The organism is Variovorax sp. MSC1_012, from assembly GCF_023667525.1.
Lineage (GTDB): Bacteria > Pseudomonadota > Gammaproteobacteria > Burkholderiales > Burkholderiaceae_C > Variovorax > Variovorax beijingensis_B.
Genome location: NZ_CM174443.1, coordinates 4,665,286 through 4,720,586, shown reverse-complemented (window position 1 = coordinate 4,720,586; position 55,301 = coordinate 4,665,286). Strand labels below are relative to the sequence as shown.

Genomic DNA, 55,301 nt, shown 5'->3' with positions numbered 1-55,301 from the left:
CCTCGAGCTGCTGGAGCATCGGCGTGGCGATGGCCTCGATCTCGGGCACCACGAGCTGCGGCTTCTCGGCCTCGATCAGCGCCTTGAGCTGCCCGGGGTCGCTCATGGTGATGGTGCGCGCATGGTGGGCCACCTGCTGGCCCGGCGCGTTCTCGTAGCGGTCGACCGCGATGGTCTCCACGCCCAGGCGCTGCAGCGCGATCAGCACCTCCTTGCCGAGTTCGCCGGAGCCCAGCAGCATCACGCGGGTGGCCGAGGGGGAAAGAGGGGTGCCGAGGGTGGTCATGGTCGGAGTCGAAAAGAGGGAGGAAAAAGCAATCGCCGCACTGTAAGCCACCCGCGCACCGCCCGTGTCACGCGCGGCAACGGCGCCCCGGCGGGGCTGCTTCACAATCGATCTCCTGCCGCGGTGGCGCATCCACCCGCTCCCTCTTTCCGCTTTTATTCTTCAAGGAGTTTTCTCATGACTATCCAGACCGTCGGCATCATCGGCGCCGGAACAATGGGCAACGGCATTGCGCAGGCCTGCGCGGTGTCGGGCGTCAACGTGGTGATGATCGATGTCGCCCAGGCGGCGGTCGACAAGGGCCTGGCCACCGTCTCGGGCAGTCTCGATCGCCTGATCAAGAAGGAAAAGCTCACGGCCGAGCAGAAGACCGCGGCGCTTGCACTCATCAAGGGCTCGACCGACTACAACGATCTGAAGGGCGCGCAGCTCGTGATCGAGGCCGCCACCGAGAACCATGCGCTCAAGCTCAAGATCCTGAAGCAGGTCGACGAGCTGCTGGCGCCCGAGGTGATCATTGCCTCCAACACCTCTTCGATCTCGATCACGCAGCTCGCGGCCGCCACCTCGCGCGCCGACCGCTTCATCGGCATGCACTTCTTCAACCCGGTGCCGATGATGGCGCTGGTGGAGCTGATCCGCGGCTACCTCACGAGCGACGCCACGCACGATGCCGTCAAGGCGCTGGCCGAGAAGCTGGGCAAGTCGCCCATCACGGTGAAGAACGCGCCGGGCTTCGTGGTCAACCGCATCCTGGTGCCGATGATCAACGAGGCCTTCTTCGTGCTGTCCGAAGGCATCGCCACGGCCGAGGACATCGACGCCGGCATGAAGCTGGGTTGCAACCAGCCGATCGGCCCGCTGGCGCTGGCCGACATGATCGGCCTGGACGTGTGCCTGGCCGTGATGGAGGTGTACCTCGAGCAGTTCGGCGACTCCAAATACCGCCCGTGCCCGCTGCTGAAGGAAATGGTCGCGGCGGGCCAGCTGGGCCGCAAGACCGGACGCGGCGTCTACGCCTACTGATCCGGCGTCCAACAAGAACAAGGAGACAAACGCCATGACTGCCACCCCCACCACCCCACCCGCGGAAGGCTGCATCGACACCCAGGTGATCGGCCACGTGCTGCTGATCGGCATCAACCGCCCGGCCAAGCGCAACGGCTGGACGCCGCCGATGTTCCGGCAGCTGGCCGAGGCCTACACCCGGCTGGACGACGATCCCGCGCTGCGCGTGGGCGTGCTGCATGCCTTCGGCGACCACTTCACGGCCGGGCTCGACCTGCCGGCGGTCACCGAGTACATGAAGCGCGGCGAGAAGGCGGTGCCGGCGGGCCTCGTCGAGCCGCACGACTTCGGCCTGCCCGGCTACCGCCGCCGCACCAAGCCGATGGTGGTGGCGGTCAAGGGCATCTGCTTCACGGTGGGCATCGAGCTGATGCTGGGCGCCGACATCGTGGTGGCGGCCGACAACTGCCGCTTCTCGCAGATGGAAGTGCAGCGCGGCATCATGGCCACGGGCGGCGCCACGCTGCGGATGGCCGAGCGCGCGGGTGTGGGCAATGCCATGCTGCATCTGCTCACGGCCGACGAGTTCGACAGCGCCGAAGCCTATCGCCTGAACTTCGTGCAGAAGGTGGTGCCGGCCGGACAGGAGCTCGACGCGGCGCTGGCCATTGCGCAGCGCATCGCGGCGCAGGCCCCGCTGGCGGTGGTGGCCACGCGGCTGAACGTGATCAAGGCCGTGGAGCACGGACCGCTCGCGGCCGTCTCGGAATTCATCGAGACGCAGAAGCGCCTGTCGAACAGCGAAGACGCGGCCGAAGGCGTGCGTTCCTTCGTCGAGCGTCGGCCCGCGCGCTTCAGCGGCCGCTGAGACGATGATCAGCCTCTTCAAACGCACGGCGCTCGCTGCCGTCTTCGCACTGCTCGCCGTGAACACCACCACCTCCCTGGCCCAGGCGCCCGTCGCCTCCCCGCCCGATCCCGCGGCCACCTCGGTCGGGGCCATGGGCTGGATGAAGGGCTTTCCACCCCCGCCCGACAGGCTGATCACCTTCGACGATCCGGCCGGCGGCGTGTTTCCGCGCACGCGCTGGAGCTTCTCGCATGTGCGCGAAACCGTGCCCACGGCCAATGTGTGGCGCGGCAGCGGCGCGCCGGGCCCCCTGCCGGCGGCGCCGCGCAGCGACCTCGAGGCCGTGACCTTCAAGCCCCTGGGCAGCGAGGAGACGGTGAGCTTCGGCCAGATGATCCCGCGCACCTACACCGACGGCATCCTGGTGCTGCACCGCGGCCGCGTGGTCTACGAAAAATACTTCGGTGCTCTCACGCCCGAGCGGCCGCACATCGCGATGTCGGTCACCAAGTCCTTCGTCGGCACGCTGGCGGCCATCCTCGCGGACGAAGGCAGGCTCGACCCGTCGGCGCCGGTCACCCGCTACCTGCCCGAGCTCAAGGACACGGCCTACGGCGACGCCACGGTGCGCCAGGTGATGGACATGACCATCGGCGTGCACTACTCGGAAAACTACGCCGACCCGAAGGCCGAGGTCTGGGACTATGCGCGCGCCGGCGGCATGCTGGCGCAGGGCCCGAACTACACGGGCCCGAAGTCGTTCTACGAATTCCTCGCGACGCTGAAGAAGGAAGGCGCGCACGACGCCGCCTTCGCCTACAAGACGGTGAACGCCGAAGTGCTCGCCTGGATCCTGCGCCGCGCCAGCGGCCAGTCGCTCGCCGACCTGCTGAGCGAGAAGATCTGGCGCCGTATCGGCGCCGAGCAGGACGCCTACTTCATGGTCGACCGCATCGGCACCGAGTCGGGCGGCGGCGGACTCAACACCGTGCTGCGCGACCTCGCGCGCTTCGGCGAGACCATGCGCAACGGCGGCCGCGCGCCCAACGGGCAGCAGGCCATTCCAAAGGCGGTGGTCGAGGACATCGCGCGCGGCGCCGACCCGGCCAAATTCGCCAAGGCCGGCTATGCGCTGCTGCCGGGCTGGTCGTACCGCAACATGTGGTGGGTCACGCACAACCCGCACGGCGCCTACATGGCGCGCGGCATCCACGGCCAGAGCATCTATGTCGATCCGAAGGCGGAAATGGTGATCGTGCGCTATGCCGCGCACCCGGTGGCGGCCAGCGCGGGGAACGACCCGCTCACGCTGCCGGCCTTCCAGGCGGTTGCCGAAGCGCTCATGCGCCCTTGAGTTCTCAGGCCAGAAACACCGCGGAACCGGCTTTGCCGGGCCGCTGGTGTTGCCCCCTGCAAGGGGGTGGGCGCAGCGACACGAAGTGCGCGAAGACTGGGGGTTAGCCCCGTACTTGGGCGATCACCAGCAGGCCGTCCATGATCAGGCTCTCGACCAGTTCGAAATGCCCGTTCATCACGGGCGCCATCTTCCAGCCCGCGCCGCCGGTCATGTAGCAGGCGGGCTCGGCGCCGCAGTGCGAGCGCACATGCTGCACCATGCGCTCGACCGCGCCGGCAATGGCATAGGTACCCCCGCTGGTGAGCGCATCGCTGGTGTTGGTGGGGAATTCGCGCACCTCGCCGGTCGGCACGTGCAGGCCCGCGGTGCCCGACTCCAGCGCGCGCAGCATGATGCCGTGGCCCGGCAGGATCAGCCCGCCCAGGAACTTGCCGCCGGCATCGATGGCCTCGACCGTCACGGCGGTGCCGATCATCACCACCACCATCGGCCGCGCCGGCCCCGCGCCCAGCATCCGGTGGCGCGCGCCGATCATCGCCACCCAGCGGTCGGCGCCCAGCCGTGTCGGATGGTCGTAGCCGTTGATGATGCCGGCCTCGGCCGCGCTCGACACCACCCAGCGCGGGGCGCAATCGAAGCGCTCGACGATCTGCTCCTCGGCGCGGCGGCGCACCGCATCGCCGGCCACCACGCAGCCGAGCATGGCGCCGGGCGCGGGCAGGTCGGCCCAGGGGCCGTCGGCCAGCCGCTCGATGTGGTCGAGGAACTCCGCGCCATGCGCCTGCAGCGCGGCCCCCGGATGCGCCGCATCGTAGAGCGCCCATTTGAGGCGGGTGTTGCCGATGTCGATCGCAAGGAAGGGGGATGCCATGGGCGGGATTATTGCGACTTTGTTGTTATCGATGCTGGCGCATCGTTGACACACGCGGCGCGGACCTACGCGCCCGTGCCCGGTTTCGCCGCTACATTCGCGATTCCCTCAACCAAGGCGCAAGGAGAGAACCATGGGTTTGCTTAGTTTCATCAAGGAAGCCGGCGAGAAGCTGTTCGGCGGATCGTCGGCTCAGGCGGCCGAGCCGGACGCCAACACCAAGGCCGCGGCAGCCATCAAGACCTACATCGAGACGCAGAATCTCGGTCTCACGGGCCTGGAAGTGACCTACACCGCGAGCAGCGGCGTGGTGACCCTGGCCGGCCAGGCGCCTTCGCAGGAAGCCAGCGAAAAAGCCGCGCTTGCCGCGGGCAACGTGGCCAACGTGACGAGCGTCGACAACAACCTGGTCGCCCCGCCCGCCCCGCCGGCGCAGTACCACGACGTGGTGAAGGGCGACACGCTGTCGGCCATCTCCAAGAAGTACTACGGCGACGCCAACAAGTACAACGCGATCTTCGAGGCGAACAAGCCGATGCTGAGCCATCCGGACAAGATCTATCCGGGGCAGAAGCTGCGCATTCCAGTGCTCTGAGCTGATTCACCCAATTGCAATGAAAAAGGCCCACTGGTTTCGGTGGGCCTTTTTTGTTCAGTTCTGCTTCCAGGGCAGCCCGCGCTTGCGCCAGCCGCCGATCTGCCCGCGGTGGCCGCTCTCGTCCGGATCGCCCTCGAAGCCTTCGAGGATGTTGTAGGCCTTCAGGCCCAGTTCGGTGGCGCGCCGGGCGGCGGCGATGGAGCGCACGCCGCTGCGGCACAGCAGTACCAGTTTCTTGTTGCCGTCCTCGCCCGCGGCGCGGATGCCGCCGTCGAAGGCCGGGTTGAGCGTCATGCCGGGCCACTGCTTCCAGGCCAGCGGCACGGCACCGGGCACGTAGCCGACCCATTCGCGCTCGGCGTCGGTGCGCACGTCCACCAGCACGGCCTCGCCGCTTGCCATCCACTGCGCGGCCTGCTCGGGCGTCACGTCGCCCGCATAGCCCTTTTCCCCAACGGGTTCAGTCATCTTTGTTCATTCCTTCCAATCGATAGGGTTACTTCACTGGCAGCAGCCGTCTTTACGTTGCTCTGCGTCCTCGCCGGATGATGGAATTTTTCACCAGTTCGTGAAAACCCTGTTTGTCACATATTCCAGCGCGCCAAAGATGCGTGTGGGCCTGCCGAACATCACGCCAAGAAGGCGGGCAGGGTTTCTTCGGTCAGAAATTGTATGGAGAGAGACAAGATGACAGACAGCAAATCGCCCCGCCGCCGCAACCTCCTGAAGGGTGCCGCCGTGGCCGCAGGCGCCATGTCGGCGCCAATGGTCAGCATGGCCCAGACCACCTCGCTGCGCTTCCAGAGCACCTGGCCGGCCAAGGACATCTTCCACGAATATGCGCAGGATTTCGCGAAGAAGGTCAACGACATGGCGGGAAGCCGCCTGAAGATCGAGGTCTTGCCCGCGGGCTCGGTCGTGCCCGCGTTCCAGCTGCTCGACGCGGTTGCCAAGGGCACGCTCGATGGCGGCCATGGCGTGGTGGCCTACTGGTACGGCAAGAACTCCGCGCTCGCGCTCTGGGGCTCGGGGCCCGGCTTCGGCATGGACGCCAACATGGTGCTCGCCTGGCACAACTACGGCGGCGGCAAGGCGCTGATCGAGGAAATCTACAAGAGCCTGAACCTGGACGTGGTGTCCTACCTCTACGGCCCCATGCCCACGCAGCCGCTGGGCTGGTTCAAGAAGCCGGTGGCCAAGGTGGAAGACATGAAGGGCCTGAAGTTCCGCACCGTGGGCCTGGCGGTCGATGTGTTCACCGACATGGGCACGGCCGTGAACCCGCTGCCGGGCGGGGAGATCGTGCCTGCGCTGGACCGCGGGCTGATCGACGCGGCCGAGTTCAACAACGCCTCGAGCGACCGCGTGCTGGGCTTTCCCGACGTGGCCAAGAACTGCATGCTGCAGAGCTTCCACCAGTCGGGCGAGCAGTTCGAGATTCTCTTCAACAAGGGCAAGCTCGCGGCGCTGCCGGCCGAGCTCAAGTCGATCATCGACTATGCAGTGCAGGCCTCCAGCGCCGACATGAGCTGGAAGGCCATCCAGCGCAATTCGCAGGACTACATCGAACTCAAGAAGGCCGGCATCAAGTTCTACAAGACGCCCGACCCCATCCTGCGCGCGCAGCTGGCATCGTGGGACAAGACCGTTGCCAAGAAGGCGGCCGAGAACCCGATGTTCAAGAAGGTGCTCGACTCCCAGCGGGCCTTCGCGGAACGCGCCGGCCAGTGGCAGAACGACTACACGGTCGATTTCAAGATGGCCTACAACCACTATTTCGGTGCGAAGGCCAAGAAGTCCTGAGACCGACCCGGTGACCCGAGGGCACCCGTTCGGTGCCCTCTTTCTTGCCTGTCCGTGCTGCGCCGGCCGCAGCGAGGAGTTCTTCCTGATGCAATCTTTACTGTTGGCCGTCGATCGCTTCTCGACCTGGATCGGCAAGACCTTCGCGTGGTGCGCGCTGCTGCTCACGCTGCTGATCAGCTGGGAGGTGTTCTCGCGCTATGTGCTGAATCGCCCGCATGCATGGGTGCTCGACGCGCAGATCATGCTGTACGGCGCCATGTTCATGACGGCCGGCGCGTACACGCTCTCGAAGAACGGCCATGTGCGCGGCGACGTGCTCTACGGGTTCTTCCGGCCGCGCACGCAGGCGCTGGTGGACCTGGTGCTCTACATCATCTTCTTCCTGCCGGGTATCGTCGCACTGACCTGGGCGGGCTGGATCTACGCGGGCGAATCGCTCGCCATCCGCGAGCAGACCTTCTCGGCCGAGCCGCTGCCGCTGTATCCCTTCAAGTACGTCATTCCGCTCGCCGGCTTCACGCTGCTTTTGCAGGGAGTGGTCGAGATCATCCGCTGCGTGCAGTGCATCCAGAGCGGCGCCTGGCCCTCGCGCGAGCAGGACGTGGAAGAGGTCGACGTCGAGAAGCTCAAGGAAATGGTGCACGTGAAGGACGAGGACATCGCCGCGCTCGACCGCGTGGTGGCAGCCAGGGAGACCGCGCGATGATCCGCCGCGAACTCTGGTTCGGCCTGTCGTTCATGGCGCTGATCGTGATCGGCGCGGCAGCGGTGCTGGTGAGCGCCGACACCATCACCAACGGCCACCTGGGCCTGTTGATGCTCTCGCTGGTGGTGGTGGCGATCATGCTGGGCTTTCCCACGGCCTTCACGCTGATGGGCATGGGCATGCTCTTCACCTGGCTGGCCTACGAGCGCGACTGGCACCGAACGCTCGACCTGATGGTGCAGGCGGCCTACAAGACCATGGCCAACGACGTGCTCATCGCCGTGCCGCTGTTCGTCTTCATGGGCTACCTGGTGGAGCGCGCGAACCTGATCGAGTCGCTGTTCAAGAGCCTGCACCTGGCGCTCGCGCGGCTGCCGGGCGCGCTGGCCGTGGCCACGCTGGTCACCTGCACCATCTTTGCCACCGCCACGGGCATCGTCGGCGCGGTGGTCACGCTGATGGGCCTGCTGGCGCTGCCGGCGATGCTGCGCGGGGGCTACAGCGTGCCACTGGCCGCCGGCGCGATCACCGCGGGCGGGTGCCTGGGCATCCTGATTCCGCCCTCGGTGCTGCTGATCGTCTATGGCGCTACGGCGGGCGTCTCGGTGGTGCAGCTGTATGCGGGGGCCTTCTTTCCCGGATTGATGCTCGCATCGCTCTATGTGCTGTACGTGATCATCATCGCGCGGCTCAAGCCGCAATGGGCGCCGCCGCTGTCGCAGGCCGAGCGCACGGTGCCGCTGCCTGCGCTGTCGCAACGGCTGGCCGACAGCCCGGCCGCGCATGCGGTGGTCGGGCTGCTCAAGGGCCGGCGCAATGCCGGCGTCCCGTTCTCGCACGTGCTGCGGCAGCTGGGCATCGTCGCGATGCCCGGCCTGATCTTTCTGCTGCTTGCCGGCTTCAGCTACCAGGCCGTGACCACGGTCGAGGCGCAGGCGCGCTACGACATCGAGGAGATCGGCGCCACGCGCAGCGGCTCTGCGGCGCAAGGCGAAAGCGCGGGCGGGTTGCAGGAGCCGCCCTCCACCGGAGGACTGCAGGAACCACCGGCCGAGGGCGGGCTGCAGGAGCCGCCTTCGGAGGACACGCCCTCTTCCGGCCCGCTCGCGGAACCGCCGGGCGCAGCTGCCGAATCCGCCGCGCCGGCCGAAGCGGCGCCGGCACAACCGTCCGCCGCCACCGCACCCGCGGCGGAAGGCGCCTCGGTACGCCCGGCACCCACCTGGTGGTGGGTCACCTTCGCCATCCTCGGCGCGATGGTCACGCTGTTCTATCTGTTCCTGAGCTTTGCGCGGCTCGAGATCTTCAAGATGCTGCTGGCCTCGTTCTTCCCGCTGGTGCTGCTGATTCTCTCGGTGCTCGGCTCGATCGTGCTGGGCCTTGCCACGCCCACCGAAGCGGCGGCCATGGGCGCCCTGGGCGGCATGCTGCTGGCGGCGGCCTACCGGCGGCTCAACCTCGCGGTGCTGAAGGAATCGGTGTTCCTCACGGCCAAGACCTCGGCCATGGTGTGCTGGCTCTTCGTGGGCTCGGCCATCTTCTCCGCGGCGTTCGCGCTGCTCGGCGGGCAGGCGCTGGTGGAGGAGTGGGTGCTCGGCATGAACCTCACGAAGGTGCAGTTCCTGGTGCTGAGCCAGGTGATCATCTTCCTTCTGGGCTGGCCGCTGGAGTGGACCGAGATCATCGTGATCTTCATGCCGATCTTCATTCCGCTGCTCGACAACTTCGGCGTCGATCCGCTGTTCTTCGGCCTGCTGGTGGCAATGAACCTGCAGACCGCGTTCCTTTCGCCGCCCGTGGCCATGGCCGCGTTCTACCTGAAGGGCGTGAGCCCGCCGCACGTGACGCTGAACCAGATCTTCCTGGGCATGCTGCCCTTCATGGGCATCCAGGTGCTGGCGATCGTGCTGCTCTACATCTGGCCGCAGATCGGGCTGTGGCTGCCGCAGCTGCTCTACAAGTAGCCCGCGGATTCAGCGGCGCCGCTCCACATAGGGCCGCGCCTGCAGCAGCACGATGCGCTCGCCCACGGTGGCCCATTCGATGTCCTGGTCGACGCCGCCGAAAGTGCGCTTCACGGCAGCGCCAACGCCAGCAAGGCGCAGCACCAGTTCGTCCGTCAGCACGGAGCGGCCGGCCTCCACCGGCACCTCCTTCACGCCGCCGTCCTTGTCCAGCTGCAGCGCCGTCTCTTCGGCCGAGCGGCTGAGCACCTGGATGGCCTTGGACCAGCTCGAGTACATCACCTGCTCGGCCACGCGCCGCCCCTCCACCACGCGGATGCCGATGCCGCGCTTGGCCGAGATGTAGGTGACGTGCGGGTGGCCGGCGTCGAAGGGGTCGCGCGTGATCATCACGCCGGCATTGGTGGAATCGATGGCCGTCTGCACGAACACGCCCATCAGCACCGACTCGGCGCCGAAGCCCGCGGCGCTGCGCGCCTCCCAGGCCTCGGGGTTGAACACCGAGGCCCAGACCTTCTTCACCGCGAGTTCGAGCGCGTCGCCGGTCTTGACGTTGGGCACCGTGGTGTAAAGCCCCGCGCCGCTGAAGCCCGGCAGGTCTTCCGAATTGGACGAGCTGCGCACGAACACGCCGCCACCGCCGAGCTGCGCCTGCCATGCGGCCCGCCATGCCGCCGCGCTGGCCGCATCGACCGGCCACTGCACGATCTCGCCCTGCAACTGCGCCAGTGCTTTCTGCCGAATCTGCGGATCGCCCGCGAAGCCGGGCTGCTGCCGCATGCGCGCGATGCGCTCGGCCAAGCCGTTCGTTCGCATGAAGCGGTCGTAGTGCGCGAAGGGAATGCAGAAGCCGTCGGGCACGGAGGTTCCCGGAATGCGCGCGGCCAGTACGGCGCCGAGGTTGGCGGCCTTGGCGCCGCACTGCGCACTGTTTCGCGCGCGCAGCGAGGCGAGCTGCAGCAGGCGCGTCTCGCGCAGGTCGGGCTTCGCGGCCCTGCCGCTGCCTGGCAGTGAGCCGGTGGCCGCCGCACGCGCCGCGCGCGGCGGCTGCGCGGCGATCTCTTCCGCCGTGAGGCGGCGCACCTGGTAGCCCGATGCGGCCACCTTGAGCGCCACCCACTGCCCCGCATGCTCGCGCAGCACGGCCGCGGCATCGCGCACATAGGCATTGGGAATGCCCCAGCCCTTGGCCAGCAGGTTGACGTGCGACAGCGCCGTGGACGGCCGCTCGGTCAGCACGCCGGCCACGGGCGGCAGGCCGATCGGCACCTGGCGCAGCACGGCGATGTCGTCGGGCAGCAGCGCGTTCAGTGCGTTCGCGCCCGAGGCCTCGTCCACGATGCGCACGCGGCCCGTGGCCGTGCCCAGATTCATCGGCATGTAGGGCTGCTCGCGGATCAACGCTTCCTGGCTGACGAAGTCGATGCCCGCCTCTTTCGCGATGCGTTCGTGCAGCGTGGAATTGGTCTTGAATTTCACGGGCACGAAGAAGCTGGCCTTCACCTGTGTAGCGGCCTCGCGCAGCAGCGCGGGAGTGAGCCGGTCGCCTTCCCAGAACTCGTAGGTGAAGCTGCCGATGTTCTGCTGCCAGCTCAGCGTGCCGAACAGGAAGCGGCGATCGGGTGCGAGGTAGTTGCGGTCGATCTCGCGCTTGCCCGCGCGCGGCGCAAGCCCGGTCTCGCGCACGAAGCGCACATGCAGCTGGTAGCGCGGCGTGTCGATGTAGTAGGTGCGCACGGGCCGGGCCCGGCGGTCGACGGCGAACAGCACGTGGGCCAGCTGCATCGGCGTGCCGGCGTCGTAGACGCGGGCCAGGGTGTCGAAGTCGCTGCGGCTGCGCAGCACCGGCAGCGACGCGGGCGCAGCCGGACGCGCGGGAAGCTGTGCGCCTTCCGGGGCGGACTTGTTGCTGTTCTGCTGCTGGTAGTAGGAAGGCTTGCGCGCAAGCTGCGCGTGCGCGGGCACAGCGGCAATGGCCAGCGCGGCGCACACGGGCACTGCCATCCATCGCGCCGCGCTATTGTTTGGGTAGCGCAGTTCGCCCGCTGCACAGGCGTTCTTGTTGTTTTTCATGCCGAGTCCTCGATTACAAGCGGTTGCCGAATGTGCGCGCGCTTCACCAAGCAGGGGACATGCGCTGACAGCGGCAGCGGATTCTCGCGCGTTACATATCCATCGCTTTATCCGCCCCGGGAACCGGAGACAAACCATGAACCGCCCCGCCTTTCTCGATCTTCACCGGCCATTGCACCGATGGCTGTTCGGCCTCGTGCTGCTGTGCCTCGGTGCGGCGGCCAGCGCGCAGCAGGACCCGCCGGGACGCGTGGCGCGCCTGAACCTGCAGCAGGGCACGGTGAGCTTCGCGCCCGCCGGCGAAGACAGCTGGTACGACGCGCAGCCCAACCGCCCCATCACTACCGGCGACCGTCTCTGGACCGACCGCAATGCGCGCGCCGAAGTTCACATCGGCTCGGCGGCGCTGCGCATGGATGGGCAGACGCATGTCGAATTCTCCGAACTCGACGACGACACCGTGCGCCTCACCGCGAACCAGGGCAACCTGCAGCTGCGCGTGCGCGACGACCTCGCGGGCCAGCGTGTCGAGGTGGACACCGGCAACCTCGCGGTCGTGATCGACGCGCCCGGCGAATATCGCGTGGCGGCCGACCCCGCCGCCGGCACCACCTGGATCGCGGTGGCTTCGGGCCGCGTCACGCTGCACGGCGAGAACGGCGAATCGCAATCGCTGGGTGCGCGGCAGCAACTCACCGTGTCGGGCCGCAACCTTGCCGCGGTGGGCGGCGCACCGGCGCAAAGCGGCAGCTTCGATGCCTGGGTGGCCGAGCGCAACCGCATCGAGGACCAGTCGATCTCCGCACGCTACGTGTCGCGCGAGGTCGTCGGCTACCAGCAGCTCGACGCCTACGGCGACTGGCAGAGCGACCCGACCTACGGCGACGTCTGGCTCCCGCGCAACGTGGACGCCGACTGGGCGCCCTACCGCGACGGCCAGTGGGTCAACATCGCGCCGTGGGGCCTGACCTGGGTCGACGCCGCGCCATGGGGCTTTGCGCCTTTCCACTATGGCCGCTGGGCGCGCCTGGGACCGCGCTGGGCCTGGGTGCCGGGACGGCCGGCCGCACGGCCCGTGTACTCGCCCGCGCTGGTCGGCTTCGTGGGCGGCGGCGGCGCCAATGCCGCCTTGCAGATCGGCGATGGCCGCAGCGGCGTGGGCTGGTTCCCGCTGGCCCCCGGCGAGGCATGGCGGCCCGGCTACCGCGCGAGCCAACGCTACCTCGACCAGGTGAACCGCATGGCGGCCTACCGGAACCGGCAGGCCGAGCTGCGCAGCGGCTTCTATGCCAACCAGCAGATGGCGGGTGCCGTCACCGTGCTGCCGGCCGACCGCTTCGGCCGCGGCCCCTTCGGCCGGCGCGACCTCGTGCGGCTGCCGGACGACCGCTTCGCGCGCGTGCCGGTGGCGCCGGCGCCGGGCATCCCGATGCACGGCTTCGGCGGCGGCTTCGGCCGGCCGGCCGCGGTGGCGCCGCCGACGCAGCTGATGGCGCGCGAGCAGCAGGAACTGCGCTACGAGCAGGCGCGGCGAATCCGGCAGATGCAGCAGGCGCAGCAGGTCCAGGCGATGCAGCAACAACAGCAAATGGAATGGCAGCGCCAGCAGGGCTCGCGTCAGCAGCAGGAGTGGCAGCAGCGCGGCGCACAGGACCAGTGGCAACAGCGCCAACAGCAGCAACAGCAGCAACAGCAGATGCAGATCCAGCAGCAACAGGCCCTGCGGCAGCAGCAGGAGATGCAGCAGCGCGCAGCCCAGGCGCAAGCCCTGCAGCAACAACAACAAATGCAGCAGATGCAGCAGCAACAGCGCGCGGCACAGCAGCAGGCATTGGCCCAGCAACAGATGCTGCGCCAGCAGCAGGAGATGCAGCAGCGCGCCGTGCAGGCGCAGCAGCAGGCCCAGGCGCAACAACAGGCGCAGCAGAACGCGATGCGCCAGGCGCAGGAAGCGCAGGTGCGCGCCCTCCAGCAGCAGCGCGGCTTCGCGCCTGCACCCTCACCGCAGCCGCCGCAGCTTCAGCCGGGCCAACGCGGCGGCGACGACCGGCGCAGGCTGATGAGCTCTCCGGACCAGCGCTGAGCCTCCATCAAGGCGCTGCCGCGCGGCAGCGCCGTCGCACCGCGCAAGTCCCGCCGCAAGCGGCACCCTTGGCCGGCGGCTACAGTCGCCGCCAAGGAGCGTCTTTTCCATGCGCACATTCGACTTCGATCTTTTCGTCATCGGCGGCGGCAGCGGCGGCGTGCGCGCGGCTCGCACGGCGGCCCAGCAGGGGGTGCGCGTGGGCCTGGCCGAGGCGGCCGAGCTCGGCGGCACCTGCGTCAACGTGGGCTGCATTCCGAAGAAGCTCTACAGCTACGCAGCCGGCTATGCCGAATCCTTCGAGGAAGCCGCAGGCTACGGCTGGCAGCTGCCGCAGGCGCCGAAATTCGACTGGGCTCACCTCAAGGCGCAGCGCGCGAAGGAAATCAAGCGGCTCAATGGCGTGTATGCCTCGCTGCTGAAGAATTCCGGCGTGGTGCTGGTCAGCGGCTGGGCGCAGCTGCTCGACGGCCACACGGTCGAGGTCGACGGCAAGCGCCACACCGCGCGCCATCTGCTGGTGGCCACCGGCGGCACGCCCTACGTACCCGACATTCCGGGCCGCGAGCACATCGCCATCTCCGATGCGATGTTCGACCTCGACCCGTTCCCCAAGCGCCTGCTGGTGGTGGGCGGCGGCTACATCGCCTGCGAGTTCGCATCGATCTTCAACGGCCTGGGTGCCCAGGTGACGCAGTTGCACCGCCGTGCGCACCTGCTCACCGGCTTCGACGACGACGTGCGGCAGTTCCTTGCCAACGAGATGGGCAAGGCGGGCATCGACGTGCGGCTGAACTGCGAGGCCACTTCGATCACGCGCGGGGCGCACGGGCTCACGGTCACGCTCGCGCGCGGCCAGCAGATCGAAGCCGACACGGTGCTCTTTGCGACCGGCCGCGTGCCCAACACCCAGGGGCTGGGCCTCGAAGCGGCGGGCGTGAAGCTCGACGAGCGCGGCGCCATCGCAGTCGATGCGCACTACCGCAGCTCGGTGCCGTCGATCCACGCGGTGGGCGACGTGTCCACGCGCGTGCAGCTCACGCCTGTGGCGCTGGCCGAGGCGATGGTGGTGGTCGACGAACTGTTCGGCAAGGGCCGGCGCCGGCTCGACTACGAGTTCATTCCGACGGCCGTGTTCACGCACCCCAACATCGGCACCTGCGGCTACACCGAGCTCGACGCGCGCGCGAAGTTCGGCGACGTGGCGGTGTTCTCGAGCGAATTCAAGTCGCTGCGCCACACGCTGTCGGGCCGCGCCGAGCGCACCTTCATGAAGCTGGTGATCGACAAGGCCAGCGACCGCGTGGTCGGCCTGCACATGGTGGGCGCCGATGCGGGCGAGGTGGTGCAGGGCTTTGCGGTGGCGATGCGCGCGGGCGCGACGAAGGCGCTGTTCGACAGCACCATCGGCATCCACCCGACAGCGGCCGAAGAGTTCGTGACGATGCGCGAACCGATGCCCGGCTAGCGCTGCTTGTTTTCGAGCAGCTTCACCATCACGAACAGCACGCGGTTGGCAGGCGTGGGCACGCCGAGCGCCTCGCCGCGGCGCACGACGAAGCCGTTGAGGTGGTCGATCTCGCTGGGCTTGCCGCGTGCGAGGTCCTGCGCGGTCGATGAATACTGCGAGGGCATCGACTGCGCAATGCCGCGGATGGCCGCATCGGTATCGCCCGGGATTTCGATGCCGTCGGCCTTGGCCACGGCCAGGCATTCGGCGACCACGTCGCGGATCACCTCGGCCACGCCCACGCCTTTCACAAGCTCGCCATAGGGCAGCTGCGACACGGCCGACAGCGCGTTGTAGGCGCAGTTCAGCACCAGCTTGGCCCAGAGCGAGCCGCGCACGTTGCCGGAAATCTGCGTGGGCACGCCGGCGGCCACCAGCTGCTGCGCGACCTGTTCGATGCGGCGCGACGGCGCGATCACCAGCTCGCCGCGGCCGTGGTGCTTCACGTGGCCGGGGCCGGCCATCTCGGTGGCCACATAGACCACGGCGGCGGCCACCTCGCTGGACGGCAGTACCGCGCGCACGCGCTCATCGTTGTCGACGCCGTTCTGCAGCGTGAGCACCAGCGCATCGGGCGAGAGATGCGGCCGGATCTGCGCCGCGGCCGCTTCGGTGTCGGTGGACTTCACGCAGAAGAGCACGAGGTCTGCGCCCTGCACCGCGCTGGGCTCGGTGCTCGCGCCAAGCGGCACGTGTTCGTCGAAGGTCCGGGTCTCCAGACGCAGCCCGTGGGCGCGCACGGCCTCCACATGCGAAGGCCGGCCGATCAGCACCACCTCGTGGCCCGCGCGCGCCAGCATGGCGCCGTAGTAGCAGCCGACTGCGCCGGCGCCCATGACTGCGACTTTCATCGATTCACCTTTCGAGCTTGTTTTCGAGAGCCTCTGAGGTTAATCGGTCGGCCGTTGCAAAATCACCATGTGACCGATATCGACAAGGACTGGCTTTCTTCAAGATATGCACGCAGTTTTGCAGCCTTGGAGCTGGTTGTTGGCGGAGTGAACCGGACCTACCGGGTCCGCGAAGCAGCAAACACTTTCTACCTGCGCCTCTATCGGAGATCGGGAAGGCCTCTGCCGCAGATCGCAGCTGAGATCTGCCTGCTGACAGAATTCAAGGGTGATGCAGACGTCGCCGTCAGCCGTCCTGTTGCGGCCAAGGATGGAACCTACGTTCTAGAAATCGCCTGGGGCGGCGAATCGCGCCTTGCTTGCCTTTTCGAGAGCGTCGAGGGCGATGGTTTTGACCTCACTCGCGCCGGCATGGAGCAATTTGGCGCGGCGCTCGCGCGCCTGCATCTGGCGATGCCAACCATCATTGGCGGCGAAGTGCGCAGCCTCGATCCGGTCGCGATCGTCCAGGATTCTCTACAGGCACTCCATCGCATTCGCCAGAGCAAAGACGTCGCGAGAAAGATCGCGCATGACTACCTTGCAACTTTGCAACGGCCCGAACTGCGCGCCCTGCCAAGCGGCCTGTGTCACGGCGACGCTTGGACCGGCAACGTTCGCGTTCACCGGGGTCGAGCCGGATTTTTCGATTTCGATGACTTCGGCCGTGGCCCCCTCGTGATCGATCTCGGAACTGCCGCCTGGCATCTCGCAGACGAGAGTGGTCCAGCCTCCGGTGGCCTGATCACTGCATTGGTCGCCGGATACGAAAAATCCGCCCGTTGTCGGCAATCGAGAAATACGTCCTCCCCCTCTTCATGCAGTTTGCCGAAATTCGCTCACTGCTTTTTCTCGCGCGCTATTGCGTGCTGACCGACGAGATGTGGGCATATACCTTTCAAAGGGCCGGTCGCATGTTCGGCAAGTTGCGAAACTTCTGACTTTTGCCCCGTCACCGGCGGCGCGATGCAGCAGGTCCCGGGCGGGCCGCTGCCAGCGCTGAATCTCGTCAGCCAAGGCTGAAGAAGCCTCGCGTTCAGACCTCCGTGCCGCGCGACTTCGCGCCCTCGGCCATCAGCCATTCGCGGAAGGCCGCGAAGGCCGGCAGGTCGAGCCGGTCCGGCCGGTAGCAGAGGTAGTGCCCCTGGTCCACGCGCACCGGCGTGCCGCAGGGGCTCAGCAGCGATCCCTCAGACAGTTCCTCCTGCACCAGCAGCTTCGGCACCAGCCCGATGCCCAGCCCATTGAGCGCCGCCTGGATCAGCGCCGAGTACTGCGCGAAGCGCGGCCCGGCCACGGTCTGCACCTCGGGCACGGCGTGCTGCGAGGCCCACTCGCGCCAGGCGGTGGGCGCGCCCTCGTGATGCAGCAGCGTGTGGGCGACGACGTCGGCCGGCTGCACGATACGGTGGCGTTTTTCGACCAGCGCGCGCGCCGCGATCAGCACGAACTCGCGCCCTGCGATGTATTCGGACACCACGCCGGGCCAGCCGTCGGGACCGTAGCGAATGGCGGCATCGACGCCGGCCGGGATGCCGTCGCTCGGCTCCAGGTGGCGGCTGAAGCTCAGCATCACATGGCGGCTCTTCTGGCTGAAGGCCGGCACGCGCGGAATGAGCCACTTGGTGAGGAAGGTGGGCACGCTCGCGAGCGTGAGCAGGCCGGCGCCGGCATCGCCCGAGCGCGCCTCGAAGGTCGCGGTCTCGATGGCGCGCAGGCCGCCCGAGATCTTCTGCCAGTACACCCGCCCCTGCGGCGTGAGCTGCACGCCGCGGCCGTTCTTCTGCAGCAGCTCGCGGCCCAGGAAGGCCTCGAGCCCCGCGATCTGCTTGCTGACTGCGCTCACCGTGATGCACAGGGCGCCAGCCGCGAGCGTGATGCTCTGGTGGCGCGCTACGGCGTCGAAGGCCAGCAGTTCCTGGATGGTGGGGCAGTCGCGCTTCATGCATGGCTCCGGTCGATGAAAACTCCGTGAAAAACACTTTCCGATTGCTCAAGCGTCGTCATCCAGCTTTCACCCATAAGTACGCATGTGCTTCCTAGAATTCGCTGGAGCGCGGCAACTGGCCGTGCGCAAAAGGTAGCGCACTCGGAAAGTATGCCGGCTGCGCAAGACATCGGGGGACATCATCTTGGTTCGCGGCATCTCGCTCATCTACGGCCTGTACCTGTTGCTGCCGATCGCCCTGCTGCTGGTCGGCAGCTTCGGCGGCAACTGGACCAACACGCTGCTGCCCACGGGCATCACCGGGCAGTGGTACCTCGACCTCTGGCTCGACCCCTCGTTCCGCAGGGCCTTCGCGAGCAGCCTGGTGGTGGCGATGTCGGCCTGCGCGATCAACACCGTGCTGGCGCTGCCGCTGGCCTATGCGCTGTACCACGGCGCCGGGCGCGGCAGCAGCCTGGCGGCGCGCATCGTGAGCGCCATGCCGATCGCGGTGCCGACCATCACGCTGGCTTTCGGCTACATGATCGTTTTCAACACCGACCTCGCGCCCTGGCTGGGCTCGATGCCGCTGCTGATTGCGGCGCACGCGATCCTCACGCTGCCCTATCTCACCAACACGCTGCTGAGCGACCTGCGCCACCTCGACCTCGGCCGGCTCGAACAGGCGGCCGCGACGCTCGGCGCCTCGGGCTGGCAGCAGTTCATCGGCATCGTGCTGCCCAGCCTGCGGCAGAGCCTGATCAGCGGGCTGGTGATGGTGGCCGCCATTTCGGTGGGCGAGTTCGGGCTGTCGAACCTGCTCACGAGCTTCCAGAACCGCACGTACCCGGTGGTGCTGCTGCAGGCCTTCTACGGCGCGACGGGCTTTGCCTGCGCGGCGACCGTCATTCTTCTCGTGCTGGCGAGCGCGTCGGCCCTTCTTTCTTCCTCTTTGGTGAAGCAACGCGCATGAGCCTCCTTCTGGATAACGTCAGCTACAACTACCCGGGCAGCACGCACGGCCTGCACGAGGTGTCGCTCGACGTACGCACGGGCGAGCTGGTGGCGGTGATCGGGCCCAGCGGCTCGGGCAAGTCGACGCTGCTCAAGCTGGTGTCGGGCCTGGAGACGGGCCACAGCGGACGCATCGCGCTCGACGGCGAAGACATGTCGCGCACGCCGGTGCACCAGCGCCACATCGGCATGGTGTTCCAGAGCTATGCGCTGTTTCCGCACCTGAGCGTGCTCGACAACGTGGCCTACGGACTCAAGCTGCGCAAGGTGGCCACGGCCGAACGCCGCAAGCGCGCGCAGGAGCTGCTCGACGTGGTGGCGCTCGGCGAGTATGCGCAGCGCGCGGTCGCACAGCTCTCGGGCGGCCAGCAGCAGCGCGTGGCCCTGGCGCGCGCACTCGCCATCGATCCGCGTGCGCTGCTGCTCGACGAGCCGCTCTCGGCCCTCGACGCCAGCGTGCGCGGCCACCTGCGCGACCAGATCCGCTCGATCCAGCAGCGCTTCAACGCAACCACGCTGCTGGTCACGCACGACCAGGAAGAGGCGCTCGTGATGGCCGACCGCGTGGCGATGCTCAAGGACGGCCGGCTGCTGCAGATCGCCACGCCGCGCGAGATCTACGAGAACCCCGCGAGCCGCGCGGTGGCCGAGTTCGTCGGGCTCTCGACGATCCTGCCCGCGAAGATCGGCGCGCCAGACCGGCTGGACCTCGGCTTTGCCGAACTCGCCGCACCCACGGGCAGCCGCGCCGCCGGCAGCGCGGTGCATGTGCTGGTGCGGCCCGAGCACATCCAGGCCGATCCGCCCGCCGGCAGCATCAACCGGCTCGCGGGCCGCACCGGCGCGCAGCGCTACCTGGGCGCACTCACGCGCTACGACTTCGAGGTGGCCGGCGCACCCAGGCCCTTCCTCGCCGAATCGGCCACACCCGCGGCCGAGGCGATTGCCATCGCGCCCGAACACCTCCGTTTGCTCGACCACTGAACCTTTTTTCCTTCCAAGGAGCCACCACCATGCAACGCAGACATCTGATCCAGGCCGCCGGCGCACTGCCCGTACTGTCATTGGCCACGCTCGCGGCCCGCACCGCCTTCGCCTTCGACGGCCCCGAGCTCTACGCGGGCGAGAAGGCGCTCTACGCCGAGGCGCAGAAGGAAGGCCTGTGCGTCTCCTTCGACACCGGCCCCGAATGGGCCAACTGGAAGTCGCTGTTCCGCGACTTCAAAAAGCGCTATCCCGAGATCGAGCTGACCTACAACGACATCGGCTCGGCCGCCACCGTGGTCGCGCTGGAGAAGACCAAGCGCCGCCCGCAGGCCGACACCGCCTACTACTTCGCGGCCTCGGCCGTCGACGCCGCGAAGAAGGACGTGGTCGCGCCCTTCAAGCCCGTCAACTTCGACAAGCTGCCGCCGGTGTTCCGGGAGGCCGAGGGCCGCTGGTTCACCATCCACACGCTCAACATCGCGTTCCTGGTCAACAAGAAGCTCGTGAAGAGCGTGCCCACCGGCTGGGCCGACCTGCTCAAGCCCGAGTTCAAGAGCACGGTGGTCTACCTCGACCCGCGCTCCACCGGCATCGGCCAGGTGCTGACCTTCGCCGCGGCCTATGCCAACGGCGGCAGCGTCGACAGCGTGCAGCCCGGCACCGACTACCTCGGCAAGCTGCATGCGGCCGGCAACGTGCTGCGCGTGGAAGGCACCACGCCGTACGCCAAGTTCCTCAAGGGCGAGATTCCGGTCTGGATCAGCTACGAGAACGACGGCCTCAAGGCCAAGCATGTCGACGGCATGGGCGATGCGGTGGAGGTGGTGATTCCGAAGGAGGCCAGCGTCGCCGCACCGTACGCGATCAGCCTCGTGAAGAACGGCCCCAACCCCAACGCCGGCAAGCTGTGGCTCAACTTCATCATGAGCGAGGCGGGCCAGTCGCTGTTCGCGCAGGGCTTCGTGCGCCCCGCCGTGCCGGGCACGCCGCTGAGTGCCGACGTGGCGGCCAAGATGCCGGCCGCGCCGCAGATCCGCCCGCTCGACGTGGTGAAGGCCTCGGAACGCAAGGCCGAAGTCGACAAGCTCTGGGCGCAGGCCGCACTGGGCAAGTAGGCCGCCATGCGACGCTTTGGCGCCTGGCCCGCCTGGGCCTTCATGGCGCTGTTCTTCGCGGTGCCGCTGGCGGCGCTGCTGCCCGAGGCCTTCGGCGACGGCGGCAGTGCCTTCGGGCGGCTGTTCGGCAACCCGCTGTTCCTGGGCGCGCTGCGCAACACGCTGGGCCTGGGCCTCGCGGCCGGCGCGATCTCGGCGCTGGTGGGCACCTGCATCGCCATCGAACTCGCGCGCCAGCCCGAGGGCCGGCGCCAGTGGATGATGACCCTGCTGGGCTTGCCGCTGGCCTTCTCGGGCCTGGTGATCGCCTACGGCTTCATCCTGGCCTTCGGGCGCGCGGGCTTCGTGACGCAGCTGCTGGCCGGCCTGGGCGCCGACCCGGCCGCGCTCGGCAGCTGGATCTACAGCGTCTCGGGCCTGGGTTTCGCCTATGCCTACTACCTGATCCCGCGCGTGGCGCTGTCCCTCTACCCGGTGTTCGCCAACCTCGACCTGCGCCCCGCGCAGGCGGCGCGCACGCTGGGCGCCTCGCGGGCGCGGGCCTTCCGGGACACGGTGCTGCCCGAGGTGATGCCTTCGGTGCTGTCGAACGCCTGCATGGTGGCCGCGATTGCGATGGGCACCTATGGCACGGCGCTGGCGCTGGTGGGCACGCAGCTCAACATCCTGCCGCTGATGCTGTTCGCGCAGGTGGGCGACGGCGGTTCGGATTTTGCGGTGGCAGCGGCCTTGTCGCTGGTGCTGATGGTGGTGTGTGTGATCGTGATGGGAGTGGGCGATGTCCTTACGCGAAGGCGCGAGCGCGGTGCGGCCGGCGCCGGTCATTGAGGCGCTGGCGCGCCTGGCGCAGAAGCAGCAGGGGCCGGTGCGCCACCGCCAGCCGGTGGCCATCCTCGGCCCCGGCGACGGCGGCCCGGCCGAATGCGAGGCGGCCTACGCCGTGGCGCATGCGCTGGCCGGTGCGGGCATGGCGGTGGTCTGCGGCGGACGCGGCGGCGTGATGGCCGCGGCCTCGCGCGGCGCCGCCGAGGCCGGCGGCATTGCCGTGGGCATCCTGCCCGAGGACGACGACCGCAACGCCAACGCATGGCTCAGCGTGGCCATTCCCACCGGCATGGGCGAGATGCGCAACGGCATCATCGCGCGCAGCGGCGTATGCCTGGTCGCCATCGGCGGCAACATGGGCACGCTGTCGGAAATGGCGATGGGGCTCAAGTGGGGCAAGCCGGTGTTCGTGATGCATGGCGACGTCGAACTGCCGGGCGCGGTGCAGGCTGCGGATGTGAACGACATGCTCGCCAAGGTGCTGGCCTGTCTTCTCGCCTGAGCCTGTTGCGGGGGCAGCGGCCGGCACGGCCGCATTGCACAATGCCGTCATGCCCTACATGCCCACTTTCGTCGCCCCCGCCCGCTTCAACGACGCCGCCGCCGCACTCGAACAGGTCAAGTCCATCTACCAGGGCGGCCTGGCGCATCTGCGCGAATCGATGCTGCGCTTCGTGGCCGGGGAGGCGCTGCCGGGCCGGGTGCGGGCCTGCTACCCCTTCGTGCGGGTGCACACGCACACGGTCTCGCGCCACACGCCGCCGGCCAACGCGGGGCTGAGCTACGGCTTCGTCGCCGGGCCCGGCCGCTACGAGACCACGCTGACGCGGCCCGACCTGTTCTCGCGCTACTACCTCGACCAGTTCCGCCTGCTGCTGGAAAACCACCAGGTCGAGATCGAGGTGGGCACCAGCACGCAGCCGATTCCCATCCACTTCTCCTTTGCCGAGAACGACCACATCGAAGGCACGATGAGCGAGGAGCGGCGCGCGCTGATGCGCGACGTGTTCGATCTGCCCGACCTGGGCGTGATGGACGACGGCATCGCCAACGGCACCTACGAGGCGCTGGCGGGCGAGGCGCAGCCGCTGTCGCTCTTCACGGCGGCGCGCGTGGACTACTCGCTGCACCGGCTGCGGCACTACACCGGCACCGCGCCCGAGTGGTTCCAGAACTTCGTGCTGTTCACCAACTACCAGTTCTACATCGACGAGTTCGTGCGCCTGGGCCACGAGGCCATGGCCGACGAGAAGAGCGAATACGTCGCCTTCATCGAGCCCGGCAACGTGGTCACGCGCCGGCGCGGGCTGGCCGCGGGCGCCAGCACCAACTACGGCGGCCTGCTCGACGGCAGCCAGGGCACGGCGCCGCCGCGCCTGCCGCAGATGCCGGCCTACCACCTGGTGCGCGAGGACTGCAGCGGCATCAGCATGGTGAACATCGGCGTCGGCCCGGCCAATGCCAAGACCATCACCGACCACATCGCCGTGCTGCGCCCGCATGCCTGGATGATGCTGGGCCACTGCGCGGGCCTGCGCAACGCGCAGCAGCTCGGCGACTACGTGCTGGCGCATGCCTACGTGCGCGAGGACCACGTGCTCGACGAGGAGCTGCCGCTGTGGGTGCCGATACCGGCGCTGTCGGAGATCCAGCTCGCGCTGGAAAAGGCGGTGGCCGACGTCACGCGCTACACCGGCCCCGACCTGAAGAAGATCATGCGCACCGGCACCGTGGCGAGCACCGACAACCGCAACTGGGAGCTGCTGCCGGGCAACCAGCCGCAGCGCCGCTTCAGCCAGAGCCGGGCCGTGGCGCTCGACATGGAAAGCGCCACCATCGCGGCCAACGGCTTCCGTTTTCGCGTGCCCTACGGCACTTTGTTGTGCGTGAGCGACAAACCGCTGCACGGCGAGATCAAGCTGCCGGGCATGGCCAACCACTTCTACCGCGAGCGCGTGGAGCAGCACCTGCGCATCGGCATGCGGGCCATCGACATCCTGCGCGAGCAGGGTTCGACCCGGCTGCACAGCCGCAAGCTGCGCAGCTTCGCGGAGGTTGCATTCCAGTAGCAGCGGGGTCTTCTTAGGGTTTTCACCTACCTCGAGATGTAGGCGGGCGACGCATTTCCCGGACATCATCCGGCAACATTGCTCACAACTGGAAACAAAATGCCTCGCTCGTCGCCCGAGAAGCTTTCTCGCCGCAACTTCAATGCATGGATGGCGGGCGCGGCCGCCGCTGCGGGCGCCGGGCATGCCGCCCTGTGGCCCCGGCTGGCTGGCGCGGCCGAGCCGCAGCTCGTTTCCAGGCTGCGCATCGTGATTCCGGCCAACGAAGGCGGCGGCTGGGACCAGACCGGCCGCGCGCTCGGCGCGGCGCTGCTGGCCTCGGGCGCGGCGGGCGAAGTGGTCTACGAGAACATCGGCGGCAAGGGCGGCACCATCGGCCTCGCAAAGTACGTCGAGAAATACGATGCCGACCCCGACACGCTGCTGATGAGCGGCATGGTCATGGTCGGCGCGGTGGCTCTGCAGAAGCCAGCCGTCACCATGGCCCAGGTGGCGCCGGTCGCGCGCCTCACCAGCGACTACGAAGTGGTGGCCGTGAAGGCCGACTCCCCCATCAAGACACCGAAAGACCTGATCGCCCAGCTGCGCGCCGATGCGGCCAAGGCCGTCATCGCGGGTGGTTCGGCCGGCGGCGTGGACCACATGTACGCCGGCATGCTGGCCCGCGTGGCCGGCAACACCGCGGGCCTGGTCTACCAGCCCTACCCGGGCGGCGCGCAGGTGGTGGAGGCGCTTGCCACCGGCAAGGCGGCGGCGGGCATCTCGGGCTTCAGCGAATTCAGCGCGGGCCTGTCGAACGGCACGCTGCGCGCGATCGGCGTGTCGTCGAAGCGGCCGTTCCTGGGCATTCCGTCGGTGCGCGAGCAGGGCGTGGACGCCGACCTGGCCAACTGGCGCGGCGTGCTCACCGGCAAGAAGGTGACGGCGGAGCGCCGGGCCGTGCTGCTCGAGGCGGTGCACCGCGCCACCATGGCCGACGTCTGGCAGAAGACCATCAAGCGCAACAACTGGGATGCGTACTGGATGGCGGGCAAGGATTTCGAGAGCTTCCTCGAGCTGGACCTGGCAATGGCCGGGCCGATGATCTACCTGCTCAAGCTAAAGGCCTGAGCGCGCGCTTCAGGCAAAGAGCTCTGGCATCTCGCGCTGCGCCTTCGGCGTGAGCGCGAGCGCGCGGCCGTCGAGCTCCTGGCGCACCCAGCCGCGGCGCAGCGACAGCTGGAGCCACGCCGCGCCGAGCGCGCCGCCCAGGTGCGGGCGGCGCTCGCTCCAGTCGAGGCAGGCGCAGGCAAAGCGCCGGCGCGAGCGGCGCACCGCATCCACCTCGACCCCCAGGCTCTCCAGCGCGATCGCGCCTTCGGGCGTGAGCTCGTACGAGCCGCTCTGCAGTCCGCTGAGCCAGCCCTGCGCATGCAGCCGGTCGTGCAGCGCGACGCCGGCGGCGCCGGCCATGTGGTCGTAGCAGGTGCGCGCGGCGCGCAGGCGGTTCGGCGTGCTGGGCTTGAACTGTGCGGTGCGCGGCGCGCCGGCCACCACCATCAGGCTTTCGAGCGCGGCCGCCACGTTGTCGCCCGCCAGCCGGAAGTAGCGGTGCTTGCCCTGCACGAGCAGCTCGACCAGCCGCTCTTGCTTGAGGCGCGCGAGGTGCGCGCTGGCGGTGGAGGGGGCCACCTCGGCCACGGTGGCCAGCTCGGTCGCGGTGCGCGCGTGGCCGTCCATCAGGCAACCGAGCATGCGGGCGCGCGCCGGCTCCGCGATGGCGCCGGCCAGGCGGGCCAGCTGCACGTCGGCATTGGAGGAAGAAGCCGGGGAAGAAGAACTCGTGTCCATGCGCCGATCCTAAGATGCCGCCGCATCCCACGCTTCGTTCGCGGCCGAAGTGTGGCGGCGGCGGCAATTGCACACTGCGCGGCATGAACACAAGCCCCACGCCTTCCTCCTTCGACGGCATGCCGCTCGACCCCGTCGCGGCCGTCACGCATGCCGATCCCTATCCCTTCTATGCCGAACTGCGCGCGGGGCCGCCGCTCGCGTGGAACGAGGCGCTGCGCCTGTGGGTCGCGAGCCGCGCGGAGGTGATCGAATCGCTGCTGCTCGCGCATGGCGCGCTGCGCGTACGGCCGGCGGCCGAACCGGTACCGCGCGCCATTGCGGGCAGCGCGGCGGGCGAGGTGTTCGGCCACCTCGTGCGCATGAACGACGGCACGGCGCACCAGGCGCATCGGCCCGCGCTGGAGCGTGCGCTGGCGGGGCTGGACCTGGGCGCAGCACGCAGGGCGGCCTTGCGAGTTGCGCATGGCGTGCCGGCGCAACCCTTGTCGGACGCGCTGTTTTCCATGCCGGTGCGGACCGTCGCGCACCAGCTGGGCTTTGCCGATGAGGCGCTGCCGCAGGTGGACCGGTGGATGCGCGATTTCGTCGCCTGCCTGTCGCCGCTGTCCACGGCGCAGCAGCTGCAAGGCGCCAGCGCCGCCGCGGGCGAGCTCATGACGCGCTTCGAGGCGCTGGCCGCGGGCGCAGCGCCGCGCGACGGAACACTGCTCGCGGCCGTGCTCGCCGAAAGCCAGGCCAGTGCACCGCTCTCGCGCGCGCTGCTCGCGAACCTCGTCGGCCTGCTCTCGCAGACCTGCGATGCGACGGCCGGCCTGCTCGGCAACAGCCTGGTCGCGGTGATGCGCGATCCGTCGCTTCGGCAGGCCGCGCAGACCCAGGGCGGGCTGCTGGCGATCGCGGAAGAGACGGCGCGGCACGATCCCTCGGTACACAACACGCGGCGCTTCGTGGCCGAGCCCGTCACCATCGCGGGCACGCCGCTGGCGGCGGGCGATGCGGTGCTGCTGGTGCTGGCCGCGGCCAACCGCGATCCCGCGCTCAACCCTGAGCCCGAGCGCTTCAGCCTCGTGCGCCCGCGGCGCCGCATGCTGGGGTTCGGCCACGGCGTGCATGCCTGCCCGGGCCAGGTGCTGGCCTGCACGCTGGCCGCCGCCGGGCTCGAGGCGGTGCTGCATCGCACGCCCGATCTCGCGGCGCTGCGCGCGCGCGGCTGGCACTACTGGCCCTCGGTCGCCGCGCGCATTCCCGTCTTTCATTGACGGGAGCGCGAAGGCCGCTCAGGCGCGCGCGGAAGCCCAGCGCCCGGTGCCTTCGAGATGCGGCGACAGCGCCGCATCGCCCCAGCGCAGCGGCAGGGCGGCGGGCCGGCGCAGTGCATGCTCCACATGCAGCCGCAGCAGCCGCTCGGCGCCTTCGAACTCGGCGATCTCGGGGCCGTCGAGCATCAGCTCCGCGGTGGCTGCCACATGCAGCAGATCGCCGTTGTCGTAGTCGATGAACAGCAGGCCCGCGCGCGGATGGGCCACCAGGTTGCCCAGCGTGTTGAAGAAGCGGTTGCCGTTGAAGTCGGGCACCGTGAGCACGCCGCCCGCGTCGACGCGAACGAAGCCGGGCCGGCCGCCGCGGTGCGACACGTCGACGCCGTGCGAACGTGCATCGGCTTCGTCGCCAATGGCCGCATCGCCTGGGTACGCAGTGGCGATGAACAGCGTGTCGGCGCTGCCGATGAGCCGCTGTGCGTCGAGGTCGAGCGCATCGAGCCGCTGCACGGGCGCGCTGCCGTCGCGCGCAGCCACCAGTTCCGGCTCGCGCGCCTGGATGTAGCGCGGGCAGTTGCCGAAGCTCTGCTGCACCGCGACCATGAAGCCACCCGCATCGAGCGCCTCGACCGTGCCGTTCATGCGGTTGCGCCGCCGCGTGTGCGGCTCGATGCCCAGCAGGCCCAGCGTGGCACCCTGCGCGAGCTGCCCGGCCAGCGGATCGCCAGTTGCCGGCAGCGCGTCGACGCGCAGGTGCGTGGCATCGGGCGAATGCGCGAAGCCCGCGGGCGCCGCGAGCACGCTGGCCCAGGGCTGCAGGTCGGCATCGAGGCTGCCGACCACGAGGAACGGCAGCTGCGCGAAGAATTCCCGGTGCTGGTCGGGCATGTAGTCGCGGATCACGCGCGGGCCCATGGCCTCCATGCGTTCGCGCCAGCCCGTCTGTATTTGCAGGGCGCGCTCGCCGGCGTGGAACGGTGCGGCGATCATGATGCCGCCGCCGCAAGGCCGACCGGCGTGCGCACCATCGGCACGAAGCCGGGCAGCGCCTCCACGCGCGCGAGCCAGGCGCGCACCTGCGGGTACGCATCGAGCGACACGCGGCCTTCGGGTGCATGCGCGACATAGGCGTAGTTCGCGATGTCGGCCAGCGTGGACGCGGGCCCGGCCAGGAAGGGCTGCTGCCCGAGGTGGATCTCCATCACCGCGAGCAGTGCATGCGAACGCGTCACCGTCTCGGCGGGATCGGCGGCCAGGCCGAACAGCGCCATGACGCGTGCGGCGGCCGGCCCGTAGGCCAGCGGCCCCGCGGCCACCGAGAACCAGCGCTGCACGCGCGCCGCGCCCACCGGGTCGCGCGGCATCCAGCGCGCCGGATCGGCCGAATAGCGCTCGTTGAGGTAGACCAGGATCGCGTTGGAATCGGCCAGCGTGGTTTCGCCGTCCTCGATCACCGGCACCTGGCCGAAAGGGTTGCGCGCCAGGAACTCGGGCGTGCGGTTGTCGCGCTTCTTCAGGTCGAGCTCGATCACTTCGAAAGGCAGGCCGAGCATCGAGAGGAACAGCCGCACCCGGTGCACGTGGCCCGAGATGGCGCTGCCGTAGAGCTTGATGGGTTGGGCGGGGCGTGCGGCGATGGCGTTCATGGGAGGTCCTCTGGAATGTGGGAGTGGGCGTGATCCGGATTCTTCTCTATTGCGCCAAATGAATGAATAGCCATTTCTGTATTTGACTGCTGCGTTATTCGGTTTAATCCGGTTTAATCGCGCCATGGATCGTTTCAAGGCCATGCAGACCTTCGTGCAGATTGCCGACCAGGGCAGCCTGACCCGCGCCGCCGAGGCGCTCGGCAGCTCGCTGCCCGCGGTGGTGCGCGCGCTCGCCGCGCTGGAGGCGCACCTGGGCGTGCGCCTGTTCCACCGCACCACGCGCCGCCTCTCGCTCACCGAGGAGGGCCGCCACTACCTGCCGAGCGCGCGCGAGGTGCTGCTGGCGGCCGATGCCGCCGACCTCGCGCTCAAGGCCGAGGCGCGCGAGCCCGCGGGCCAGCTCACCATCACCGCGCCGGTGCTGTTCGGCCACATGTACGTGGCGCCCGCCATCACGCGCTTCATGCAGCGCCACGACAAGGTGCGCTGCACCGTGCTGCTGCATGACCGCACGGTGAACCTGCTGGAGGAAGGCATCGACGTGGGCATCCGCATCAGCCCGCTCGCGGATTCGTCGCTCGTGGCGCAGACGCTCGGCACCATCCGGCGCGTGGTGGCGGTGAGCCCCGACTACCTCGCGCGCCACGGCACGCCGCGCCATCCGCGCGACCTCCATGGCGCACCCTGCGTGCGCGGCCGCGTTGACGCGCCGCCGCAGTGGGTGTTCCACGAACGCGGCAAGACCATCAGCGTGACGCCGAGCTGCCGCCTCGAGTTCAACCACCTCGCCCCGGCCATCGAGGCCTGCGCCGCGGGCATGGGCTTCGGCACCTTCTTCTCCTACCAGGTGCTGCCGCATGTGGCACAGGGCCGGTTGAAGCTGGTGCTCGAAGATTTCGAGCCGCCGCCGCGGCCGGTGAGCGTGATCTATCCGAACGCGCGGCTGCTGCCGGCCCGCACGCGCGCCTTCATCGACTGGATGAAGACCGAGTTCAGTGGCCTTCGCATGTAGGTGGCTTTTCGTCTGGTTATTGCCCGGCGGCGGGCGCGGGCAGCGGCCGGCCCTCGCACAGCGCCGCGGCATCCACCGCCATGCCGCGCACCGCCTCTTCCATGCCGAGGTTCAGCACCGACATGAATTCGCCATTGCCGCTCGCCCAGTTGGCGCGCGTGCCCATGCCGTGGTACAGCCGCGTGGCGACCTCGCCGCCGGGCAGGGAATAGCTGGCCTTGAGCACCACGTGCGACACCAGGTTGAGCCCCGCGGACCATGCATGGGCCAGGCGCAGCGCCACCACGGCCGTGGCCTGCCGCGCGGCCGCGGGCGAAGCCGGCACGCCGGCGATGGTGCGCAAGCCGTAGCGCCGCGTCGACAGCAGCGCGTCGCGCGTCCATGCGCCCGCATCGCCGCTGCGCAGCGACTGCACCGACCTTGGCGTGGCATGGACCGTCGGCATCATCAGCGTGAGGTGGCCCGCATGGACCTGGCTGCTGCGCGCATCCTCGATCGCCGGCAGGTAGAGCGTGCAGCCCTGCGGCGCGCGCAGCGACTCCACCGGCGGGCTGTTCGGCCGCTGCGCCGGTTCAGGCGCCTGCTCGTAGACCATGTCGAGCGGCTCGCCCTCGGTCAGTGCATGCGAGCTGCCGGACAAGGCGCAGAGCGCGAACAAGGCCGCGTGCAGGCAGGGCTTCTTCTTCATGGCGCGGTGCTGCGGATCGAATACATCGCGCCGTCCTGGTCGCGGAACACGGCGCGCCCGGGCTGCTCGTCGAAGCTGTGCCCGGCCAGCGTGACCCACGAGCCGTTCACGTTGAAGCGCGCGGTCCGCACCGCGCCGGAACGCGCGCCAGCCAGGTCCATGCCCAGCACGTGCATTGTCTGCCGGACCGACTCGCGCATCACGGCCTTGATCACCCGGCCGTCGTTGGCCGTCAGGCGCCGGAGCACGGTGGCGCGGGTTCCGCCGCCGATCGGCGTCTGGAAGATGATGGCGCTGCGGTAGGAAGGCTCGCTGTTGCCGGCTTGCCAGAGCAATGCCGTGGTCCGCGTGGTGAAGGCGCCCAGGCCCGGCTCCAGCGCGTACTGCAGCAGCAGCACGAGGCAGGCGGGCCCGGCCTTCGTGGCCGCGATGCGCGCCTCATGCTCGGCCTTCGACGGCATGCCCGCGAGCACCTGCGACGAAGCGATCTTCAGCGCAAACGCGTTGGGCGCGTTCAGCAGCTCGCCGAAAGCCAGGCCGGCCTCGACGCGGTAGTCGTAGTCGAGCAGCGGGCCGACGATGGCGCCCACCTCGGCGCTCATCTCCTTCTGCCGCGACTGCTGCACCGACGAGTCGATCAGCGCGCCGATCAGCCCGCCGCCGGTGGCCGCGCTCACGCCGGGCGCCTGCGCCGAGAACATGAAGCTCTCCTGCGCGACGACCACGCGCACGTCGACCTCCCGGACCCCGGCCCGGTCCGCCGCCGCGAGCGGCCGATGGAAAGGCGCGCAGGCGCCGAGCAGCAGAACGGCCGAAAGCGCAGCCAGCGCCAACAGGAAACGAAGCATCCTTGGGTCTCCCCCGCGACATGCACATACGAAAGCGGCGAGAACACGCCGATGGGCGTGGATTGTGCCGGCAACTGTTTGTTTGCTACGAACCCGCGCCGCCTGTCCATCGGTTGAATCGCTGCCGGCACGCATCGCGAGCCTGCGTCAGAATGGCCGCGTGCCCTTCTCCTCTTCCTCCACCACCTCTCTCTTCCACGCCAGCCACCTTTGCAAGCGCTACGGCGGCACCACGGTCGTGGACGACCTGTCGTTCGAGATCGCGCCCGGCGAATGCCTGGGCGTGATCGGCCCGAACGGCGCCGGCAAGACCACCACCATCCGCATGTGCCTGGGCCTCACCACGCCCGACGGCGGCGACATCTGCGCGCTGGGCCTGCAGATGCCGCGCGACGCGCTGGCCATCAAGGCGCAGCTCGGCGTGGTGTCGCAGTTCGACACGCTCGACCCCGACTTCAGCTGCGCCGAGAACCTCGTGGTGTACGGCCGCTACTTCGGCTTCAGCAAGGCGCAGGTGCGCGAGCGCGTGCCGCAGCTGCTGGAGTTTGCGGCGCTCTCGCACAAGGCCGATGCAAAGCCGGGCGAGCTCTCGGGCGGCATGCGCCGGCGCCTCTCGCTGGCGCGCGCGCTGGTGAACGACCCCAAGCTGCTGCTGCTCGACGAGCCCACCACCGGGCTCGATCCGCAGGCGCGCCACCTGATGTGGGAGCGCCTGCAGGTGCTGCTGCAGCAGGGCAAGTCGATCCTGCTGACCACGCATTTCATGGACGAGGCCGAACGCCTGTGCTCGCGCCTGCTGGTGCTCGACCACGGCCGCAAGATCGCCGAGGGCCGTCCGCGCGACCTGATCGCCGAGCACCTGGAGCCCGACGTGGTCGAGGTGTATGGCAACGGCGCGCTCTCGCTGGCCGAGTTGCCGGAACTGAAGGCGATGGCGGCGCGCGTGGAGGTGAGCGGCGAGACGGTGTTCTTCTACACGCAGGACGCGCGGCGGCTGCTCGATGCGCTCACGCAGCGTGGCGGCCTGCGCACCTTCCACCGTCCTGCGAACCTCGAAGACCTTTTTCTCAAGCTCACGGGTCGGCAGATCCGCGAAGACGGCTAGGCCACGACGATCATGAATACGACGACTGCAAGCTCTTCTTCTGCCGCGGCATCGCCGCCGGCCCGCTCCGTGTGGCGCGCTCCCGAGCTCTCGCTGCGCTGGTGGCCCGTGTTCCTGCGCAACCTGCTGGTGTGGCGCAAGCTCGCGATTCCCAGTCTCATCGGCAACATCGCCGAGCCGCTGATCTGGCTCGTGGCCTTCGGCTACGGCATGGGCGCGCTGGTGGGGCAGGTGGCGGTGGATGGCGTGAAGGTGCCCTACATCCTGTTCCTCGCGAGCGGCTCGATCTGCATGAGCGCGATGAATGCCGCGAGCTTCGAGGCGCTGTATTCGGCGTTCTCTCGCATGCAGGTGCAGAAGACCTGGGACGGCATCATGAACGCGCCGGTCGGCCTGGACGACATCGTGCTGGCCGAGATGCTGTGGGCGGCGTTCAAGTCGATCTTCACCGTGACCGCGATCCTGTTCGTGATGCTCGGGCTGGGCATCAGCCACAGCCCGAAGCTGATCGTCGCTTGGATGGTGCTGATCGGCGCGGGGATCACCTTCTCCTCGATCGCACTGATCTTCAATGCGCTTGCCAAGAGCTACGACTTCTTCACCTACTACTTCACGCTGTTCATGACGCCGATGATGTTCTTGAGCGGCGTGTTCTTTCCCTTGGAGCAGTTGCCTTCCGCCGTTCGCGCGGTGGCGGCTTGGCTGCCGCTGACGAATGCGGTGGCGCTGGTACGGCCGCTGTTCATGGACCAGTGGCCTGGTGACTGGTGGCTGCATGCAGGGGTGCTGGCGGTGTATGCGGTGGTGGCTTTCTGGGTGGCGCTGGCGTTGACTCGGAAGAGGTTTGGGGGGTAGGTTTTTTTCCGGGGCCGGGTCTCGCCCCGGCCCCCGAAAAGCCAACACCCAAACGAGCCCAAAACGAGCCCAAAACAATTACATTGCACACAATTCAATTGCGAACTACAATTCCAGCCATGCGCAGCACCCCACAAGCCTCAGACGAAATGCTCAAGCTGGACAACCAGCTCTGCTTCGCCGTCTATTCCGCCTCATTGGCCATGACCCGCCTCTACAAGCCGGTCCTGGAAAAGCTGCAGCTCACCTATCCCCAATACCTCGTCATGCTCGCCCTCTGGGAGCAGGACGGCCCCACGGTCTCCGAGCTCGGCGAGCGCCTCTCGCTCGACTCCGGCACGCTCACGCCCCTGCTCAAGCGGCTCGAAGCCGTCGGCTATGTCACGCGGCTGCGCGACGTGGCCGACGAGCGCCGCGTGCACATCACGCTCACCGCCGCCGGCCGCAAGCTCAAGGCGCGCGCCGCCAGCGTGCCCGGCTGCCTCATAGCCGCGGCGCAATGCTCGGTGCCTGAACTCATCTCGCTCACCCAGCAGATCCAGACGCTGCGCGACCGCATCAGGAAAGCGGCCTGACACGCACGCACCCAAGACAGGTTTCTCCCGCTTCTATCCAAGAAGCTCTTTTTCACCACCCTCACCAACCGAAGGAATCACCACCATGACCACCAAGCTCGACAAGGTTCTCTACACTGCTGAAGCCCACACCATCGGCGGCCGCGACGGCGCAGGCAAGTCCAGCGACGGCGCCATCGACGTCAAGCTCAGCTCGCCCGGTTCGGGCAAGCCCGGCACCAACCCCGAGCAGTTGTTCGCGGTCGGCTATGCCGCCTGCTTCATCGGCGCGATGAAGGCCGTCGGCCCGAAGATCGGCGTGAAGGTGCCCGAGGACGTGGCCATCGACTCCAGCGTTTCCCTTGGCCCGACGAATGGCGGCGCCGCCTACGGCATCGCCGTGAAGCTGGCCATCACGCTGCCGGGCCTGGACGCCGAGCAGAAGCAGAAGCTGGTCGACACGGCCCACCAGGTCTGTCCGTACTCGAACGCCACGCGCGGCAACATCGACGTCGAACTCTCGATCGCCTGATTCCGTCCCCCTGCACAGGGAAAAAAAGCAGAGCGTCCCGGCCACAAGCCGGGGCGCTTTTTTCTTTTTCATGGCCGGCGTTGTCCCGCGGGCGACGCGGAAAAGGGAAACGCGATAGCGCCTTTCATCGAGCTTGGCTAATGTGGCTGCAGCACGCGCCATCCCCGCAACCCACACCACCACCATGGAGATCGACACCATGAGCACCACCACCAGCTTCCTGATCCGCAAGGGCGAACTCGCCACCACGCGCCTGCACACGGCCACCGACCAGCCGCTGGCCGACGGCCAGGTGCGCGTGCGCATCGACAGCTTTGCGCTCACCTCCAACAACATCACCTACGCCGCCTTCGGCGATGCGATGAGCTACTGGCAGTTCTTCCCGTCCACGGAAGAAGGCTGGGGCAGCATCCCGGTGTGGGGCTTTGCCAGCGTGGTGCAGTCGCTGCATCCGGGCGTGGCGGTGGGCGAGCGGCTCTACGGCTACTGGCCGATGTCGTCTGGCGCCGTGCTGAGCCCCGACCGCCTCTCGCCCGGGCGCTTCACCGATGCCGCCGCGCACCGCGCCGAGCTGCCCGCGGTCTACAACCAGTACTTCCGCTGCAACGCCGATCCGCTCTACACCGCCAACACCGAAGACGTGCAGGCGCTGCTGCGCCCGCTGTTCATCACCTCGTGGCTGATCGACGACTTCATGGCCGACAACGATTTCTTCGGCGCCAACACCATGCTGCTGTCGAGCGCATCGAGCAAGACGGCCTACGGCACCGCCTTCCAGCTGCACCAGCGCGAAGGCATCGAGGTGATCGGCCTGACCTCGCCCGCCAACGTGGCCTTCTGCGAGGGCCTGGGCTGCTACCACCGCGTGCTGACCTACGACGCGCTCGACGGCATCGCGGCCGCCACGCCCTGCGTCTATGTGGACTTCGCGGGCAACGCCGGCCTGCGCAACGCGATCCACGCGCGCTTCACCAACCTCAAGTACAGCTGCTCGATCGGCGGCACGCACGTGGAGCAGCTCGCGGCCAAGGGCGCGGGCAAGGACCTGGCGGGTCCGCGCGCCACGCTGTTCTTCGCGCCGGCGCAGATCAAGAAGCGCACCGCCGAATGGGGCGCCGACGAATTCGGCCGGCGCATGGTGGCCGCATGGCACCACTTCCTGGCCACCGTGACCGATGCGAAGAGCCCCTGGCTGCGCGCCGAGCACCACCACGGCGGCGAGGCGGTGCAGGCCGCCTACGCGCAGGTGCTGGCCGGCAAGGGCGACCCGCGCACCGGCCATATCCTTTCGCTTTACAAACAACCGGGCGGCCTCTGACATTCCGGGGGCCGGGGTGGCGACAATCGCCGCATGACCCTTTCCCCCGCAGCGCCCGCGAACACCCACCCTTACGAGAACCTCACGCCCGACGTGGTGCTGGACGCCCTGGCAATGCTCGGCCTGCACGGCGATGGCCGGCTCACCGGGCTGAACTCCTATGAGAACCGGGTCTATCAGGTCTACCTGGAAGACCGCAGTGCCGTGGTGGTCAAGTTCTATCGCCCCGAGCGCTGGAGCGAAGCCGAGATCCTCGAAGAGCACGGCTTCTCGCTCGAACTGGCGGCGGCCGAAGTGCCGGCCGTGGCGCCGCTGGCTTTCGACGGCGCCACGCTGCACCGCCACGGCGGCTTTGCCTTCAGCGTGAGCCCCTACCGCGGCGGCCGCGCGCCGGAACTGGACGATTTCGAAGTGCTCGAATGGGTCGGCCGCTTTCTCGCGCGCATCCACACGGTGGGCAGCGCCCGGCCTTTCGAGGCCCGGCCCGCGCTCGATCTGCAAAGCTTCGGCATCGCCTCGCGCGACTGGCTGCTGGCCAACGACAAGGTGCCGCTCGACGTGCAGCGCGACTGGGAAAAGGCCTGCAACGAAGCGCTGGACATGATTGCCGCCACGGCGCTGGCGGTGAACGCCCCGGCCTCCGACTTCAAGCCGCGCAAGCTGCGCCTGCACGGCGACGTGCATCCCGGCAACATCCTGTGGACCCCGACCGACCGGCCCGGCGGCGGCCCGCACTTCGTCGACCTGGACGATGCGCGCACCGGCTTCGCGGTGCAGGACCTCTGGATGCTGCTGTCGGGCGAGCGCGCGCAGCGCACCGCGCAACTCTCGGGGCTGCTCGACGGCTACGAGCAGTTCCGCGAATTCGACCGCCGCGAGCTCGCGCTGATCGAGCCGCTGCGCACCCTGCGGCTCATCCACTACAGCGCCTGGCTCGCGCGGCGCTGGGAAGACCCGATCTTCCCGATCAACTTTCCGTGGTTCGGCTCCAGCGACTACTGGAAGGGCCAGATCCTCGTGCTGCAGGAGCAGTGCGAGCAAATGGCGGAAGAGCCGCTCTACGCCTGAGGACGGTCCTCGGCCGCGAGGCTTTCCGCCACGCCCTGCAGCAGCCGCTCGACCAGCACGTTCGGCGGCCCGCTGCGCCACACGCCATGAGCCTCCGATTGCGCCACCGCGCGGTCGAGCGGCCGGAACACCGCGCCGCGCAGGGCCGAATGCCGCATCGCCTGCGGCACCAGCGCCACGCCCATGCCCTGCGACACCAGCGAGACCACCGCGAGCCAGTGGCGCACCTCGTGCCGCACCTCGGGCAGGAAGCCGGCGTCGGCGCAGATCGACAGGATGCGCTCGTGATAGTCGGGCGAGGCTTCGCGCGAGAACAGCACGAAGGGTTGGTTGCGCAGGTCGGCCGGCGCGAGCACGCGCTTGCGCGCGAGCGCGTGGCCCGAGGGCAGGCAGCACACGAAAGGCTCGGACAGCAGCAGCCGGTGCTGCAGCTCGGGCGGCATGCGGCTGGTGTGCACGAAGCCCAGGTCGAGCCGGTCGTGCAGCAGCTCGGCGATCTGCACGCCTGAATTGAGCTCGGCGAGCGTGATGCGCACCGCCGGGTGCCTGACCTGGAACGCACGCAGCGCCTGCGGCAAGCCGCGATAGAGCATCGCACCGACGAAGCCGATGCGCAGGCGCCCCGCCGAGCCCGCGGCCACGTCGCGCGCCTCCAGCGCCGCCTCTTCCGCCTGCAGGAGCAGCCGCCGCGCCGAGATGCGCAGCGCCTCGCCCGCATGCGTGAGGCGCACCTCCTTGCTGTTGCGCTCGAACAGCCGCGCGCCCACCGACTCCTCGAGCTGGCGGATGGCCACCGACAGCGGCGGCTGCGAGATCGACAGGCGCCGCGCGGCGCGCCCGAAGTGCAGCTCCTCGGCCAGCACGGAAAAGTAGCGCAGGTGTCGCAGTTCCATGAATAGGCAAATCGAATCGAACAAGACCTATTCGATATTAGACACGGATCGCCTGGAAACCAACAATGCGGCGAACCAGGAGACAAACGCATGGCCCAGAACGACGCCACCGCCGCGCACGCACACCCGATTCCCGACCGCCACGGCCAGAACCTGTTCAGCACCGACACCGAGCTGCACAAGCTGCTCGCGCTCTACCTGCCCGCCGACCTGCTGGCCCACATGCAGCCGCATTTCGAGCGCCTGGGCGGCCTTGCGGGCGGCCTGCTCGACGATCTGGCCGGCACCGCCGACCGCAACCCGCCCACGCTGAAGCAGCGCACCCGCACCGGCCTGGACGAGCAGAAGGTCATCAAGCATCCAGCCTACGTGGAGATGGAACGCCTCGCGCTCAGCGAATTCGGCCTGGCTGCGATGTCGCACCGCGACCAGACGCTGGGCTGGAAGGGCAAGATGCCGCCGCTGGTCAAGTACGTGCTGACCTATCTCTTCGTGCAGGCCGAGTTCGGCCTGTGCTGCCCGGTCTCGATGACCGACTCGCTCACGCGCACGCTCAAGAAGTTCGCGAGGCCCGAGCTGGTCGCGCGCTTCCTGCCGCGGCTCACCTCGCTCGATTTCGACGAGCTCGCGCAGGGCGCGATGTTCATGACCGAGCAGGCCGCGGGCTCCGACATCGCGGCCACCGCGACGACGGCGCATCAGGAGGCCGACGGCAGCTGGCGCCTCACCGGCGACAAGTGGTTCTGCTCCAACCCCGATGCCGACTTTGCGATGGTGCTCGCACGCGCCGACAACGGCCCGGCCGGCATGAAGGGCGTGTCGCTGTTCCTGCTGCCGCGCCGGCTCGAAGACGGCAGCCTCAACCACTACCGCATCGTTCGCCTGAAGGACAAGCTGGGCACGCGCTCGATGGCCAGCGGCGAGATCCGGCTCGAAGGCGCGATCGCCTACCTGGTGGGCGAGGAAGGCCGCGGCTTCGTGCAGATGGCCGACATGGTCAACAACTCGCGCCTGTCGAACGGCGTGCGCGCCGCCGGCCTCATGCGCCGCGCGGTGGCCGAGGCCGAGTACATCGCCGCCGAGCGCCGCGCCTTCGGCCGCACGCTCGAGCAGATGCCGCTGATGCAGCGCCAGCTCGACAAGCTGCGCCTGCCGGCCGAGCAGGCGCGCACCATGGTGTGCCAGACGGCGCTGGCGCTCGCGCGCTCCGATGCCGGCGAGCCCGATGCCTACGCACTGCTGCGCATCCTCACGCCGCTCATCAAGTTCCGCGCCTGCCGCGATGCGCGCAAGGTGACGGGCGATGCGATGGAAGTGCGCGGCGGCTGCGGCTACATCGAGGAATGGAGCGACCCGCGGCTCGTGCGCGATGCGCACCTGGGCTCGATCTGGGAAGGCACGAGCAACATCGTGGCGCTGGACGTGATCCGCGCGGTGAAGCGCGAGGGCTCGCTGCCGGTGCTGCGCGCGCACTGCGAGCAACTGCTGGCCGATGCACAGCTGCCGCCGGCCTTTGCGAAGGCGCTGCGCGATGCACTGGCGCGCGCCGCCGCGCTGGCCGAGACCGCCGCGCGCGAAGGCGGCGACGTGCTGGCGCGCCAGGCCGCCTCGGCGCTCTACCACTGCACGAGCAGCATCGCGATGGCCTGGGAGGCGGCGCGCAGCGGCTCGGCCGCGCGCCTGCGCTGGGCCCAGCTGGTGCTGCTGCACCGCGTGCTTCCGCGCGACCCGCTCGCGCCCGACGCGATGCCCGCGGACTGGAACAGCGCCACCACCACGCGCACCGCCAAGGCCACGGCCTGATTCACGACACAAAGAACGGAGACATCACCTTGCGACACTTCACCCACCTCTTCGCGGCGTTGGCCGCCTGCGCCGCGCTGCTGGGCGCTGCACCCGCCGTGCAAGCCCAGGGGCCCTTCCCTTCCAAGCCCCTGGTGCTGGTCGTGCCCTTCCCGCCCGGCGGCCCAACCGACGCCATGGCCCGCACGCTGGCCGCCGAGATGAAGGACCGCCTCGGCCAGCCGATGATCGTGGAGAACCGCGCAGGCGCAGGCGGCAACATCGGCGCCGACTACGTGGCGCGCGCCGAGGCCGACGGCCATACGCTGCTGTTCGGCACCTCGGGCCCGCTCGCCATCAACGCGAGCCTCTACCGCAAGATCAGCTACGACCCCGTCAAGAGCTTCGCGCCGGTGATCCAGGTCGGCTACCTGCCGAACATCCTGGTGGTGAACCCCGCGCTGCCGGTGAAGAACGTGCAGGAGCTCGTCGCCTACGCCAAGGCCAACCCCGGCAAGCTCAGCTATGCGTCGTCCGGCAACGGTGCGTCGTCGCACCTGGCAGGCGTGCTGTTCAACTCGGTGGCCGGCACCGACCTGCAGCACATCCCCTACAAGGGCACGGGCCCCGCGCTCAACGACCTGCTCGGCAACCAGGTAGGCATGACCTTCACCGACATCCTCACCGCGCTGCCCTACGTCAAGACCGGCAAGCTGCGCGCGCTGGGCGTGGCCACGCTCGCCCGCTCCCAGGCGCTGCCCGAGGTGCCGACGATTTCGGAGCAGGGCTACAAGGGCTACGACGTGAGCGTGTTCTTCGGCATCGTCGCGCCCGCCGGCACGCCCGCGGACCGCGTGAGCAAGCTCAACCAGGCCTTCGCCGAGGTGCTGAACTCGCCCAAGGTGAAGCAGATGTTCGCGGCGCAGGGCCTGGAAGCCTCGGCGGACACCTCGCCGCAGAAGCTCGGGCAGTTCATCGTGAGCGAGTCGGCCAAGTGGAAGGACGTCGTCAAGAAGTCCGGGGCGCAGCTGGATTGATTTCGCCTTGTTGTTCGGAGCGCGCTCACGCCGACGGGGTACCTTGCTCCGCGAATGTCCCCCGGCCTGCGGCCTCCTCCTTGATTTCGCTGCGCAAGGCACCCCATCGACGTGAGCGTTGTGCGCAGCGGTCGTTGATCAGCGGTTCACCAGCAGCGTGCCCTGGTTCACAGGGCATCGGGTGCTCCCCGCAGCGAAATCAAGGAGGAGCCGAAGGCGGGGGACATTCGCGGAGGGGAGTACCCGGTGGCCTGTGCACCCGCCCTGAACAACAGCGCCAAGATAAAAAGCCCCAACACACAAAAGCACGGAACACCGAAATGACACTACCCCAAGGCGCCCTCGCCGGCATCCGAGTCCTCGACATCTCGCGCATCCTCGGCGGCCCCTACTGCGGCCAGATCCTCGGCGACCACGGCGCCGACGTGCTCAAGGTCGAACCGCCGCAGGGCGACGACACGCGCACGTGGGGTCCGCCCTTCAAGGACGGCGTGGCTTCCTACTACCACGGCCTCAACCGCAACAAGCGCGTGCAGCACCTCGACTTCTCCACCGACCAAGGCCGCGAGGCACTGCTCGCGCTCGTGGCCGAGGCCGACGTGCTGATCGAGAACTTCAAGACCGGCACCATGGAGCGCTGGGGCATCGGCTACGAGGCGCTTTCGGAACGCTTTCCGCGCCTCGTGTGGTGCCGCGTCTCGGGCTTCGGCGCCGACGGCCCGCTGGGCGCGCTGCCCGGCTACGACGCCGCCGTGCAGGCCATGACCGGCATCATGAGCATCAATGGCGAGGCCGACGGCGGCCCGCTGCGCGTGGGCCTGCCGGTGGTCGACATGGTGACCGGGCTCAATGCGGTGATCGGCGTGCTGCTCGCGCTGCAGGAGCGCAACCGCAGCGGACGCGGGCAGTTCGTGGAGGCGGCGCTGTACGACAGCGGGCTCTCGCTGCTGCATCCGCATGCGGCCAACTGGTTCATGGATGGCACCGAGCCGCGCCGCACCGGCAACGCGCATCCCAACATCTATCCCTACGACGCACTGGCCACCGGCACCGACCCGGTGTTCGTGGCGGTGGGCAACGACCGCCAGTTCGCGAGCCTGTGCCACTGCATCGGCCTGACCGCGCTGGCCGACGATCCGCTCTACCGCACGGCCGGCGCGCGTTCGGTGCACCGTGCGGGACTCAAGCAGCAGCTGGAAGCGGCCATGGCGGCGTTCGATGGCCGCGCGCTGGTCGATCAGCTGATGGCCGCGGGCGTGCCCGCCGCGCCGGTGCTGCCGGTGGATGCGGCGCTCCAGCATCCGCACACCGCGCATCGCGAAATGGTGGTCGAGATGGAAGGCGGCTACCGCGGCATCGGCGCGCCGGTGAAGCTCAGCCGCACGCCGGCGAGCTACCGCCACGCGCCGCTCACGCCGGGCGAGCGCTTCCTGCCCGGCTCCGCGGCCGGCGCCAGCGGCTCATAGCTCGGGCCGCACGCCGGCGCCCGCCTTGGGCGCATGGAAGGCCTGCATGAACGCGCCCTGCAGCTCCGCCGGCAGGTCGGGCCGGTGGCACATCGCATAGCCGAGGCTCGGCGGATCGTCAGACAGCGCAACGAAGCAGATGTCGGGCCGCGCAATGCAGGCGAGCGATTCCACCACCAGCCCGATGCCCGCACCGGCCGCCACCAGCCCCACGAGCGAGATCGACGAGCTCGCGCACTGGTTGACCTGCGTGGTGATGCCGGCGCGCGCAAGGTAGGCGGCGATGCGGTCGAACACCACCGGCCCGATGTCGCGGCGCACCCCGACCAGCGTCTGCTGGCGCAGGTCCGCCGCCGCGATGCGCCCGGCGCCCGCGAGCGGATGCGCGGCCGGCATCACGGCCATGAAGCGGTCGCGGGCCACCTCGCGCACCACGAGGTCGTCGCGCGAGGACGGCGGATGCACCACCGCGAGGTCGAGCCTGCGGTGCGCCACGGCTTCCTCGAGTTCGTCCGACAAGCCCTCGGTCAGCGCCAGCACCACGCCCGGGTGCGCGGCCGAAAAGGCACGCATGGCATCGGGAAAGAAGGACAGCGCCGCGATGGGCGTGACGCCGATCTCCAGCCGGTCGAAGGCGCCGCGCCCGATGGCGCGCGCGGCCTCGTCGGTTTCGGCGGCGCGCGACAGCAGCCGCCGGGCGTGCGGCAGCAGGCGCGCGCCCTGTTCCGTCAGCCGGACGCCGCGCGCCTGCCGGTCGAACAGGGCAAAGCCCAGGGCCTCCTCGAGCCGCTGCACCCGCACGCTGAGCGCGGGCTGCGAGACGGCGAGCAGCGAAGCGGCGCGGCGGATGTTGCCGATCTCGGCGAGCGTGACGAAGCATCGCCATTGCTTGAGTTCCAAGGAGCGGTCTCCAGCGCAGCGCCGCGGGCAGCGGCGATCAGGGCGCGACGGGATTGCCCGGCGTGCCGAGGCTGCCGGCCGGAGCGGCGGCGGCATTGGCGGGCGGGCGGTAGGAGACGCGCACCGCGGGAGGCTGCGGACCCGCCTTCGGCGCAGAGGCGGCGGCCGGCTGGGTCACGCCGCCCTTGGTGACCGTGACCGGCGCACTGGGTGGAATCGCCGCCACGGCCGCCACCGGTGCCACGCCCGTGATGCCCGAGGTACCGGAAACCGGGACCGTGGCCCCGACCGCCGCCGTCGTGACCGGCGCGGCACCGCCCGCCGGCGCGTACCCGGCCTTCCCCGCATTGGGATCGTGCAGCACCACGCTCTTGCCCACGCCCACGCCGGTGCCGATCGGCCCGATGCCGACGCCCACTCCCACGCCGGCCGTGCCGGCCACCACGCCGGCGTTGTTGACCACCACGCCCGCGCCGAGCGGGCCCCAGCCGGTATTGAGCCCGACGGAGAAATCGCCATCCTTGGTGGCGCCGAGGCCGAGCGAGAGCCCGGGCACCAGCGGAATGCCGATGCGATAGTGCGAACAGCCGCTCACCATTGCCAGCAGCAGCGCCGCCGCAAGGGCGGCAGCTGCACGGGCGGTGCGCGGCCGGGCGTTCACACCAAAAGCGCGTTGACGCGCCTCACGTAGGCCGCGGGATCGGCCGGCAGGCCGCCTTCGGCCAGCAGCGCCTGGTCGAAAAGAATGTTCGCAAGATCGTCGAAGTGCTCGGAGCCGTCGAGCTTCTTCACGAGCGCGTGCTCGGCGTTCACTTCGAGCACGGGCTTGAGGTCGGGCGCGGGCTGGCCGGCCTGCTTGAGCATGCGTGCGAGCTGCGTGCTCATGCCGCCGTCCTGCACCACCAGGCAGGCCGGCGAATCGACCAGGCGCGTGGTCACGCGCACGTCCTCGGCCTTGTCCTTGAGCGCTTCCTTGAGCTTCTCGAGCAGCGGCTTGAAGGATTCGGCGGCTTCCTCGGCGGCTTTCTTCTCGGCCTCGTCCTGCAGCTTGCCCAGGTCGACCGCGCCCTTGGCCACGCTCTGCAGCGGCGTGCCGTCGAACTCGGTGAGGTAGTTGAGCGCCCATTCGTCGACGCGGTCGGTCATCAGCAGCACCTCGATGCCCTTCTTCTTGAAGACTTCGAGCTGCGGACTGTTCTTGGCGGCGGCGAGCGTGTCGGCCGTGATGTAGTAGATCGCGTCCTGACCTTCCTTCATGCGCGCCTTGTAGTCGGCAAAGCTCACGCTCACCGTGTCGCTCGTGGTGGAGGCGAAGCGCAGCAGCTTGGCGATGCGGTCGCGGTTGCCGAAGTCCTCGCCCAGGCCTTCCTTGAGCACGGCGCCGAACTCGGCATAGAACTTGGCGTACTTGCCCGATTCGTCAGCCGCGGACGCAGCGGTTTCGGCGGCCGTGGGCGCGTTCTTGTCGACCACGTCGGTCACTGCCTCGGTCGGCTCGGGGGCCGGCACCGATTCGCCCGAACCCACGTCGATCTTGCCTTCGCCGCTTTCCGGTCCGGTCTTCTGCTTCTTCGCCAGGTCTTCGAGCATGCCGAGCACGCGCTTGGTGCTGCCTTCGCGGATGGCCTTCACGTCGCGGCTTTCCTGCAGCAGCTCGCGGCTCACGTTGAGCGGCAGGTCGGACGAGTCGATCACGCCCTTCACGAAGCGCAGGTAGCTGGGCAGCAGCGCCTCGGCGTCGTCCATGATGAAGACGCGCTTCACGTAGAGCTTGACGCCCGCGCTCTTTTCGCGGTTCCACAGGTCGAACGGCGCCTTCGACGGGATGTAGAGCAGCTGCGTGTACTCGGTGCTGCCCTCCACGCGGTTGTGGCTCCAGGCGAGCGGCGCCTCGTAGTCGTGGCTGATGGTCTTGTAGAACTCTTCGTACTGCTCGGGCGTGATGTCCTTCTTGGGTCGGCTCCAGAGGGCGCTGGCCTTGTTGACCGTTTCCCATTCGCCGGTCTTGACCATGTCGCCGGGCTGGTCGTTCTCGCCTTCCTTCCACTCCTCTTTTTCCATGAGGATGGGCAGCGAGATGTGGTCGGAGTACTTGCCGACGATCTGCTTGAGCTTCCAGGCGTTGAGGTATTCGTCGGCGTCGTCGCGCAGGTGCAGCGTGATGCGGGTGCCGCGCTCGGGGCGCGTGATGTCGGCCACCTCGAAGTCGCCGGCGCCGCCGCTCGTCCAGCGCACACCCTGCTCGGGCGGCAGGCCCGCGCGGCGCGATTCGACCGTGATCTTGTCGGCCACGATGAAGCCCGAATAGAAGCCCACGCCGAACTGGCCGATGAGCTGTGCGTCGGCCTTCTGGTCGCCGCTGAGCTTGCTCACGAAGTCTTTGGTACCACTTTTGGCGATGGTGCCGAGGTTCTCGATGGCCTCCTGGCGCGACAGGCCGATGCCCTTGTCGGTGATGGTGATGGTGCGCGCGGCCTTGTCGAAGGAAAGCCGCACGTCCAGCTCGGACTGGTCCTCGTACAGCTCGGGGTGGTCGAGCGCCTCGAAGCGCAGCTTGTCGCACGCGTCCGACGCGTTCGAGATCAGCTCGCGCAGGAAGATTTCCTTGTTCGAGTAGAGCGCATGCGTGACGAGGTGCAGCAGTTGCGCGACTTCGGCCTGGAACGGGAGTTTCGTATTGGAAGAATCAGCCATGGGAAAAGAAGAAATATCGAAGCCAAAAAATTCTAAGCCGGGCGGCCTTGACCGCACGCTCGACTCGCCAACTCTGCGAGTTGGGGCTTTCGCCCCCGAAAAACAATAGGCCTACCTGGCCTGCGATTCCACCTCGCGGGTCCAGCGGTCGATCAGCCGCTTGCGCTCGGCGGCCCTGCCGTATTTCTCGAAGTCGTACTTGATGAGCTTCACGTCGCTCATCGAGGGAATGCGCGCATCGGGCTTGAAGGTCTTGTTGGCGGGCGACTGCAGGCTGCCGACCTGCCCGCCGATCGCCTGGCCGGCCGGGCTCATGAGCCAGTCGTAGTAGCGCTTCGCATTCTCCTTGTTGCGCGCGCCCTTGACCAGCGCGATGCCGCCCACCTCGTAGCCCGTGCCCTCGCAGGGCGCGGCCGTCTTGACCGGGAATTTGTCATAGCGCCAGCGCTCGAAGCCGAAGATGAAGCTCACGCCCACCGCCACCTCGCCCTTGGCCACGTTGGGCGCCTGGGCCTGGCCGCTGCGGGTGTAGCTGGTGACGTTGCGGTGCAGCTTCTTCAGGTAATCGAAGGCCGCGTCCTCGCCCATCTGCTGCACCAGGCCCGCGATGATGGTGTAGGCCGTGCCGCTGGAAGCGGGATGCGAGATCTCGATCTCGCCACGGTATTCGGGCTTGACGAGGTCGGCCCAGCATTTGGGCTCGTGCAGCTTCTTGCGTTTGAGCAGTTCGGTGTTGAAGCCGAAGCCGATGGCGCTGGTGTAGAAGCCGCCCACCATGTTCTGCGACATCGCGTACTGGCGCACCGCCCAGTCGTGCAGGTCGTTGATGTAGGCCGGCCGATAGGCTTCGAGCAAACCCTGCTCGGCGGCCTGCAGGAACGGATCGCCGGTGCCGCCCCACCAGATGTCGGTCTTGGGGTTGGCGGCCTCGGCGCGCAGCTGGGCGCCGATCTCGCCGGTGCCCTTGTGCGCCTGCTGCACCCGGATGCCGGTCTCGCGCGTGAAGGCCGTGGCCGCGGCTTCGCACCAGCCCGCGTCGGTGCTGCACAGCGCATTCACCGTGCCCTGCGCCGCGGCGCCCGAGGAAAAAAGCAGGGCCATGGCGCCCGCGCATGCGGCAAGGGCCGCGACGTTCCTGATGGCAAAGGGGCGCATGCGTTCTCCGAAGGATGAAAGGCGACCAGAGGATAGCGGGCAAAGCCGCTCAGCGGGCCGCGAGCAGCGGCGGCAGGTGCTCGGCCAGCCAGTCGACCACCACCCGTGTCTTGTGGGGCAGGTAGCGGCCGCGCGAGCGGATCACGTTGAGCTCGAAGCCGAAAGGCCGCGGCTCCTCGAACACGCGCACCAGCGTGCCGGCCGCCAGCGCATCGGCCGCGAGCCAGGCCGGCAGGCGCGCCAGCCCCATGCCGCCGATGGCCGCTTCGAGCAGCACCTCGGCGCTGTCGCAGCGCAACCGCGAGGGCAGCACCACTTCGACTGGCCGGCCTTCCGCGTCGTGGAAGCGCCAGGGCGAGATCTGCCCGTCGCGCGCATAGAGCACGGCCTCGTGCGACGGCGATGCGCCCAGCTCGGCCACGCCGGCCGGGCGCCCGCGTTCGGCCAGGTAGGCGGGCGCGGCGCACAGCGCCATCCATTGCACGCCGACCGGCCGCGCGACCAGTTCGGCGCTGTCGGCCAGCTCGCCGCTGCGGATCGCCAGGTCCAGACCGTCTTCGACCAGGTCGACGCGCCGGTCGTTGAAGGAAAGCTCCAGCGACAGCCCCGGATGCCGGCGCGCCAACGCCAGCAGCAGCGGCCCGACCTTCAGCCGCCCCAGCATGGCCGGCATGCTCAGGCGCACCAGCCCGGCCGCGGTGCTGCGCGCGGCATCGGCCATGGCCTCGGCGGCGTCGAGCTCGGCCAGCACGCGCCGGCAGCGCTCGTAGTAGCCGTGGCCTTCCTCGGTGAGGCTCTGGCTGCGCGTGGTGCGCAGGAAGAGCCGCGTGCCCAGCCGCGCCTCAAGCCGCGCAATGCTCTTGGCCACCGCGGAGCGCGTGACGTGCAACCGCTCTGCCGCACGCGCAAAGCTGCCGGCCTCCACCGCGGCCACGAACTCTTCGATGCCTTGGAGGCGTGGACTCATTGGATACTTTCAGGCGCCATAGAGTTGAAAATTATCCACCACTGGATAGATCAACTCGCCAATAGCATGAAGGCTTCTTTTTTTGTGGAGGCTTTTTCATGCAGGCAAGCAGAACGCTCAGGCGCTGGCAACTTTCTTCCTTCGGCCGCGAGCAGCTCGAACAGGTGGAGCTGCCGCTGCCCACGCCCGGCCCGGGCCAGGTCCTCGTGCAGGTGGGCGCGGTGTCGCTCAACTACCGCGACCTGCTGATGATCCGCGACGGCATGGGCATGAAGTTCGAGCTGCCCTTCACGCCCGGCTCGGACATGGCCGGCACGGTGGTGGCCGCGGGCCCGGGCGTGCGGCGCCTGGCCGTGGGCGACCGCGTGGTCAACACCTTCTGGGGCGGCTGGATCGACAGCCACTGGCCGGCCGAGGCCGTGCCGATGGGCGGCCCCGGTCCAGGCATGCTGGCCTCGCATGTGCTGATCGACGCCGCCTGGGCCGTGGCCGCGCCGGCCACGCTCGATTTCGCGCAAGCCAGCACGCTGCCGTGCGCCGGCCTCACGGCCTGGTTCGCGCTGGCCGAGACCGGCGCGCTGCGGCCCGGCCAGACCGTGCTGATCCACGGCACCGGCGGCGTGGCGCTGTTCGGCGTGCAGCTCGCGCGGCTGCACGGTGCGCGTGCCATCGTGGTCTCGGGCAGCGAAGAGAAGCGCGCGCAGACGCTGGCGCTGGGCGCCAGCGAAGTGCTGATGCGAGACAGCGACTGGCCGGCCGAAGTGCGCCGGCTCACGCAGGGCCGTGGCGCCGACCACGTGCTCGAACTCGCGAGCGGGCCGAACCTCGACCGTTCGCTGCAGGCGGCGGCGCAGGGCGGGCGCGTGTCGGTCATCGGCATGCTCGGCGGCGAGACGCTCAGCGCTTCGTACTACGCGATGGTGCTCGGCCGCGTCACGGTGCAGGGCATCGGCGTGGGCCATCGGCGCGCGCTCGAAGACCTGGTGCGCGCCGTCGACGCCAATGCGCTCGAGCCCGTGATCGCGGCGCAATACGCCTTCGATGCCTTGCCCGATGCGCTCGACCACCTCGCGCGCGGCGCCTTCGGCAAGATCGTCGTCACGCCTTGACGAAGCCCTTTAGCGGTTTGCGCAACGCGTGTCAGAAACAAAAGATTGCTGAACTGTGAACAGGTTCCGCCAGGTGCAACAACATGCGTGACGCATGCTGTTTACGTTCCTAGAATCCGCCCGCGCATGGCCCCCGGGGGCCACGCAACTTTTCAACTTCTGAATGGATGGAGCAGATGGAACATAGCACCTACAAAAAGTGGTCGGCCGAGTTCATTGGTACTTTCTGGCTCACGCTGGGCGGCTGCGGAAGCGCGGTCCTGGCGGCGGCCTTTCCGAACAACCTGGGCATCGGCTTCCTGGGCGTCTCGCTGGCGTTCGGCCTGACGGTGGTGACCGGTGCCTATGCGCTCGGCCCCATCTCGGGCGGCCACTTCAATCCGGCGGTGTCGATCGGTCTCGCGGCCGCGGGGCGCTTCAAGGCCTCGCAGCTCGCGGGCTACATCGTGTCGCAGGTGCTGGGTGCGATTGCCGCCGCCGGCGTGCTCTACCTGATTGCCACCGGCAAGCCCGGCGCAGACATCGGCGGCTTCGCCACCAACGGCTTCGGCGAGCACTCGCCCGGCAAGTACGGCATGACCGCCGCGCTGGTGTGCGAGGTGGTCATGACCGCGGTGTTCCTGATCGTGATCCTCGGCGCCACCGCCAAGCGCGCGGCCGGCGGCTTCGCGGGCCTGGCCATCGGCCTGTGCCTCACGCTGATCCACCTGATCTCCATTCCGGTCACCAACACCTCGGTGAATCCGGCGCGCAGCACGGGTCCGGCGCTTTTCGGCCCGTCGTACGCGGTGTCGGAGCTGTGGCTGTTCTGGGTTGCGCCCATCGCCGGCGCGATCATCGGCGCGGTGATCTACCGCGCGCTGCTCGCGAACAGCGACGACTGAACAACGACGACTGATCAGCTGCCGCTGGCCGACTGCACGAGCGGCAGCGAGGTCGACTGCCCGATCGATTCGGTGCCCGTCGCATGCGAGGCCGCATAGGCACCGGCCTGCACGTCGGACACCGGCGTCGTCGAGTTCATGGCCGGCGCGCTGGTCGACTGGCCGATGGACTCGGTGTCGGCGGGCCGCGCGGCGGCCATTGCGCCGGCCTGCACTTCGGGGTTCTCGGGCGAATTCATCTGCAGCGGGTGGTAGTCCGAGCCGTCGGTCGTCTCGGCCGACGCATTCACGGCACCGAGCGCCGCGAACGCGGCGAAGGAACCAAGGGCAAGAAGCTTGAAGGAAGTGCGCATGGTGTGCTCCTGATGGTTTGTCCCCGGCCGCGTGCCATCGCGCGAACTGCGCGTGGCAGGGCCTGCATGGACTCTAGGCAGCCCGGCTGAGCCGGGCGTGAGCAGGAAATTAGCCCGGCGTGAGCGGCACTGATGCCACTGGCAGGTGCACCCGCGCCAGCAGCCCCGGCCCGCCACCCTCTTCTGCTTCATCGCGGTTGCGCAGCTCGATGCGCAGGCCGTGCCGCTCGGCGGCCGTGCGCGCAATCGCCAGCCCGAGGCCGCTGCCGCCCACCGGCGCACCCGGCACGCGAAAGAAGCGGTCGAACACGCGTCCGATCGACGAGGCCGGAATGCCCGGGCCGTTGTCGAGCACGTCGACCACCGCATGGCCATCGACCTCGTGCAGCCGCACGTCGACCACGCCGCCTTCGAGCGCATAGCGCAGCGCGTTGTCGATCAGGTTGTCGAACACGCTGCGCAGCTCGGCGGTCGGCGCCTGCACCACGGGCGCGATCGAACCCTCGAAGCCGATGTCCACGCGGCGCGCATCAGCCAGCACCATCAGCTGGCTCACGCTCTCGCGCAGCAGGGTTTCGATGTCGACCGGCTCGCCCGGCATGGGACGCCCCGGCGCGTCCTGTCGCGAGAGGCTCAGCAGCTGCTCGATCAGGTGCTGCGCGCGCGTGACGCCGGCCTCGAGCTGATTGAAGCGCTCGGTGGCTTCGCCCGCGGGCACGTGGGCGCGCAGGTTCTCGATCTGCAGGCCGATCGCGGCCATCGGCGTGCGCAGTTCGTGGGCCGCGTCCTGCACGAAGCGACGCTGCGTGGCGAAGGCGCTGCGCACCCGCGACAGCAGCTGGTTGAAGGCCTGCACCAGCGGCGCGATCTCGTCCGGCACGCGCGCCAGCGACAGCTCGGTGGGGCGGCGCTCGTCCTGCGAGGCCACGTCGCGCGCCACCGCGCGCAGCGAGCGCGAAGCCGCCGACACGATGAGCCACAGGATCAGCAAGGCCAGCGGCAGCAGCAGCGCGATGGGCAGGCCTTCGAGCAGCGCGCGGCGCAGGGCACGGCGCCGGCGGTAGTCCTCGTTCTGCAGCACCTGCACGCGCGGCTGGTCGGCGCGCGGCCCGGCCTCGGCCGTGAACACGCGCCAGCGCGAAGGCGTGGGCGCATCGGTGCGCGCATCGCCGAAGCCCGGCTGCGGCTGCAGCGGCACCACGGCCAGCGGCGGCCACGAGCTTGCGCGCAGCGTGCGGCCGTCGGCGCTCCAGACCTGCACCACGAAGGCACCGCGCACGAGGGCGGCGTTGCCGTCGAGCGGGTGCGGGCTGCGCGGCGGATCGCTGCCCGCATAGGAATCGGCCACCAGCCGCATCTGCTCGTCCAGCGCGTTGTGCACCAGGTCGCCATAGGCCACGAAGGTGAACCACGCGGTGAGCGCGGCGGCCGCCAGGTGCAGCGTGACGAGCCAGAACAGGAGCTGCGTGCGCAGCGAGCGCGGGCGCCACCAGCGGCCCGCTGAGGTCATCGGCAAACCTCCGTGCTTCGCACTGCGGTGCGAGCTTGCTTGGGGCGGCCCGGCGCTACGCTCATGCCGCCACGCGCCAACCGAGCCCGCGCACGTTGCGGATCGATTCCGCGCCGAGCTTGCGGCGCATGCCGTGGATCAGCACGTCGATGGCGTTGCTGGTCACTTCCTCGCCCCAGCCGTAGATGCGGTTCTCGAGCTGCTCGCGCGAGAGGATGGCGCCGGGCCGCTCGAGCAGGGCGTGCAGCAGCGCGAACTCGCGCGCGGTGAGCGCCTCGCGCACGCCATCGACCAGCACCTCGCGCGTGGTGAGGTCCAGCTGCATCGTGCTACCGCCGATCAGCGAATGCGCAGCGCCGTCGCGCCGGCGCACCACGGCCCGCATGCGCGCGAGCAGCTCGCGGAATTCGAAGGGCTTGAGCAAATAGTCGTCGGCGCCCAGGTCGAGGCTGTGGATGCGGTCGTCAAGCCCGTCGCGCGCGGTGAGCACCAGCACCGGCGTGGCGTCGCCGCGTTCGCGCGCGCGGCGCAGCACCTCGGTGCCGTCCTGCCGCGGCAGGCCCAGGTCGAGCAGCACGCAGGTGTAGCCGCCGTCGCCGAGCGCGCTTTGCGCCAGTTCGCCGTCGCGCACCCAGTCGGCCGACCAGCCCGCCCCCTCGAGCGCCTGCTTCAGGCTGCGCCCGATCATCTCGTCGTCTTCCACTAGCAGCACACGCATCGTGTCGACTCCTTGGGCGGCAAGGTAGCACGCGATCGGGATGACCGGTAGGGCCCTGCGCCGTGGCGCAGCGTAGGGGCGAAGTCTTAGACGGGGCTTAGGCGCCGTGCAGGCGCAAGGGTCACAGCACGCGAACCTCGTGCCGCTCGCCCTCGCCATCCGCCGCGAAGGCCAGCAGGCGCAGGGCCTCTTCCTCCACGCCGAGCCGGCCGGCCTTCGACCAGCGCGTGAAGGGCTCCAGCACCACCGTGGCCGTGTTCTTCGCGCGCTCGATCTTCCAGACGCCCGCGACGAACCCGTCGAGCAGCACCGTGCCGCGCACGATGCCGTTGACGGTGAACACGCGCGCGCGGTGCGCCTCGCTCATCACGCGGCTGCGGTCGGCATGCGAGAGCAGCAGGTTGTCCCATTCGGCGACCAGGCGCGGCGGCGCGGGCGTGTCGGGGTCGGGGCGCGGCGCGCGCGGCAGGTCGAACAGTTCCTGTCCCTGCTCGCCGATGAAGGTGCGCAGCTGCGGCCGCAGGCGCTCGGCCACGGCCTTCCAGCCCGTGAGGCCCGACCATGCGCCGACATCGGCGAGCGTGGCAGGCCCGAAGGCCGCGAGGTAGCGCAGCAGCAGGTCTTCCTGCGTAGCCGGTGCGGCATCGGCGGCGGATTCGCCGAGCCACTGTGCGATGGGCTGCAGCCGTGCGCTCTGGTGCGAGTCCCAGCTGCCCGCGGGCGGCAGGTGCACCAGCGGCACGCTGTTGCGGATGAGTGCAGCAAGCGAAGCGGGCTCGCGGTCTTTCCAGCGCACCGCAAGGGCCTGGCCGAGTTCGGAGCTGTTGAGCGGGCTTTCGCGCAGCAGCGCGAGGCCCGCCTCCACCACGGCTGCGCGGTCGATGCCTTCGAGCGCTCGCGCGTGGCTGCTGCCCTTCAATCCGCGCTGATGCACGGGCTCGAGCAGCGGCCGCCAAGCCAGCGCATCCGATGCGGCCATCAGGTGCAGCGTCGCGCGCATCGCCGACATGCGCACGACGCGGCGCTTCTTCAGGGCCTCGGTCAACTGCTCGCGGCGGAAGCCTTCGAGCCGGCTCCACAGGCCGATGTAGGGTGGGTTCGGCGCCTGCGCCTGCAGGCCTGCGAGCTTTTCGATGGCCTGCGCGGGAGTCGCCTTGCGCCGCTCCAGCAGCATCTGCCGCGCCAGCGTGGCCCGGTTCAATGCGCGCTGGCTCAGCACCACGGCCATCGGCGACGGCTCAGAACTTCTCGTGCGGAGCGAGGTAGCGCCACTGCCCGACCGGCAGGTTGCCGAGCATCACGCGGCCGATGCGCACGCGCTTCAGGCCCACCACTTTCAGGCCGACCAGCTCGCACATGCGGCGGATCTGGCGCTTCTTGCCCTCGGTGAGCACGAAGCGAAGCTGCTCGGGGTTCTGCCATTCGACCCGCGCCGGCTTGAGCGGCTGACCGTCGAGGCTCAGGCCGTGGCGCAGCCGGGCCAGCATTGCGGGCGGAAAGACCGCCTGCACATTGGTCGTGACGGGATCGTCGTCGTCCATGCGCACCAGCTGCCCGGTGGGCGCGGGCTGGCCCAGGCCGTGGTAGGCCACGCGCACCAGGTACTCCTTCTCCATCACCGAGTCTTCGCCGATCAGCTGGCGCGCGATGCGCCCGTCCTGCGTCATCACCAGCAGGCCAATCGAATCGATGTCGAGCCGGCCGCACGGCGCCAGGCCGCGCAGCTGCTGGGGGCTGAAGAAGAAGCGCGTGTTGTCCTCGGCCCAGCGGTTCTGCGGCGTGAACAGCGTCACCGCCGGCTCATGGCCATCTTCGGCCTGCGCGCTCACGTAGCCGATGGGCTTGTTGATCAGGATGGTGACCTGGTTCGCCTGCTGGCCCTTGGCGGCCTTGTCGACCTCGATGCGGTCGGCCGGCGTGACCTTCACGCCCATCTCGGCCGGCTTGCCGTTGACGCGCACCCAGCCGTTGGCGATCCATTCGTCGGCCTCGCGGCGCGAGCACATGCCGAGTTCGGCCATGCGTTTGTTGAGGCGGATCGGGGCGGGGGCGTCGGTCATGCAGGGGCGCGGTCGGTTGGGGGCTGGTCACGCCCGGTGAAGCGGTGCGCAGCGGCATTTTCGCCGATGGCGGCCGCCTGCGGGATGTGTCGCAATGCATGGGGATAATGCGCGCCAATGGCCCGCCGACGGCCCGGACCCGCATGACCAAAATCCTGATCCTCAGTGTGAGCGCCGGCAACGGCCACGTGCGCGCAGCGCAAGCCCTCGAAGCCGCCGTGCAATCGACCCCGCCGCACACGGCGGTCCACATCGATGCCATGGCCCATGTGGCCGGCGGCTTCCGCAAGGTGTACACCGACTGGTACATCCAGCTCGTGAACCGCGCGCCCGAGCTGTGGTCCTACCTGCACCAGCGCACCGACGCCACGCCGCACCACGCGCCCTCGCAGCGGCTGCGCCGCGGCGTCGAGCGGCTGAGCACCGGCGCCCTGCTGCGCGAAATACGCCGCGAAAAGCCCGACGCCGTGATCTGCACCCACTTCCTGCCCGCCGAGCTGCTGATGCGCGAGCGCAACCGCGGCCGCATCGACTACCCGGTGTGGCTGCAGATCACCGACTACGACCTGCACAATATGTGGCTGGTGCCGGGCATGGCGGGCTACCTGGCCGCGACGGAGGAAGTGGCCTTCAGGCTGCGTGCGCGCGGCATTCCCGCCGAGCGCATCCACGTGACGGGCATTCCGGTGATGCCGGCCTTCTCCGAGCCCGATGCGCCGGCGCTCGCGCGCAATGCCTGCGCCGCCGCACTCGGCCTCGACCCCGCGCGGCCGGTGCTGCTGATGGCCTCGGGCGGTGCAGGCGTCGGCGACCTGGCGAGCATGGTCGAGCGCGTGCTCTCGCTCGGCGGCGACAGCGGATTCCAGGTGATTGCCGTGGCCGGCCGCAACGCCGAGGCCCACGGCAAGCTGCAGGCCCTGGCCGCCCGCCATCCGGGGCGCGTGGTCGCCATCGGCTTCACGAACGAAATGCACAAGCTCATGGCCGCGGCCGATCTGGTGGTGACCAAGCCCGGTGGGCTCACGGTGTCGGAATGCCTCGCGCTCGGCAAGCCGATGCTGCTGATCTCGCCGATTCCGGGGCAGGAAGAGCACAACGCCGGCTTCCTGATGG

Annotated in this window: 53 protein-coding genes (2 of these 53 only partly in view); 31 read left to right on the top strand and 22 right to left on the bottom strand. The window is 69.0% G+C overall.

All coding sequences use genetic code 11. The annotated features are described in order from the left end of the window. On the bottom strand, nucleotides 1–286 hold the 5' portion of the coding sequence (gene purT / locus L1081_RS22140; RefSeq protein ID WP_489414097.1) for a formate-dependent phosphoribosylglycinamide formyltransferase. Its footprint begins 917 nt before the window's first position; 286 of the gene's 1,203 nt are visible here — the first part of the coding sequence; it begins with the start codon at nucleotides 284–286; the stop codon falls past the left edge of the window. 177 nt (nucleotides 287–463) lie between these two features. Between purT and L1081_RS22135 the strand changes: the two genes are divergently transcribed. Genes L1081_RS22135 through L1081_RS22125 form a run of 3 tightly spaced genes read left to right on the top strand, consistent with a single transcriptional unit; the run spans nucleotide 464 to nucleotide 3,498 of the window. After that, complete coding sequence (locus tag L1081_RS22135) at nucleotides 464–1,312, top strand: 3-hydroxybutyryl-CoA dehydrogenase (RefSeq protein WP_489414096.1); 849 nt, start codon at nucleotides 464–466, stop codon at nucleotides 1,310–1,312. Nucleotides 1,313–1,346: 34 nt separating this feature from the next. Continuing rightward, nucleotides 1,347–2,162, top strand: coding sequence for a crotonase/enoyl-CoA hydratase family protein (locus L1081_RS22130; RefSeq protein WP_489414095.1), 816 nt, complete (start codon nucleotides 1,347–1,349; stop codon nucleotides 2,160–2,162). A gap of 4 nt (nucleotides 2,163–2,166) precedes the next feature. After that, nucleotides 2,167–3,498, top strand: a complete 1,332-nt coding sequence (locus L1081_RS22125; protein WP_489414094.1) for a serine hydrolase — start codon at nucleotides 2,167–2,169, stop codon at nucleotides 3,496–3,498. A gap of 103 nt (nucleotides 3,499–3,601) precedes the next feature. On the opposite strand, the gene L1081_RS22120 is transcribed toward L1081_RS22125, so the two are convergent. After that, nucleotides 3,602–4,372 carry a type III pantothenate kinase gene (locus L1081_RS22120; RefSeq protein WP_489414093.1) on the bottom strand — a complete coding sequence of 257 codons (771 nt, stop codon included), beginning with the start codon at nucleotides 4,370–4,372 and terminating at the stop codon, nucleotides 3,602–3,604. Between the two features lie 133 nt (nucleotides 4,373–4,505). Here L1081_RS22120 and lysM point away from each other — a divergent pair, with 133 nt between their 5' ends. Continuing rightward, entirely contained in the window at nucleotides 4,506–4,967 is a 462-nt protein-coding gene (gene lysM / locus L1081_RS22115) for a peptidoglycan-binding protein LysM (protein WP_124961184.1), read from the top strand. A 57-nt stretch (nucleotides 4,968–5,024) separates the two neighbouring features. On the opposite strand, the gene L1081_RS22110 is transcribed toward lysM, so the two are convergent. Next, nucleotides 5,025–5,438 (bottom strand): rhodanese-like domain-containing protein, encoded by a 414-nt coding sequence (locus tag L1081_RS22110; protein WP_489414092.1) that lies wholly within the window; start codon nucleotides 5,436–5,438, stop codon nucleotides 5,025–5,027. A gap of 219 nt (nucleotides 5,439–5,657) precedes the next feature. Here L1081_RS22110 and L1081_RS22105 point away from each other — a divergent pair, with 219 nt between their 5' ends. From L1081_RS22105 to L1081_RS22095, 3 genes are all read left to right on the top strand, one after another. After that, a complete protein-coding gene (locus L1081_RS22105) occupies nucleotides 5,658–6,773 on the top strand; it encodes a TRAP transporter substrate-binding protein (protein ID WP_489414091.1) in 1,116 nt (371 codons plus the stop codon). Between the two features lie 88 nt (nucleotides 6,774–6,861). Then, the gene (locus L1081_RS22100; RefSeq protein ID WP_489414090.1) at nucleotides 6,862–7,482 is read left to right on the top strand and encodes a TRAP transporter small permease subunit; all 621 of its coding nucleotides are present in this window, start codon (nucleotides 6,862–6,864) and stop codon (nucleotides 7,480–7,482) included. Then, nucleotides 7,479–9,446 carry a TRAP transporter large permease subunit gene (locus L1081_RS22095; protein ID WP_489414089.1) on the top strand — a complete coding sequence of 656 codons (1,968 nt, stop codon included), beginning with the start codon at nucleotides 7,479–7,481 and terminating at the stop codon, nucleotides 9,444–9,446. Before L1081_RS22100 ends, L1081_RS22095 begins: the two co-directional genes overlap by 4 nt. Nucleotides 9,447–9,455: 9 nt before the next feature. Here the strand turns inward: L1081_RS22095 and L1081_RS22090 are convergent, their stop codons facing one another. Next, a complete protein-coding gene (locus tag L1081_RS22090) occupies nucleotides 9,456–11,519 on the bottom strand; it encodes a PEP/pyruvate-binding domain-containing protein (protein ID WP_489414088.1) in 2,064 nt (687 codons plus the stop codon). Between the two features lie 136 nt (nucleotides 11,520–11,655). Between L1081_RS22090 and L1081_RS22085 the strand changes: the two genes are divergently transcribed. Further along, nucleotides 11,656–13,602, top strand: coding sequence for a DUF6600 domain-containing protein (locus L1081_RS22085; RefSeq protein ID WP_489414087.1), 1,947 nt, complete (start codon nucleotides 11,656–11,658; stop codon nucleotides 13,600–13,602). Between the two features lie 109 nt (nucleotides 13,603–13,711). Continuing rightward, nucleotides 13,712–15,070, top strand: coding sequence for a glutathione-disulfide reductase (gene gorA, locus L1081_RS22080; protein ID WP_489414086.1), 1,359 nt, complete (start codon nucleotides 13,712–13,714; stop codon nucleotides 15,068–15,070). On the opposite strand, the gene L1081_RS22075 is transcribed toward gorA, so the two are convergent. Continuing rightward, nucleotides 15,067–15,963, bottom strand: coding sequence for a 2-dehydropantoate 2-reductase (locus tag L1081_RS22075; protein ID WP_489414085.1), 897 nt, complete (start codon nucleotides 15,961–15,963; stop codon nucleotides 15,067–15,069). The genes gorA and L1081_RS22075 overlap by 4 nt on opposite strands. Before the next feature lie 69 nt (nucleotides 15,964–16,032). On the opposite strand from L1081_RS22075, the gene L1081_RS22070 reads away from it, so the two are divergent. Next, a complete protein-coding gene (locus L1081_RS22070) occupies nucleotides 16,033–16,875 on the top strand; it encodes a phosphotransferase (protein ID WP_489414084.1) in 843 nt (280 codons plus the stop codon). Between the two features lie 163 nt (nucleotides 16,876–17,038). Here the strand turns inward: L1081_RS22070 and L1081_RS22065 are convergent, their stop codons facing one another. Further along, nucleotides 17,039–17,947: a LysR substrate-binding domain-containing protein gene (locus tag L1081_RS22065; protein ID WP_489414083.1), complete on the bottom strand. Its 909-nt coding sequence runs from the start codon at nucleotides 17,945–17,947 to the stop codon at nucleotides 17,039–17,041. Nucleotides 17,948–18,134: 187 nt separating this feature from the next. Between L1081_RS22065 and L1081_RS22060 the strand changes: the two genes are divergently transcribed. The 7 genes from L1081_RS22060 to L1081_RS22030 all read left to right on the top strand — a co-directional run bounded on the left by L1081_RS22060 (nucleotide 18,135) and on the right by L1081_RS22030 (nucleotide 25,049). Next, nucleotides 18,135–18,902, top strand: coding sequence for an ABC transporter permease subunit (locus tag L1081_RS22060; RefSeq protein ID WP_489414082.1), 768 nt, complete (start codon nucleotides 18,135–18,137; stop codon nucleotides 18,900–18,902). Next, nucleotides 18,899–19,927 carry an ATP-binding cassette domain-containing protein gene (locus L1081_RS22055; protein ID WP_489414081.1) on the top strand — a complete coding sequence of 343 codons (1,029 nt, stop codon included), beginning with the start codon at nucleotides 18,899–18,901 and terminating at the stop codon, nucleotides 19,925–19,927. Before L1081_RS22060 ends, L1081_RS22055 begins: the two co-directional genes overlap by 4 nt. 29 nt (nucleotides 19,928–19,956) lie before the next feature. Further along, entirely contained in the window at nucleotides 19,957–21,045 is a 1,089-nt protein-coding gene (locus L1081_RS22050; RefSeq protein WP_489414080.1) for an extracellular solute-binding protein, read from the top strand. Between the two features lie 6 nt (nucleotides 21,046–21,051). Beyond that, nucleotides 21,052–21,873, top strand: a complete 822-nt coding sequence (locus L1081_RS22045; RefSeq protein ID WP_145739522.1) for an ABC transporter permease — start codon at nucleotides 21,052–21,054, stop codon at nucleotides 21,871–21,873. Beyond that, nucleotides 21,824–22,372: a TIGR00725 family protein gene (locus tag L1081_RS22040; protein WP_489414079.1), complete on the top strand. Its 549-nt coding sequence runs from the start codon at nucleotides 21,824–21,826 to the stop codon at nucleotides 22,370–22,372. Before L1081_RS22045 ends, L1081_RS22040 begins: the two co-directional genes overlap by 50 nt. A 49-nt stretch (nucleotides 22,373–22,421) precedes the next feature. Beyond that, nucleotides 22,422–23,939, top strand: coding sequence for an AMP nucleosidase (locus L1081_RS22035; RefSeq protein ID WP_015867707.1), 1,518 nt, complete (start codon nucleotides 22,422–22,424; stop codon nucleotides 23,937–23,939). A 99-nt stretch (nucleotides 23,940–24,038) separates the two neighbouring features. Then, nucleotides 24,039–25,049: a tripartite tricarboxylate transporter substrate-binding protein gene (locus L1081_RS22030; protein WP_489414078.1), complete on the top strand. Its 1,011-nt coding sequence runs from the start codon at nucleotides 24,039–24,041 to the stop codon at nucleotides 25,047–25,049. Nucleotides 25,050–25,058: 9 nt separating this feature from the next. Here the strand turns inward: L1081_RS22030 and L1081_RS22025 are convergent, their stop codons facing one another. Further along, nucleotides 25,059–25,769 (bottom strand): ArsR family transcriptional regulator, encoded by a 711-nt coding sequence (locus L1081_RS22025; protein WP_489414077.1) that lies wholly within the window; start codon nucleotides 25,767–25,769, stop codon nucleotides 25,059–25,061. Nucleotides 25,770–25,852: 83 nt separating this feature from the next. On the opposite strand from L1081_RS22025, the gene L1081_RS22020 reads away from it, so the two are divergent. After that, nucleotides 25,853–27,031 (top strand): cytochrome P450, encoded by a 1,179-nt coding sequence (locus tag L1081_RS22020; RefSeq protein ID WP_489414076.1) that lies wholly within the window; start codon nucleotides 25,853–25,855, stop codon nucleotides 27,029–27,031. Nucleotides 27,032–27,049: 18 nt separating this feature from the next. Here the strand turns inward: L1081_RS22020 and L1081_RS22015 are convergent, their stop codons facing one another. Continuing rightward, nucleotides 27,050–28,021, bottom strand: coding sequence for a pyridoxamine 5'-phosphate oxidase family protein (locus L1081_RS22015; protein ID WP_489414075.1), 972 nt, complete (start codon nucleotides 28,019–28,021; stop codon nucleotides 27,050–27,052). Next, nucleotides 28,018–28,677 (bottom strand): glutathione S-transferase N-terminal domain-containing protein, encoded by a 660-nt coding sequence (locus L1081_RS22010; RefSeq protein ID WP_489414074.1) that lies wholly within the window; start codon nucleotides 28,675–28,677, stop codon nucleotides 28,018–28,020. Before L1081_RS22010 ends, L1081_RS22015 begins: the two co-directional genes overlap by 4 nt. Before the next feature lie 124 nt (nucleotides 28,678–28,801). On the opposite strand from L1081_RS22010, the gene L1081_RS22005 reads away from it, so the two are divergent. After that, complete coding sequence (locus L1081_RS22005; RefSeq protein ID WP_489414073.1) at nucleotides 28,802–29,692, top strand: LysR substrate-binding domain-containing protein; 891 nt, start codon at nucleotides 28,802–28,804, stop codon at nucleotides 29,690–29,692. 16 nt (nucleotides 29,693–29,708) lie between these two features. Here the strand turns inward: L1081_RS22005 and L1081_RS22000 are convergent, their stop codons facing one another. Continuing rightward, on the bottom strand, nucleotides 29,709–30,380 hold the full coding sequence (locus L1081_RS22000) for a hypothetical protein (RefSeq protein WP_489414072.1): 672 nt from the start codon (nucleotides 30,378–30,380) through the stop codon (nucleotides 29,709–29,711). Then, nucleotides 30,377–31,228 (bottom strand): hypothetical protein, encoded by an 852-nt coding sequence (locus tag L1081_RS21995; RefSeq protein ID WP_489414071.1) that lies wholly within the window; start codon nucleotides 31,226–31,228, stop codon nucleotides 30,377–30,379. Before L1081_RS21995 ends, L1081_RS22000 begins: the two co-directional genes overlap by 4 nt. Nucleotides 31,229–31,388: 160 nt before the next feature. Between L1081_RS21995 and L1081_RS21990 the strand changes: the two genes are divergently transcribed. The 6 genes from L1081_RS21990 to L1081_RS21965 all read left to right on the top strand — a co-directional run bounded on the left by L1081_RS21990 (nucleotide 31,389) and on the right by L1081_RS21965 (nucleotide 36,660). After that, entirely contained in the window at nucleotides 31,389–32,333 is a 945-nt protein-coding gene (locus tag L1081_RS21990; protein ID WP_489414070.1) for an ATP-binding cassette domain-containing protein, read from the top strand. A 12-nt stretch (nucleotides 32,334–32,345) separates the two neighbouring features. Next, nucleotides 32,346–33,188: an ABC transporter permease gene (locus L1081_RS21985; RefSeq protein ID WP_489414069.1), complete on the top strand. Its 843-nt coding sequence runs from the start codon at nucleotides 32,346–32,348 to the stop codon at nucleotides 33,186–33,188. A gap of 119 nt (nucleotides 33,189–33,307) precedes the next feature. Beyond that, a complete protein-coding gene (locus L1081_RS21980) occupies nucleotides 33,308–33,763 on the top strand; it encodes a transcriptional regulator, SarA/Rot family (RefSeq protein WP_489414068.1) in 456 nt (151 codons plus the stop codon). Nucleotides 33,764–33,848: 85 nt separating this feature from the next. Next, on the top strand, nucleotides 33,849–34,274 hold the full coding sequence (locus L1081_RS21975; protein ID WP_489414067.1) for an Ohr family peroxiredoxin: 426 nt from the start codon (nucleotides 33,849–33,851) through the stop codon (nucleotides 34,272–34,274). Between the two features lie 199 nt (nucleotides 34,275–34,473). Beyond that, a complete protein-coding gene (locus L1081_RS21970) occupies nucleotides 34,474–35,592 on the top strand; it encodes a DUF2855 family protein (RefSeq protein WP_489414066.1) in 1,119 nt (372 codons plus the stop codon). Between the two features lie 33 nt (nucleotides 35,593–35,625). Next, nucleotides 35,626–36,660, top strand: coding sequence for a serine/threonine protein kinase (locus L1081_RS21965; protein WP_489414065.1), 1,035 nt, complete (start codon nucleotides 35,626–35,628; stop codon nucleotides 36,658–36,660). Here L1081_RS21965 and L1081_RS21960 read toward each other — a convergent pair. Next, nucleotides 36,651–37,553, bottom strand: coding sequence for a LysR substrate-binding domain-containing protein (locus L1081_RS21960; protein ID WP_489414064.1), 903 nt, complete (start codon nucleotides 37,551–37,553; stop codon nucleotides 36,651–36,653). The genes L1081_RS21965 and L1081_RS21960 overlap by 10 nt on opposite strands. A gap of 90 nt (nucleotides 37,554–37,643) precedes the next feature. Between L1081_RS21960 and L1081_RS21955 the strand changes: the two genes are divergently transcribed. From L1081_RS21955 to L1081_RS21945, 3 genes are all read left to right on the top strand, one after another. Then, entirely contained in the window at nucleotides 37,644–39,356 is a 1,713-nt protein-coding gene (locus L1081_RS21955) for an acyl-CoA dehydrogenase family protein (RefSeq protein WP_489414063.1), read from the top strand. A gap of 29 nt (nucleotides 39,357–39,385) precedes the next feature. Then, nucleotides 39,386–40,372: a tripartite tricarboxylate transporter substrate-binding protein gene (locus L1081_RS21950; RefSeq protein WP_489414062.1), complete on the top strand. Its 987-nt coding sequence runs from the start codon at nucleotides 39,386–39,388 to the stop codon at nucleotides 40,370–40,372. 320 nt (nucleotides 40,373–40,692) lie between these two features. Further along, entirely contained in the window at nucleotides 40,693–41,838 is a 1,146-nt protein-coding gene (locus tag L1081_RS21945) for a CoA transferase (protein ID WP_489414061.1), read from the top strand. Here L1081_RS21945 and L1081_RS21940 read toward each other — a convergent pair. The 5 genes from L1081_RS21940 to L1081_RS21920 form a co-directional block, all read right to left on the bottom strand. Next, entirely contained in the window at nucleotides 41,833–42,738 is a 906-nt protein-coding gene (locus L1081_RS21940) for a LysR substrate-binding domain-containing protein (RefSeq protein ID WP_489414060.1), read from the bottom strand. The genes L1081_RS21945 and L1081_RS21940 overlap by 6 nt on opposite strands. A gap of 37 nt (nucleotides 42,739–42,775) precedes the next feature. Further along, on the bottom strand, nucleotides 42,776–43,399 hold the full coding sequence (locus L1081_RS21935; protein WP_489414059.1) for a hypothetical protein: 624 nt from the start codon (nucleotides 43,397–43,399) through the stop codon (nucleotides 42,776–42,778). After that, nucleotides 43,396–45,432: a molecular chaperone HtpG gene (gene htpG, locus L1081_RS21930; protein WP_489414058.1), complete on the bottom strand. Its 2,037-nt coding sequence runs from the start codon at nucleotides 45,430–45,432 to the stop codon at nucleotides 43,396–43,398. The genes L1081_RS21935 and htpG overlap by 4 nt, the downstream gene beginning before the upstream one ends. A gap of 111 nt (nucleotides 45,433–45,543) precedes the next feature. Further along, nucleotides 45,544–46,587 (bottom strand): extracellular solute-binding protein, encoded by a 1,044-nt coding sequence (locus L1081_RS21925; protein WP_489414057.1) that lies wholly within the window; start codon nucleotides 46,585–46,587, stop codon nucleotides 45,544–45,546. 49 nt (nucleotides 46,588–46,636) lie between these two features. Continuing rightward, on the bottom strand, nucleotides 46,637–47,554 hold the full coding sequence (locus L1081_RS21920) for a LysR substrate-binding domain-containing protein (protein ID WP_489414056.1): 918 nt from the start codon (nucleotides 47,552–47,554) through the stop codon (nucleotides 46,637–46,639). 98 nt (nucleotides 47,555–47,652) lie between these two features. Here L1081_RS21920 and L1081_RS21915 point away from each other — a divergent pair, with 98 nt between their 5' ends. Continuing rightward, on the top strand, nucleotides 47,653–48,663 hold the full coding sequence (locus L1081_RS21915) for a zinc-binding dehydrogenase (RefSeq protein WP_489414055.1): 1,011 nt from the start codon (nucleotides 47,653–47,655) through the stop codon (nucleotides 48,661–48,663). Nucleotides 48,664–48,839: 176 nt separating this feature from the next. Then, complete coding sequence (aqpZ, locus tag L1081_RS21910) at nucleotides 48,840–49,547, top strand: aquaporin Z (RefSeq protein WP_124961149.1); 708 nt, start codon at nucleotides 48,840–48,842, stop codon at nucleotides 49,545–49,547. A 14-nt stretch (nucleotides 49,548–49,561) separates the two neighbouring features. On the opposite strand, the gene L1081_RS21905 is transcribed toward aqpZ, so the two are convergent. The 5 genes from L1081_RS21905 to L1081_RS21885 form a co-directional block, all read right to left on the bottom strand. Further along, nucleotides 49,562–49,900 (bottom strand): hypothetical protein, encoded by a 339-nt coding sequence (locus L1081_RS21905; protein WP_489414054.1) that lies wholly within the window; start codon nucleotides 49,898–49,900, stop codon nucleotides 49,562–49,564. Between the two features lie 109 nt (nucleotides 49,901–50,009). Then, complete coding sequence (locus L1081_RS21900) at nucleotides 50,010–51,410, bottom strand: ATP-binding protein (protein WP_489414053.1); 1,401 nt, start codon at nucleotides 51,408–51,410, stop codon at nucleotides 50,010–50,012. A gap of 61 nt (nucleotides 51,411–51,471) precedes the next feature. Then, nucleotides 51,472–52,128 (bottom strand): response regulator, encoded by a 657-nt coding sequence (locus L1081_RS21895; RefSeq protein ID WP_018905127.1) that lies wholly within the window; start codon nucleotides 52,126–52,128, stop codon nucleotides 51,472–51,474. Nucleotides 52,129–52,249: 121 nt separating this feature from the next. Then, nucleotides 52,250–53,356, bottom strand: coding sequence for a DNA glycosylase AlkZ-like family protein (locus L1081_RS21890; protein WP_489414052.1), 1,107 nt, complete (start codon nucleotides 53,354–53,356; stop codon nucleotides 52,250–52,252). Nucleotides 53,357–53,366: 10 nt separating this feature from the next. Beyond that, nucleotides 53,367–54,188, bottom strand: a complete 822-nt coding sequence (locus tag L1081_RS21885) for a pseudouridine synthase (protein WP_489414051.1) — start codon at nucleotides 54,186–54,188, stop codon at nucleotides 53,367–53,369. 143 nt (nucleotides 54,189–54,331) lie between these two features. Here L1081_RS21885 and L1081_RS21880 point away from each other — a divergent pair, with 143 nt between their 5' ends. Next, nucleotides 54,332–55,301: the 5' portion of an MGDG synthase family glycosyltransferase gene (locus L1081_RS21880; RefSeq protein WP_489414050.1), read on the top strand. Its footprint extends 170 nt past the window's final position; only the first 970 of its 1,140 coding nucleotides appear in the window; its start codon is at nucleotides 54,332–54,334; its stop codon lies off the right edge, out of view.

Excerpts from the sequence above, each read along its gene's own strand:
- L1081_RS22035 (WP_015867707.1), top strand. The coding sequence starts at position 22,422 with ATGCCCTACATGCCCACTTTCGTCGCCCCCGCCCGCTTCAACGACGCC.
- L1081_RS21980 (WP_489414068.1), top strand. The coding sequence starts at position 33,308 with ATGCGCAGCACCCCACAAGCCTCAGACGAAATGCTCAAGCTGGACAAC.
- L1081_RS21890 (WP_489414052.1), bottom strand. The coding sequence starts at position 53,356 with ATGGCCGTGGTGCTGAGCCAGCGCGCATTGAACCGGGCCACGCTGGCG.
- L1081_RS22040 (WP_489414079.1), top strand. The coding sequence starts at position 21,824 with ATGTCCTTACGCGAAGGCGCGAGCGCGGTGCGGCCGGCGCCGGTCATT.
- L1081_RS21995 (WP_489414071.1), bottom strand. The coding sequence starts at position 31,228 with ATGCTTCGTTTCCTGTTGGCGCTGGCTGCGCTTTCGGCCGTTCTGCTG.
- L1081_RS22100 (WP_489414090.1), top strand. The coding sequence starts at position 6,862 with ATGCAATCTTTACTGTTGGCCGTCGATCGCTTCTCGACCTGGATCGGC.
- L1081_RS21960 (WP_489414064.1), bottom strand. The coding sequence starts at position 37,553 with ATGGAACTGCGACACCTGCGCTACTTTTCCGTGCTGGCCGAGGAGCTG.
- L1081_RS21985 (WP_489414069.1), top strand. The coding sequence starts at position 32,346 with ATGAATACGACGACTGCAAGCTCTTCTTCTGCCGCGGCATCGCCGCCG.
- L1081_RS21920 (WP_489414056.1), bottom strand. The coding sequence starts at position 47,554 with ATGAGTCCACGCCTCCAAGGCATCGAAGAGTTCGTGGCCGCGGTGGAG.
- L1081_RS21975 (WP_489414067.1), top strand. The coding sequence starts at position 33,849 with ATGACCACCAAGCTCGACAAGGTTCTCTACACTGCTGAAGCCCACACC.
- L1081_RS22125 (WP_489414094.1), top strand. The coding sequence starts at position 2,167 with ATGATCAGCCTCTTCAAACGCACGGCGCTCGCTGCCGTCTTCGCACTG.
- L1081_RS22045 (WP_145739522.1), top strand. The coding sequence starts at position 21,052 with ATGCGACGCTTTGGCGCCTGGCCCGCCTGGGCCTTCATGGCGCTGTTC.
- L1081_RS22065 (WP_489414083.1), bottom strand. The coding sequence starts at position 17,947 with ATGAAGCGCGACTGCCCCACCATCCAGGAACTGCTGGCCTTCGACGCC.
- L1081_RS21900 (WP_489414053.1), bottom strand. The coding sequence starts at position 51,410 with ATGACCTCAGCGGGCCGCTGGTGGCGCCCGCGCTCGCTGCGCACGCAG.
- L1081_RS22095 (WP_489414089.1), top strand. The coding sequence starts at position 7,479 with ATGATCCGCCGCGAACTCTGGTTCGGCCTGTCGTTCATGGCGCTGATC.
- L1081_RS22110 (WP_489414092.1), bottom strand. The coding sequence starts at position 5,438 with ATGACTGAACCCGTTGGGGAAAAGGGCTATGCGGGCGACGTGACGCCC.
- L1081_RS22075 (WP_489414085.1), bottom strand. The coding sequence starts at position 15,963 with ATGAAAGTCGCAGTCATGGGCGCCGGCGCAGTCGGCTGCTACTACGGC.
- htpG (WP_489414058.1), bottom strand. The coding sequence starts at position 45,432 with ATGGCTGATTCTTCCAATACGAAACTCCCGTTCCAGGCCGAAGTCGCG.
- L1081_RS21965 (WP_489414065.1), top strand. The coding sequence starts at position 35,626 with ATGACCCTTTCCCCCGCAGCGCCCGCGAACACCCACCCTTACGAGAAC.
- L1081_RS21925 (WP_489414057.1), bottom strand. The coding sequence starts at position 46,587 with ATGCGCCCCTTTGCCATCAGGAACGTCGCGGCCCTTGCCGCATGCGCG.
- L1081_RS22000 (WP_489414072.1), bottom strand. The coding sequence starts at position 30,380 with ATGAAGAAGAAGCCCTGCCTGCACGCGGCCTTGTTCGCGCTCTGCGCC.
- L1081_RS22010 (WP_489414074.1), bottom strand. The coding sequence starts at position 28,677 with ATGAACGCCATCGCCGCACGCCCCGCCCAACCCATCAAGCTCTACGGC.
- L1081_RS21895 (WP_018905127.1), bottom strand. The coding sequence starts at position 52,128 with ATGCGTGTGCTGCTAGTGGAAGACGACGAGATGATCGGGCGCAGCCTG.
- L1081_RS21885 (WP_489414051.1), bottom strand. The coding sequence starts at position 54,188 with ATGACCGACGCCCCCGCCCCGATCCGCCTCAACAAACGCATGGCCGAA.
- L1081_RS22050 (WP_489414080.1), top strand. The coding sequence starts at position 19,957 with ATGCAACGCAGACATCTGATCCAGGCCGCCGGCGCACTGCCCGTACTG.
- L1081_RS22085 (WP_489414087.1), top strand. The coding sequence starts at position 11,656 with ATGAACCGCCCCGCCTTTCTCGATCTTCACCGGCCATTGCACCGATGG.
- L1081_RS22105 (WP_489414091.1), top strand. The coding sequence starts at position 5,658 with ATGACAGACAGCAAATCGCCCCGCCGCCGCAACCTCCTGAAGGGTGCC.
- L1081_RS22055 (WP_489414081.1), top strand. The coding sequence starts at position 18,899 with ATGAGCCTCCTTCTGGATAACGTCAGCTACAACTACCCGGGCAGCACG.
- L1081_RS21905 (WP_489414054.1), bottom strand. The coding sequence starts at position 49,900 with ATGCGCACTTCCTTCAAGCTTCTTGCCCTTGGTTCCTTCGCCGCGTTC.
- lysM (WP_124961184.1), top strand. The coding sequence starts at position 4,506 with ATGGGTTTGCTTAGTTTCATCAAGGAAGCCGGCGAGAAGCTGTTCGGC.
- L1081_RS22130 (WP_489414095.1), top strand. The coding sequence starts at position 1,347 with ATGACTGCCACCCCCACCACCCCACCCGCGGAAGGCTGCATCGACACC.
- L1081_RS22025 (WP_489414077.1), bottom strand. The coding sequence starts at position 25,769 with ATGGACACGAGTTCTTCTTCCCCGGCTTCTTCCTCCAATGCCGACGTG.
- L1081_RS21970 (WP_489414066.1), top strand. The coding sequence starts at position 34,474 with ATGAGCACCACCACCAGCTTCCTGATCCGCAAGGGCGAACTCGCCACC.
- L1081_RS21955 (WP_489414063.1), top strand. The coding sequence starts at position 37,644 with ATGGCCCAGAACGACGCCACCGCCGCGCACGCACACCCGATTCCCGAC.
- L1081_RS22135 (WP_489414096.1), top strand. The coding sequence starts at position 464 with ATGACTATCCAGACCGTCGGCATCATCGGCGCCGGAACAATGGGCAAC.
- aqpZ (WP_124961149.1), top strand. The coding sequence starts at position 48,840 with ATGGAACATAGCACCTACAAAAAGTGGTCGGCCGAGTTCATTGGTACT.
- L1081_RS22015 (WP_489414075.1), bottom strand. The coding sequence starts at position 28,021 with ATGATCGCCGCACCGTTCCACGCCGGCGAGCGCGCCCTGCAAATACAG.
- L1081_RS22030 (WP_489414078.1), top strand. The coding sequence starts at position 24,039 with ATGCCTCGCTCGTCGCCCGAGAAGCTTTCTCGCCGCAACTTCAATGCA.
- gorA (WP_489414086.1), top strand. The coding sequence starts at position 13,712 with ATGCGCACATTCGACTTCGATCTTTTCGTCATCGGCGGCGGCAGCGGC.
- L1081_RS21945 (WP_489414061.1), top strand. The coding sequence starts at position 40,693 with ATGACACTACCCCAAGGCGCCCTCGCCGGCATCCGAGTCCTCGACATC.
- L1081_RS22020 (WP_489414076.1), top strand. The coding sequence starts at position 25,853 with ATGAACACAAGCCCCACGCCTTCCTCCTTCGACGGCATGCCGCTCGAC.
- L1081_RS22090 (WP_489414088.1), bottom strand. The coding sequence starts at position 11,519 with ATGAAAAACAACAAGAACGCCTGTGCAGCGGGCGAACTGCGCTACCCA.
- L1081_RS22120 (WP_489414093.1), bottom strand. The coding sequence starts at position 4,372 with ATGGCATCCCCCTTCCTTGCGATCGACATCGGCAACACCCGCCTCAAA.
- L1081_RS21915 (WP_489414055.1), top strand. The coding sequence starts at position 47,653 with ATGCAGGCAAGCAGAACGCTCAGGCGCTGGCAACTTTCTTCCTTCGGC.
- L1081_RS22005 (WP_489414073.1), top strand. The coding sequence starts at position 28,802 with ATGGATCGTTTCAAGGCCATGCAGACCTTCGTGCAGATTGCCGACCAG.